The sequence below is a fragment of the Amycolatopsis sp. NPDC003731 genome (assembly GCF_053586895.1).
In genome coordinates, this window is the sequence record NZ_JBSFNC010000040.1 from 1 (window position 1) to 57,671 (window position 57,671).

Sequence of the window (57,671 nt, forward strand, 5' to 3'; positions counted from 1 at the left end):
TCGACTTCACCGATCCCAGCCACAGCGGCGTCGCGCGGTCCTGGCCGTACGTCGCCAGCAGGGCCTGGGCCTCGATCGGGTCGCCCAGGGCCGTGCCCGTTCCGTGGGCCTCGACGACGTCGACGTCCGATGGGGACAACCCCGCCGCCGACAACGCCGCCGTGATCACGCGGCGCTGGGAGGGGCCGTTGGGCGCCGTGAGGCCGTTCGACGCGCCGTCGGAGTTCACCGCCGAGCCGCGGAGGAGCGCCAGGACCGGGTGGCCGTTGCGGCGCGCGTCCGACAAGCGCTCCACCAGCAGCAACCCCACGCCTTCGGCCCAGCCCGTTCCGTCGGCCGCGTCGGCGAAGGCCTTGCACCGGCCGTCCGCGGCCAGGCCGCCCTGGCGGTCGAACTCGGCGAACGTGCCCGGGGTGGCCATGATCGTGACGCCGCCGGCGATCGCGAGGGTGCACTCGCCGCGTCGCAAAGCCTGTGCGGCCAGGTGCAACGCCACCAGCGATGACGAGCACGCCGAGTCGATCGTGACCGACGGGCCCTCCAGGCCGAGGTGGTACGACAGCCGTCCGGAAAGGACACTGCCCGCCGTTCCGGTGAGCAGGTACCCGGCCACCTCCTCGGCACCGGCGGTGCCGTACCCGGACGCCGCGCCACCCACGAACACACCGGTGCTGCTGCGCCGCAAGGACTTCGGCGCGATCCGGGCGCGCTCCAGGAGCTCCCACGACGTTTCCAACAGCAGCCGTTGCTGCGGGTCCATGGCCAGCGCTTCGCGGGGTGAGATGCCGAAGAAGTCCGCGTCGAACTCGGCCGCGTCGTGGAGGAAGCCGCCCTGGAACGGGCCCAGGGGCCAGCCGCGGTCGCCGGGGAAGCCGCCGATCGCGTCCGTGCCGCTCTCGACCAGGCGCCACAGGTCCTCGGGTGAGGCGACGCCGCCCGGGTAGCGGCAGCTCATGGCCACGATCGCGACGGGCTCGGCGTCCCGGGCCTCGATGTCGGCGAGCCGGTCGCGGGTGTCCTTCAGATCGGCCGTGACGAACTTGAGGTAGTCACGGAGTTTCTGCTCGTTGGCCATCAAAGCCCCACTGTCTCAAGAAGTCCGGAAGGTGCTGTCGATGAAGTCGAAGAGCTCGTCGTCGCCGGCGCCGCTCAGGTCGGTCCCGCCGGCCAGCTCGGTCCACCGCGTGAGGACGCCCCGCAGGCGCGCGGTGATCTCGTCGCGGGCCAGGTCCGCCTCGGTGGCGGTCTCGAACGCGGCCTCCAGCCGGTCGAGCTCGTCGAGCAGGCGGACGCCGGAGTCGCCGCCCCCGAACCGGCGGTCGAGTTCCTCGGCCAGGTCGGCGGCCGTCGGGTGGTCGAAGGCGAGCGACGCGGGCAGGCTCAGCCCGGTTCCGGCGCCGAGCCGGTTGCGCAGCTCGACGGCCATCAGCGAGTCGAAACCGAGTTCCTTGAACGCGCGTTCGGGCCCGATCGCCGCGCCCGAGGTGTGCCCGAGCACGCCCGCGACCTGGTCGAGGACCAGCGTGAGCAGCGCCTTCGGCCGCTCCCCCGCGGGCAGCGACGCGAACCCGGTCGACGTCGGCTCCGGCTCGGCCACGGCCTCCCGCGCCGCCGGGAGGTCGGCCAGCAGCGGGCGCGGCCGGGCCGCGGTGAAGACCGGCGTGAAGCGGGCCCAGTCGACGTCCGCGACGACGACGGCCGGGTCGTCGGCGGAGAGGGCCCGCCGGAAGGCCGCGACGCCCTTCGCCGGGTCGATCGGCGGCAGGCCACGTCCGCGCAGCATCCGGACGGCGTCGGCGTCGGCGGCCATGCCCGAGCCGGCCCACGGGCCCCAGGCGATCGCGGTCGCGGCCAGCCCGCGGCCACGGCGTTCTTCGGCCAGTGCGTCGAGGAAGGCGTTGGCCGCGCCGTAGACCGCCTGCTCGCCGCTGCCCCACACCCCGGAGATCGAGGAGAACAGCACGAACGCGTCGAGGTCGTGCGTCAGCTCGTCGAGGTGCCGCGCGCCGGCCACCTTCCCGGCGAGGACGGCGGACACCTCCTCGGGCGTGATCTCGGTGAGCGGGCCGTGCTGGCCCGTGCCGGCCGCGTGCACCACGGCGGTCAGCGGCAAGTCCGCCGGGATCGCCGCGAGGACGTCTGCCAGAGCGTCCCGGTCGGCCGCGTCGCAGGCGGCGAGCGTGACGCGGACGCCGAGAGCGGACAGCTCCGAGGCCAGCTCGGCCGCGCCGGGTGCCTCGACGCCGCGCCGGCTGGTGAGGACGAGGTGTTCGGCGCCCGCCTCGGCGAGTTCCCGCGCGACGGCGGCGCCCAGCGCGCCGGTGCCGCCGGTGATCAGGATCGTGCCGCGGGGCCGCCAATCCCGGGTTTCCCCGGCCGGGGCGGGAGCGAGCCGGCGGGCGAAGACGCCGTCCGGGCGGATGGCGACCTCGTCCTCGGTGCCGTCGGCGAGGACCGCGGCGAGCCGGGCCCCGGCCGCCGCGTCGAGGGTTTCCGGCAGGTCGGCGAGGCCGCCCCAGGCGGACGGCAGCTCGAGCGCCGCGATCCGGCCGAAACCCCACGTGGTCGCCTGGTCGGGGCGGGAAACGCCGTGCACCGCGCCCTGGGTCAGGCACCACAGCCGGGCCGGGACGCCGGAATCCGCGAAGGCTTGGGTGAGCGTCAGGTTGGCGGCGAGCCCGGCCTCCGCGTCACCGGTGAGGGCCAGCAAGGAGACAACGCCCTCGACGTCGGCGTGGTCGCGCAGCACGGCGGTCAGGCTGGCGCGGTCCCCCGCACCGGACGAGACCACCGGCTCGGCGCCGTGAGCGGCCAGCACCCGCGCGACGTCGTCGGCGAGGACGTCGCCGACGACGAGCCAGCGTCCGGTCAGCCGTCCCGCGGACGCGGCCACCGGACGCCAGCCAACTCGGTACCGCCCCGCGTCCACAGTGGACGCCGGGACCGCGGGTTCGAGCCAGAAGCGGGATCGCTGGAAGGCATACGTCGGCAGCTCGGTCCGCCGGGCACCTTCGAGGAGGGCCGAGGCGTCGAGCGAGAAGCCGGCGGTCCGCAGCCGCGCGAACGCCGTGACCACGGCCCGCGGCTCGTCCTCGCCGGCGCGCAGGGTCGGGATCGCCGGGATGTCGGCGGTTTCGGCCGCCATGGCGGAGAGGACGCCGTCGGGGCCGACCTCCAGGAAGGTGCTCGCCCCCTGGTCGGCGAGGGTGCGGACCGCGTCGGCGAACCGGACGGTCTCCCGCACGTGCCGCACCCAGTAATCGGCCGTGAACGACGAAACGAGCGAGCCGGTCAGGGTCGACACGACCGGGATCACCGGCTCGCGGTAGGTCAGTCTCGCCGCCACCGTCCCGAATTCCGCCAGCATCGGGTCCATCAGCGGCGAGTGGAAGGCGTGGCTGACGCGCAGCCGCTTGGTCTTGACGCCGCGGGCCGCGAACTCACCCGCGAGCGCCAGCACGGCGGACTCCGAACCGGAGAGCACCGTGCTGGCCGGCCCGTTGACCGCGGCGATGCCGACACCGTCGGTCAACGCGGCCTCGACGTCCGCTTCGGGTGCGCCGACGGCGATCATCGCGCCGCCTTCGGGCAGCGCCTGCATCAGGCTCGCCCGCGCGGCGACCAGCGTGCACGCGTCGGGCAGCGACAGCACGCCGGCGACGTGCGCGGCGGCCAGTTCGCCGATCGAGTGCCCGGCCACGAAGTCCGGCCGGACGCCCCAGGATTCGACGAGCCGGAAGAGGGCGACTTCGAGGGCGAAGATCGCGGGCTGCGCGTGCCCCGTCTGGTCGAGGTCGCCCGGTCCGACGTCCCCGAGCAGGGCACGGACCTCGTCGAAGGCCTGCGCGAACACCGGGAACCGCGCGGACAGCTCCTGGCCCATCCCGGGTCGCTGCGCGCCTTGCCCGGTGAAGAGGACGGCCAGGCGGCCGGGTGCCCCGCTGCCGGTGAGGGCGCCGAGGTCGCCGAGCGCGGCCAGCCCGGCCAGGAGCTCCGGACCGGTCTCGCCGACGACCGCGGCGCGGTGGCCGAGGTCGGCGCGGGTGGTGGCCAGGCTCAGCGCCACGTCCGCGGGGTGCACTTCGCGGTCGCTGAGGAAGTCGTGCAGGCGGGTCGCCTGGGCGCGTAGGGCCGCCGGGGTCTTGGCCGACAGCAGCCACGGCACCGGGCCGGTGACCGGCGAGCGCTCCTCGGCCGCGGCCTCCGGGGCTTGCTCGAGGATGGTGTGGGCGTTGGTGCCCGAGATGCCGAACGACGAGACACCCGCGCGCCGCGGCCCGTCGGAGGTCCACTCGCGCGCCGAAGTCAGCAGCTCGACCGCACCGGACGTCCAGTCCACTTGGGACGTCGGCGCGTCCACGTGCAACGTTCGCGGCAGGACGCCGTGCCGCATCGCCAGCACCATCTTGATCACGCCCGCGACCCCGGCCGCGGCCTGGGTGTGCCCCAGGTTCGACTTCACCGAGCCGAGCCACAACGGCGTGGCTCGGTCCTGCCCATACGTCGCCAGCAGGGCCTGGGCTTCGATCGGGTCGCCCAGTTTCGTCCCGGTGCCGTGCGCCTCCACCACGTCCACTTCGGACGGAGCGAGGCCCGCGTCGGCCAGGGCGGCCCGGATCACCCGCTGCTGGGACGGCCCGTTCGGCGCGGTCAGGCCGTTCGACGCGCCGTCGGAGTTCACCGCCGACCCGCGCACCACGGCCAGGACGTCGTGCCCGTGCCGGCGCGCGTCCGACAGCCGCTCCACCAGCAGCAGGCCGACGCCCTCGGCCATGCCGGTGCCGTCCGCGCCCTCGGCGAACGCCTTGCACCGGCCGTCCCCGGCCAGGCCGCGCTGCTGGCTGAACGCGAGCAGCACGCCCGGCGTCGGCATGACCGTCACGCCGCCCGCGAGCGCCAAGTCGCATTCGCCGCTTCGCAGCGACTGGACCGCCAGGTGCAGGGCCACCAGCGACGACGAGCACGCCGTGTCCACCGTCAGCGCCGGCCCTTCCAGGCCGAACACGTACGACAGCCGGCCTGAGGCCACCGACGACGTCCCGCCGGTCATCAGGTGCCCTTCGAGACCGTCGGTGGCCGCGCCGGCACCGTAGCCGGAGGTGGCCGCGCCGACGAACACGCCGGTCCGGCTGCCGCGGACCGACAGCGGGTCGATGCCGGCGCGTTCGAACGCCTCCCAGGTCGCTTCCAGCAGGAGCCGCTGCTGCGGGTCCATGGTCAGCGCTTCGCGCGGCGAGATGTCGAACAGCTCCGGGTCGAACCGGCCGGCGTCGGCCACGAACCCGCCGTTGCGCGTGGAGACGCGGCCCGGCGTCCCGGGTTCGGGCGCGTACAGGCCGTCGAGGTCCCAGCCGCGGTCGGCGGGGAACGGCGAGATCGCGTCGACGCCGCCCGCGACCAGGTCCCACAGGTCCTCCGGCGAGGCGACCGAGCCCGGGTAACGGCAGCTCATCGCGACGATGACGACCGGGTCGTCGCCGGTCGCGCCGGCCGGGACCACCGCGGCCGGCTCGGGCTCACCACCGAACAGCCCGGTCCGCAGGAAGGTCACGAGAGCCGCCGGGGCCGGGTGGTCGAAGACGAGCGTCGCGGGCAGCCGCAGGCCGGTCGCGGCGCCGAGCCGGTTGCGCAGCTCGACGGCGGTCAGGGAGTCGAAGCCGAGTTCGGCGAACGAGCGGCCCGGCTCGATCTCGCCGGCCGTGTCGTGCCCGAGCACCGCGGCGACGTGGTCTCGGACCAGCTCCAGCAGCCGGCGGTCGCGCTCGGCGGCCGGCAGTTTCCGCAGGCGGGCGGCCAGGTCGTCCCCCGCCGGCACCGCGGTGGCCGTCCGGCGGGTGCCGCGGACGAGCCCGCGCAGGAGCGGCGGGACCGGGCCGGTCGTGGCGGACAGGTCGAGCCGGGCCGGGATGGCCAAGGTCTCGCCGCGGGCGATGGCCGCGTCGAACAGCGCCAGGCCTTCGGCGCCGGACAGCCCGGTCATGCCGCCCCGCGACATCCGGGCCAGGTCGGCGGCGCCGAGGTGGCCGGTCATGCCGCTGGCCTCCGCCCACAGGCCCCAGGCCAGGGACACGCCCGGCAGGCCGAGCGCGCGGCGGTGCGCGGCCAGGGCGTCGAGGGCGGTGTTCGCGGCCGCGTAGTTGCCCTGCCCGGCCGTACCGAACACGCCCGCGGCCGCCGAGAAGAGCACGAAGAGCGCGAGGTCCTGGTCGCGCGTCAGCTCGTGCAGGGTGACGGCGGCGTCGGCCTTGGGCCGCAGCACGGCCGCGAGCTTCGCCGGGTCGAGGCTGGTCAGCAGGCCGTCGTCGAGGACGCCGGCGGTGTGCACGATCCCGGTGAGCGGCCGGTCGGCCAGCACCTCGGCGAGCGCGTCCCGGTCGGCCGCGTCGCACGCGACGACGGAGACTTCGGCGCCCAGGGTGGTCAGCTCGTCGGTCAGTTCGGTGGCGCCGGGAGCGTCCGGGCCGCGGCGGCTGAGCAGGAGCAGCCGCCGGACGCCGTGCGCGGTCACCAGGTGCCGGGCGATCCGGGCGCCGAGCGTGCCGGTACCGCCGGTGACGAGCACGGTGCCGTCCGGATCGAGCTTCCGCGGCAGGGTCACGACGTTCTTGCCGACGTGCCGGGCCTGGCTGATGAACCGGAACGCTTCCGGCACCTGCCGGATGTCCCACGTCCGCCGCGGCAGCGGGGTGAGCGCGCCGGCTTCGAAGAGCCCGGCGAGTTCGCGCAGGATCTCCTGCAGGCGCTCGGGTCCCGCTTCGATGAGGTCGAACGCGCGGTAGCGCACCCCTTGGTGCGCGCGGGCGACGTCGTCGGCGTCGCGGACGTCGGTCTTGCCCATCTCGACGAACCGGCCGCCGCGCGGCAGCAGCCGCAGGGACGCGTCGACGAACTCGCCGGCCAGGGCGTCGAGCACGACGTCGACGCCGCGGCCGCCGGTCGCTTCGCGGAAGTGGTCCTCGAAGGACAGTGAACGGGAGTCTCCGATGTGGACAGTGTCCAGCCCCAGTTCTTCGAGCACGTCGTGTTTCGACGTGCTCGCGGTGGCGAACACCTCGGCGTTCTTCCAGCGGGCGAGCTGGACGGCGGCCATGCCGACGCCGCCCGCGGCCGCGTGGACGAGCACGGACTGGCCCGCTTCGAGCCCGCCGAGGTCGAACAGGCCGTAGTAGGCGGTGGCGAAGGCGACGGGCACCGACGCGGCATCGGCGAAGCTCCACGCCGCCGGCATCGGTGTCACCAGGCGGTGGTCGGTGACCGCGACCGGGCCGAGCGCACCGGCGAACAGGCCGGTGACGCGGTCGCCGACGGCGAGTCCCCGCACCCGTGACCCGGTTTCCAGCACGACACCCGCGGCCTCGCCGCCCATCAACGCCTGGCCCGGGTACATCCCCAGGGTGATGAGGACGTCCCGGAAGTTCAGCCCGGCCGCGCGGACCTCGACCCGGATCTCGTCCGGCCCGAGTTCGGCTTCCGGAACCGGCATCGTCGCCAGGCCGTCGAGCGTGCCGGTGCCGGTGGTGCCGACGCGCCAGGCGTCGTCCGCGGGCAGGGTCAGCTCGGCCGCCGGACGGGCGAGGCGCGGGACGAGCAGTGTCCCGGCGCGGGCGGCGACCTGCGGTTCGCCCGAAGCGAGCGCGGTTCCGATCGCGGCCTGCACGTCGGCCCGGTCGTCGACGTCCACGAGCACGAACCGGCCCGGGTGCTCGGACTGGGCCGAGCGGATCAGGCCCCACGCCGGGGCCTGATCCAAGGCGGGCACCGGGTCGCCGGGGAGCGCGGCGAGTGCGCCGGTGGTGAGCACGACGAGCCGGGCGTGGGCGAACCGCGGGTCGGCCAGCCACTCCTGCGCGGTCGTGAGGACCTGGTCGAGGCCGGTCACCGGCAGGACCACCGCGTCCGGGACGACGTCGAGATCGACCGGCGGCCCGGACAGCCAGGCGAACTCCGGAGCCTCCCCGGTGGCCACGAGCGGCGTCCATTCCGTGCGGAACAGCGCATCCGGCGTTGCGTCCACTGTGGACGAGGTGGCCTGGAACGCGAGTGAGCCGATGCGCGCGACCGGGTTGCCGGCCGGGTCGGTGGCCACGACCGAGACCGCGTTCGGCCCGGCCGCGGCCAGGCGCACCCGCAGGGCCGTCGCTCCGGTGGCGAACAGGGCGACATCGGTGAAGGCGAACGGCAGCCGCGCCCGGCCGTCGTCGGGGAAGAACCCGCCGAGGCCGAGTGCGTGCAGGGCGGCGTCGAGCAGGGCGGGGTGCACGGCGAACGCGTCGGTACCGGGCAGCTCGACCTCGGCGAACACCGCGCCGTCGTGGCGCCAGGCCGCGCGGAGGCCGCGGAAGGCGGGCCCGTAGTGGTAGCCGGCCTCGGCGAGCGCGGCGTAGTGGGCGTCGACGTCGAGGGGTTCGGCGGCGGGCGGCCATTCGGCCGGGAGCCCGGCCGGTTCGGGGGTGCCGGGGGCCAGGACGCCCTGGGCGTGCCGGGTCCAGCGCGCGCCGGGCTGGTCGGGGCGGGCGCTGACGGTCAGGCCGCGGCGGCCGTCTTCCCCCGGCGGGTCGGCGACGACCTGGAGCTGAACGCCGCCGGTGGCGGGCACGGCGAGGGGCGCGCCGAGGGTGAGCTCTTCGACGGTGCCGCAGCCGGTGTGGTCGCCCGCGTGGAGCGCGAGTTCGGCGAACGCCGTGCCGGGCAGCAGGGCGGCGCCGAGGATGTCGTGGTCGGCGAGCCAGGGGTGGGTCTGCCGCGACAGCCGTCCGGTGAGGACGAGCCGGTCGTCGTCGGCGAGGGTGACGGCGGCGCCGAGCAGCGGGTGGTCGACGGCGCCGAGGCCGAGCCCGGCGGCGTCGCCGGTGCGGACGGCCGGGCGCGGCCAGTACTGCTTGCGCTGGAAGGCGTAGGTGGGGAGGTCGACGACGTGGGCGTCCGGGAACGCCGGCGTCCAGTCGATGGCGACGCCGTGGACGTGCGCCTCGGCGAGGGCGGTGTGGAAGCGGGTCAGGCTGCCGTCGTTCTTGCGGAGGGAGCCCAGCGCGACGACGTCCTCGCCGAGCGCCATGGTCAGGACCGGGTGCGGTGACGCTTCGATGAACGTCCCGAAACCTTCGGACTTCAGGCGCTCGATCGCCGTGTCGAGGCGGACGGTGCTGCGGAGGTTGGTGTACCAGTACTCGGCATCGACATGTTCGTTCCACTCCCCGGTCACCGTCGAGAGGAAGGCGGTTTCGCCGTGGCGGGGCGTGATCGGGGCCAGGACGTCGAGGAGTTCGTCGCGCAGCTGCTCGACCTGGGCGGAGTGGGAGGCGTAGTCCACCGGCACCCGCTTCGCGCGGATCCCGTCGGCTTCGCAGGACCTGATCAGGTCGTCGAGCGCAGCCGGCGTCCCGGAGACGACGACGGCGGCGGGGCCGTTCACCGCCGCGATCGACAGTCCGTCGCTCAGCCTCGCCGCCACCTCGTCGAGCGGTGCGGCCACCGAGACCATTCCGCCGCGTCCGGCCAGGGCGAGGATCGCCTTGCTGCGCAGGGTCACGACCCGAGCGCCGTCATCCAACGAAAGCGCTCCGGAGACCACGGCAGCGGCAATCTCGCCCTGGGAGTGGCCGACGACCGCGTCCGGGACCACGCCGAATGACCGCCACAGCTCCGCCTGCGAAACCATGACCGCGAACAAGGCGGGCTGCACCACGTCGACCCGGCTCAACGCCGCCGCGTCGGCCAGTACGTCACGGAGCCGCCAGTCCACAAAGGACTGGAGCGCCGTCGCACACTCGTCCAGCCGGGCGGCGAACACCGGCGAGGACTCCGCGAGTTCGAGGGCCATCCCCGCCCACTGGGAACCCTGGCCGGGGAACACCAGCGCGACCTTGCCCGGCGCCTCGGCCACGCCGGTGACGACGTGGGCCGCCGGGGTGCCCTCGGCCAGCGCGGACAGGCCCGCGGCGAAGTCGCCGATCACGACCGCGCGGTGCGGGAGCGAAGCCCGGGTGGTCGCCAAGGAGAAGCCGATGTCGGCCGGAGCCGCGTCGACCCGCGCGAGCAGGGCCTGAGCTTGCCCGCGCAACGCGTCGGCCGACCGGGCCGACAGCACCCACGGCACCGGTCCCGCCTCAGGACTGGGCGTGGCTTCGGCCTGCGGGAAGGCCTCCAGGACCGTGTGTGCGTTGGTGCCGCTCATGCCGAACGACGACACCGCGGCCCGCAACGGACGGTCGGCCGTCCACTCGCGCGGCTCGGTCAGCAGCTCGACCGCACCCGACGTCCAGTCCACATGGGACGAAGGCGTGTCCACGTGCAACGTCCGCGGCAGGACGCCGTGCCGCATCGCCAGCACCATCTTGATCACGCCCGCGACACCCGCCGCCGCCTGGGTGTGGCCGATGTTCGACTTCACCGAGCCCAGCCACAGCGGCGTCTCACGCGACTGGCCGTAGGTGGCCAGCAACGCCTGGGCTTCGATCGGGTCACCGAGGGTCGTTCCGGTGCCGTGTGCTTCGACGGCGTCGACGTCCGAAGTGGACAGACCGGCGTCGGCCAGTGCCGCGCGGATGACGCGCTGCTGGGCCGGGCCGTTCGGCGCGGTCAGGCCGTTCGACGCACCGTCCTGGTTGACCGCCGAGCCGCGGACCACGGCCAGGATCCGGTGGCCGTGGCGCTGCGCGTCCGACAGCCGTTCCAGCAGCAGCAAGCCGGCGCCTTCACCCCAGGCGGTGCCGTCCGCGGCGTCGGCGAAGGCCTTGCAGCGGCCGTCGGCGGCGAGGCCGCGCTGGCGGCTGAACTCGACGAACGTGCCCGGCGTGGCCATCACCGTCACCCCGCCGGCCAAGGCCATCGAGCACTCGCCGAGCCGCAGCGACTGGACCGCCAGGTGCAGCGCGACCAGCGACGACGAGCACGCCGTGTCCACCGAAACCGCCGGGCCCTCCAGCCCGAAGGTGTAGGCCAGCCGGCCCGAAGCGACGCTCGCCGCGTTGCCGGTGGCCAGGTGGCCTTCGAGGACGTCGGCCGAGCCGAGGAGCAAGTTCATGTAGTCGTGGCTGTTCGTGCCCGCGAAGACGCCGGTCCGGCTGCCCCGCAGGGCCGCCGGGTCGAGGCCCGCGCGCTCGAAGGCTTCCCACGCGAGCTCCAGGAGGAGCCGTTGCTGCGGGTCCATCGCGAGGGCTTCGCGCGGCGAGATGCCGAAGAACCCGGCGTCGAACGCGCCCGCCGCGTCGAGGAACGCGCCTTCGGTCACCGTCACCGAGCCGAGCCGCGCGGGGTCGGCGTCGTAGAGGTTCTCCAGGTCCCAGCCGCGGTCGGCGGGGAAGCCCGAGACCGCGTCCGCGCCTTCGGACACCAGGCGCCACAGGTCTTCCGGCGAGGCGACGCCGCCCGCGTACCGGCAGCTCATCGCGACGATCGCGATCGGCTCGTCGGCGGCCGCGGACACCGTCGTGGGAGCTACGGCGACGGCGTCACCCAGGACGCCGGCCCGCAGGTGCCCGGCGAGCGCCTCCGGTGTCGGCCAGTCGTAGACGAGCGTCGCGGGCAGCGCGAGGCCGGTTTCCGCACGCAGGGCGTCCCGCAGTTCGATCGCGGTCAGGGAGTCGAAGCCCAGGTCCTGGAACGCCCGGTCCGGGGCGACGGCGGCCGCGCTGGGGTGGCCGAGCACCGCGGCGGCCTGGTCGCGGACCACCTGCAGCAGCACGTCACCCGCGGCGGCCGCGGACAGCCCGCGCAGCCGGGCGACGAGACCGCCGGGTTCGGCCGCCGGTTCGTCGAGGACGGCTTCGGGGATGGTGGTCAGCAGCGGGCTCGGCCGCCGGGAGGTGAAGGCGGCGGTGAACCGGGGCCAGTCGACGTCGGCGACGGTCACGTTCGTGTCGCCGCCCGCGGCGTGCAGCAGGGCCGAGACGGCCGCGTCCGGATTCAGCGCGCGGAGGCCGCGGCGGAACAGGTAGTCCTCGGCGTCGTTGTCGGCGGCCATCCCGCCGTCCGCCCACGGGCCCCAGGCCACCGCGGTGGCGGCCAGGCCGCGGGCGCGGCGGGCTTCGGCGAGCGCGTCGAGGTAGGCGTTGGCGGCGCCGTAGCCGCCCTGCTGCCCGCTGCCCCAGACGCCGGCGATCGAGGAGAAGAGGACGAACGCGTCGAGGTCGGTGTCGGCGAGGAGTTCGTCGAGGTGGCGGGCGCCGGTCGCCTTGGCCGCCCAGTGTTCCGCGAAGTCGTCCACTTCGGACAAGGGGGCGGATCGGACGACGCCGGCCGTGTGCACGACGGCGGTGAGCCCGGGGCTGACCCGCTCCAGGAGGTCGGCGACGAAGTCCCGGTCGGCGACGTCACCGGCGGCAAACGTCACCCGGGTGCCCAGCTCGGCGAGTTCCGCGCTCAGTTCGGTGGCGCCCGGCGCGTCGGAGCCCCGGCGCGAGACGAGCACGAGGTGGTCGGCGCCTTCGCGGGCGAGACGGCGGGCGACGTGCGAGCCGAGCGCTCCGGTGCCGCCGGTGACGAGCACGGTGCCACGCGGAGTCCACTTCGGACCCGCCGGGGGCGCGTGCTCGAGGCGACGACCGAAGGTCCCTTCCGCGCGGATGGCGACCTGGTCTTCGCCACCGCCGAGCAGTGCCTGGAACTTCTCTGGGGCCACTCTGGATGGAAGGTCGATCAGACCGCCCCAGCGGTCCGGGTGTTCGAGCGCGGCGACGCGGCCGAGACCCCAGACGGCGGCCTGGTCCGGATCCGGTGCGGGGTCCGCGTCGGTGACCCGGACGGCGCCCGAGGTGACGCACCACAGCGGCGCGTCGATCCCGGCGTCGCCGAGGGCCCGCAGGAGGTCGATGGCCGGTTCCGGTCCGGCGCTGCTGAGCACGACGACCGGGTCGATGCCGCGCAGGTCCTCGGCGGTGACCGGGCCGTCGAGGCATACCACGCGGCCGTCCCACCCGGCCAGGGCGGCTTCGAGCTGCGGGGACGGGTCGACGACGAGGCAGTCGCCGGCGAGGGCAGGCGTCTCGGTGGGCGCCAAGGGGGTCCAGGCGACCCGGTACCGGTCGAGCTCGACGTGGTGCCGCGCGGGGCGCGGCCAGAACCGTTCGCGCTGGAACGGGTACGTGGGCAGGTCGGCCCGCGGCCCGGCGGGCAGGTAGGCCGCCCAGTCGACGGTGCCGCCGCGGACCCACACCCCGGCGAGGGCGGTCAGCAGGGTGCGCTCCTCGTCGCGGTCCCGCCGCAGCGCGGGGAAGGCCGCCCCCGGCACCATCGCGCTGAGGACGCCGTCGGGGCCGAGTTCGAGGAAGGTGCGGACACCTTCGGCTTCGAGTGCCGTGACGCCGTCGGCGAACCGGACCGTTTCCCGGACGTGCCGGACCCAGTAGTCCGCCGTGAACGACGAAGTGAGAGCACCGCTCACATTCGAGAGCACCGGTATCCGCGCCGGGTGGTACTGGAGTTGTTCGGCGACCGCGCGGAACTCGTCGAGCATCGGGTCCATCAACGCCGAGTGGAACGCATGGCTCACCGACAGGCGCTTGGTCTTGGGGAACTGCGCCGCGACTTCGAGGACCGCGGACTCTTCGCCGGAGATCACCACCGACTCGGGGCCGTTCACCGCCGCGATCGAGACGCCCTCGGTCAAGGTGACGGCCGACTCCGGCGCGGCGATCGAGACCATCGCCCCGCCCGGCGGCAACGCCTGCATCAAGGAGGCTCGGGCCGAGACCAGCGTGCACGCATCGGACAGGGACAGCACCCCGGCCACGTGCGCGGCCGCGACCTCCCCGATCGAATGCCCGGCGACGAAGTCCGGGCGCACGCCGAACGACTCGACCAGGCGGAACAGGGCGACCTCGAGAGCGAACAACGCCGGCTGGGTGAACTCCGTGCGCTCCAGGCGCTCGGCATCGCCGAAGGCCTCGCGCAGCTCCGGCCGGAAGTGCGCGCACACCTCGTCGAACGCCGAGGCGTAGACCGGGAACCGCTCGTACAGCTCGCGGCCCATCCCGATCCGCTGGGCGCCCTGTCCGGTGAACAACACCGCCAGGCGGGTGTCCTCCCGAGCCTCCCCGGTGACCACCTTCCCGTCGAGGACGACCGCGCGGTGGTCGAGCGCGGTCCGGGTGGTCAGCGTCCGGGCGGTGGCCGCGGGGTCGGCCGGCACCTCGGCGAGCCGGGAAAGCTGCTCCTGCAGCGCTTCCGGGGTCTTCGCCGACAGCGGCCACGGCGTCAGCGTGCCGACCGGCGCCTCCGCGGGCACCGGCTCGGCGGGCGGAACGGACTCGAGGATGGTGTGCGCGTTGGTGCCGCTGACGCCGAACGACGACACCGCGGCCCGCAACGGACGGTCGGCCGTCCACTCGCGCGACTCGGTCAGCAGCTCCACCGAACCGGCCGACCAGTCCACATGGGACGAGGGCGCGTCCACGTGCAACGTCTTCGGGAGGACGCCGTGGCGCATCGCCATCACCATCTTGATCACACCCGCGACACCGGCCGCCGCCTGGGTGTGGCCGATGTTCGACTTCACCGAGCCCAGCCACAACGGCGTCTCCCGGTCCTGGCCGTAGGTGGCCAGCAACGCCTGGGCTTCGATCGGGTCGCCGAGCGTCGTACCGGTACCGTGCGCCTCGACGACGTCGACGTCCGAAGTGGACAGCCGGGCGTTGTCCAGAGCGGCCCGGATCACCCGTTGCTGGGCCGGGCCGTTGGGTGCGGTGAGGCCGTTGGACGCGCCGTCCTGGTTGACCGCGGAGCCGCGCACCACGGCGAGGACGTCGTGGCCGTGGCGCCGGGCGTCGGACAGCCGCTCGACCAGCAGCACACCGGCGCCTTCGCCCCAGCCGGTGCCGTCGGCCGCCTCGGCGAACGCCTTGACCCGGCCGTCCGGTGCGAGCCCGCGCTGGCGGCTGAACTCGACGAACGTCCCCGGCGTCGCCATCACGGTGACGCCACCGGCCAGCGCCAGGTCGCATTCGCCCTGACGCAGCGCCTGCGCGGCGAGGTGCAGGGCGACCAGCGACGACGAGCACGCCGTGTCGACGGTCAGCGCCGAACCCTCGAACCCGAACAGGTACGCGAGCCGGCCGGAGACGACGCTCGCCGCGTTGCCGGTGCCGAGGTAGCCCTCGACGTCCTCGGCCGAGGACCGCAGCAGGGTCAGGTAGTCCTGCCCGTTGGAGCCGACGAACACGCCGGTCCGGCTGCCGCGCAGGGACGCCGGGTCGATCCCGGCGCGCTCGAAGACTTCCCACGAGGTCTCCAGCAGCAGCCGCTGCTGGGGGTCCATGGCCAGGGCCTCCCGCGGCGAGATCCCGAAGAACCCGGCGTCGAAGAGGTCGGCGTCGTGCAGGAACGCGCCTTCGCGGGCGTAGGTCGTGCCCGGTCGGCTGGCGTCGTCGAACAGCGCCGCGGTGTCCCAGCCGCGGTTGGCGGGGAACGCCGAGACGGCGTCCCCGCCGCGGGCCACCAGGTCCCACAGCCCTTCCGGCGAGCGCACGCCGCCGGGGAACCGGCAGGCCATCGCGACGATGGCGATCGGCTCGGTCGCGGCCTCGACGAGCTGCCGGTTCTGCCGCCGCAGCCGCTCGGCCTCCTTGACGGAGGCGCGCAGCGCGTCGAGCACCTTCTCGGGCGTGGCCATGGTTCAGCTCCAGGAGTGGGTCATCGGGAATCGGTACCGTCGAGGGCCAGCCGCACCAGCGCTTCGGCGTCGAGGTCGTCGACGGTGCCGGTGCCGGTCTCGCCGTCGTCGAGGCCGGCCAGCTCCAGCAGGGCGGTCATCAGCCCGGCGTCGCGGAAGCGGGCCAGCGGCACGGTGGCGAGGGCCTCCCGGATCCGGGCTTCCTCGGGATCGGCCGCGCGGTCGGGCCGCAGGACGCCGAGGAGGTGCCGGGCGAGCGCCGCCGGGGTCGGGTGGTCGAAGACGACCGTCGCGGGCAGGGGCACGCCGGCCGCCGCGGCGAGGCGGTTGCGGAACTCGACCGAGGTCAGGGAGTCGAAGCCCAGCTCGGTGAACGGACGCGCGGCGGGGACGGCGTCGGCCCCGCGGTACCCCAGCGCGGCCGCCGCCTCGGTGCGGACCAGGGTGAGCAGCGTCCGTTCGGCGTCCGGTCCGGTCAGCTGCTCGCGCAGGTCGGTTTCAGGGATCTCGGCTTCCACGACCGTCCGTGCTTCCGGCACGCCGAGCAGCAGGGCACTCGGGCGGGCGGAGGTGAAGGCGGGCACGAACCGCGTCCAGTCGACATCGGCCAGGGTCAGCGCGGTCTCGCCGCGGCCGACCGCACCGGCCATGGCCCGGACGGCGAGGGCGGGCCGCAGGGGGGTGAGGCCGCGGCGGCGGAGGTAGTCCTCGGCGTCGTGGTCGGCGGCCATGCCGCCGTCGGCCCACGGACCCCAGGCGAGCGCGGTCGCGGCCAGCCCGCGGCCACGGCGGTTTTCGGCGAGCGCGTCGAGGTGGGCGTTGGCCGCGGCGTAGGCGGCTTGGCGGCCGCTGCCCCAGACGCCGGCGATCGAGGAGAACAGGACGAAGGCGTCGAGTTCGGTGTCGCCGAGGAGCGTGTCGAGGTTGTCGGCGCCGGCGACCTTGGCTTCCAGGAGTTCCGCGAAGGCTCCGAGGTCCGGGTCGTCGAGGGGGGTCGCTCCCCCGGCGCCGGCGGCGTGGACGACGGCGGTCAAGTCATCGCGGAGGTCGTCGAGCAGGGCGGCGAGCGCGGTGCGGTCGGCGACGTCGCAGGCGGTGATGGTGACTTCGGCGCCCAGGCCGGCGAGCTCGGTGGCGAGGTCTTCCGCGCCGGGCGCTTGGGTGCCGCGGCGGCTGGTGAGGACAACCCGATCGGCGCCCGCGGTGGCGAGCCAGCGGGCGACGTGCGCGCCGAGGGCACCGGTGCCGCCGGTGACGAGCACCGTGCCGCGGGGTCGCCACGGCTGTCCGGTGGGTGCGCCGGTGACGGGGACGAGACGGCGGACGAACCGGCCGTCCGCACGGAGGGCGACTTGGTCTTCGGCGGGGTCGGCGAGGGCCTGGACCAGGAGTTCGCCGAGACGGTCGGTGACGGCTTCGGGCAGGTCGATCAAGCCGCCCCAGGCGTGGGGGCGGTCGAGGGCCGCGGTCCGGCCGAGTCCCCAGACCTGGGCCTGCACCGCGTCCGGCGCCTGGTCGCCGATGGACACCGCGCCGCGAGTGACCGTCCACACCGGAACGTCCGGCACCGCGCGGAGCAACTCGAGCGTGGCCGCCACTCCGGGCGGGACGACCGCGTCCGGGCCGGAGGTCAGCGCCAGCAGCGACAAAACCGCGTCCGCGGTCCGGGCCGCCTCGGCGAGTTCGCCGGGGGCCGGGTTGTCGAGCCGCGTGCATGCGACGTCGTGTGCGGTGAGGGCTGCGGCGATCTCGTCCCCCAGGAGGGCTTCGCCGGCCGGGACGACCAGGAGCCAGCGACCCGAGAGCGTCGCGGGCGTGGAGCGGGCCGGTTCCCAGGACACCCGGTAGCGCCATCCGTCCACAACGGACCGCTCGTCGCTCTGCCGCCGCCAGGACGACAACGCCGGGAGCAGCGCCGTCAGGGACGCGCGCTGGTCCTCGTCGATCGCCAGCGCTCCCGCGAGCTCGCCGACGTCCTCGCGCTCGACCGCCGACCAGAACGCCGTGTCCGCCGCGGGAGCCGCCGGCTCCAGCCAGTAGTGCTCGTGCTGGAAGGCGTACGTGGGCAGGTCCACGCGACCGGCGGGCCCGAAGACCGCGCCCAGGTCGGCCGGCGCGCCGTGGGCGAACAGCGTCGACAGCGCCGTCAGCGCCGCCTCGCCGTCGGGCCGGTCGCGCCGCAGGGACGGGACCACCACGGCGTCCGGCACGCTGTCGCGCACCATCGAGCTGAGGACGCCGTCCGGGCCCAGCTCCAGGAAGACGTCCACGCCGGCGGTGTCCAAAGTGGAGATACCGTCGGCGAAGCGGACCGCTTCGCGGACGTGACGGACCCAGTAGTCCGCCGTGAACGGCTCGGCGAGAGCACCGCTCACATTCGAGAGCACCGGTATCTCCGCCGGGTGGTACGTGATCTTGTCGGCGGCCGCGCGGAACTCGTCGAGCATCGGGTCCAGGTGCGGCGAGTGGAACGCGTGGCTGACGCTGAGCCGCTTGGTCCGGACGCCCCGGTCCGCGAACGCCGCGGCAACGGCCAGGACGTCCGGTTCGCCGCCCGAGACGACCACCGACGCCGGGCCGTTGACGGCGGCGATCGCCAACCGGTCGGTCAGCAGCGGGCGGACGTCGGACTCCGGCGCCGCGATCGACACCATCGCGCCGCCCTTCGGCAGCGCCTGCATCAGCGCCGCGCGGGCCGACACGAGCAGGCACGCGTCTTCCAGAGAGAACACCCCGGCGACGTGCGCCGCGGCCAGCTCGCCGATCGAGTGCCCGGCGACGAACGACGGCCGGACGCCCCACGACTCGAACAGCCGGTACAACGCGACCTCGACGGCGAACAGCGCGGGCTGGGTGAACCCGGTTTCGTCCAGGCCCGGCGCGTCCCCGAACACGACGTCCCGCACCGGCACGGTGAACTCGGCGCAGATCTCGTCGAATGCCTCCGCGTACACCGGGTACCGGTCGTACAGCTCGCGGCCCATGCCGGCCCGCTGCGCCCCCTGGCCGGTGAACAGCACCGCGAGCTTGCCCGGCGACGCCGTGCCGCGAACGACTCCGGGCGCGGCCTCTCCGGCGGCCAGCGCGGCCAGCCCGGCGAGCAACTCGGCCCGGCTACGGCCGAGCACGACGGCGCGCTCGTCGAACCGGGCGCGGGTGAGCAGCGCTCCGGCGACCGCCGCCGGAGCGGCGTCCACCGCGGCCAGCTTGCGGGCCTGGGCTCGCAGCGCCGGTTCGCCCTTCGCCGACAACGCCCAGGCGACCACGGGCGGCTCCGGCGGCGCCACCGCGGCCGGAGCCGGCTCGGCGGGCAGTTCGAGGATGGCGTGCGCGTTGGTGCCGGAGATGCCGAACGCCGAGACGCCGGCCCGGCGCGGGCGATCCACCGGCGGCCACGGACGCTGCTCGGTGAGCAGCTCGACCGCCCCCGACGCCCAGTCCACCCGGGTCGACGGCGCGTCGACGTGCAGCGTCTTCGGCAGCACGCCGTGGCGCATGGCCAGCACCATCTTGATCACCCCGGCCACGCCCGCGGCCGACTGCGTGTGCCCGAGGTTCGACTTCAGCGAACCGAGCCACAGCGGCGTCGACCGGTCCTGGCCGTAGGTCGCCAGCACCGCCTGCGCCTCGATCGGATCGCCCAGGGTGGTCCCGGTGCCGTGGGCCTCGACGACGTCCACATCGGACGGTGTCAGGCCCGCGTTCGCCAGCGCCGCGCGGATCACGCGCTGCTGCGACGGCCCGTTCGGCGCGGTCAGGCCGTTCGACGCGCCATCGGAATTGACCGCCGAGCCGCGCAGGAGCGCCAGGACCTCGTGGCCGTTGCGCCGCGCGTCCGACAGCCGTTCGAGGACGACCATGCCGGCGCCTTCGCTCCAGCCGGTGCCGTCGGCGGCGTCCGCGAAGGCCTTGCACCGGCCGTCCGCGGACAGGCCCCGCTGGCGGCTGAACTCGACGAAGATGTCCGGCGTCCCGAGGATCGCGACGCCACCGGCCAGCGCCAGGTCGCACTCGCCCGCCCGCAGCGCCTGCCCGGCCAGGTGCAGCGCGACCAGCGACGACGAACACGCCGTGTCCACGGTGACCGCGGACCCCTCCAGCCCCAGGTGGTAGGCGACCCGCCCGGACAGGACACTGCCCGCGTTGCCGGTGAGCAGGTGCCCCTCGACGCCGTCCGCGGCCGGCGCTCCGGCCGCGTACCCGGAGTGGGCTGCGCCGATGAACACCCCGGTGTTGCTGCCGCGCAGCGTGCCCGGGTCGACGCCCGCTCGCTCGATGGCTTCCCACGAGACTTCCAGGAGCAGCCGTTGCTGCGGGTCCATGGCCAGGGCTTCGCGCGGCGAGATGCCGAAGAACGCCGCGTCGAACTGGGCGGCGCCGGGCAGGAAGCCGCCGCCGGTGGCGTAGAACGTGCCCGGGTGCGCCGGGTCCGGGTGGTAGAGCTCGTCGACGGGCCAGCCGCGGTCGGCCGGGAAGCCGCCGATGGCGTCGCGGCCCTCGGCGACCAGCCGCCACAGGGCGTCGGCCGAGTCGACGTCACCCGGGAAGCGGCAGCTCATCGCGACGATGGCGATCGGGTCGTCGTCCGGCACGCGGGCCGCGGGAAGCACCGGGGCCGCGGCGGGTTCGGTACCCGCCAGCAGGAATTCGGCCAGCGCCGCGGGGTTCGGGTAGTCGAAGACGAGGGTCGCGGGCAGCGTGCGGCCGGTCGCGGTGGCGAGCCGGTTGCGCAGCTCGACCGCGGTCAGCGAGTCGAAACCGGCGTCCTTGAACGCCCGCGCCGGGTCGACCGTGTCGGGGCTCGCGTGCCCCAGCACGGCCGCGACGTGCTTGCGGACCAGGTCCAAGAGCTTTCCGCGGGCTTCCTCGGGGTCGCCCCAGCTTTCGCCGGCAACGGCGGCGCGGCGGACCGGCGTGCGCACGAGGCCGCGCCACAGCGGGGCGAGGTCGTCGGCCACGCGGAGGGCGGCGAGGTCCAGGCGCATCGGCACGGCGACCGGCCGGCCGAGCCCGATGGCGGCGTCCAGCGCGGCCAGTGCGTCCTCAGTGGACAGTGGCCGGATACCGGCGCGCCCGATGCGGTCGCGGTCGCGGTCGCCGAGCTTGCCGGTCATCGCGCTGCCGAGCGCCCACTGGCCCCAGGCGAGGGAAACCGCGGGCAGGCCTTGGGAGCGCCGCTGCACGGCGAGTGCGTCCAGGGCGCTGTTCGCGGCGGCGTACCCGCTTTGGCCGGCCGCGCCGACGAGGCCGGCGACCGAGGAGAACAGGACGAACCAGGCCAGGTCGTGGTCCCGGGTCAGCCTGCCGAGCGCCGACGCGCCGTCCACTTTGGCGCGAAGCACCGAGGCCACCCGGGCCGGTGTCTGCGCTTCGAGCACGCCGTCGTCGAGGATCCCGGCGGCGTGCACCACCCCGATCAGCGGCGCCTCGGCGGGGATCCCCCGCAGCACGTCCGCCACGAAGCCGGGCTCGGCCACGTCGCCGGCGACCACGATCGCCTCGGCGCCGAGCGCGGTCAGTTCTTCGCACAGCCCGGCGGCGCCGGGCGCGTCCGGTCCCCGCCGGCTCACCAGCACCAGCCGCCGGACGCCCGGGCGGCGGGCGAGGTGCCGGGCCACGGCGGCGCCGAGCGTGCCGGTGCCGCCGGTGACGAGCACGGTGCCGGCCGGTTCCGGGCGCGGCAGCGTGAGCACGTTCTTGCCGACGTGCTTGGCCTGGCTGACGAACCGGAAGGCGTCGGCCGCCCGGCCGAGCTCCCAGGCCCGCAGCGGCAACGGCGTCAGCTCACCGCGGCCGAAGGCGGCCAGGAGGTCGGCGAGGATGGCCGCGATCCGGTCCGGGCCGGGGTCGCCGAGGTCGAAGGTGTGGTGACCGTCGCGGACGTCCATCTTGCCCAGTTCGACGAACTGACCACCGGGGGCGAGCAGCTCGCGGGAGGCGTCGATGAACGGGCCGGTCAGGGAGTTCAGGACGACGTCGACGTTCGGGAACCGGTCGCGGAACTCCAGGGTGCGGGAGCCGGCCAGGTGGGTGTCGTCGAGGCCGAGGTCGCGCAGCACGGCGTGCTTGCTCTCGCTCGCCGTCGCGAAGACTTCGGCACCTTTCCAGCGGGCGAGCTGCACGGCGGCCATGCCGACGCCGCCCGCGGCCGCGTGGATGAGCACCGACCGGCCCGATTTCAGTCCGCCGAGGTCGAAGAGGCCGTAGTAGGCGGTGACGAAGGCGACCGGGACGGTGGCCGCCTCGGGGAACGTCCACCCGGCGGGGATCGGCGCCAGCCGGCGGGCGTCGGCGACGGCGCGCGGGGCGAAGGCGTCGTCGACCAGGCCGAACACGCGATCGCCGGGCGTGAGGTGGGCGACTCCGGCGCCCACTTCGACGACCACGCCCGCCGCTTCGGAGCCGAGGCGGGCTGCGGGGTCGGGGTACATGCCGAGGGAGATGAGGACGTCGCGGAAGTTCAGGCCGGCCGCGCGGACCTCGATGCGGACGTCGTTTTCGCCCAGGGGCGCTTCGGGAGCTTGGACCACGGCCAGGCCGTCGGTGGTGCCGGTGCCGGTGGTGGTCAGCCGCCAGTGGTCGCCGACGGGGGTCAGCGGCATCCCGGTCGCGCGGACCAGCCGGGGCGCCTTCGCGGTGCCTTCCCTCAGGACCAGCTGAGGCTCACCATAGATGTCCACTGTGGACAGGAGGGTCTGGGAGCGCGGGTCGTCGTCGACGTCGACGAGGAGGAATCGGCCGGGGTGTTCGGACTGCGCGGACCGGACCAGGCCCCCGGCTGCCGCGGCCGCGAGGTCGCCGTCGGCCGCACCCCGGGTGACGACGACGAGCCGGCCCGGCCGGTTTTCGGCGAGCCAGGCCTGGAGGGTCTCCAGGACGTGGGCGGTGGTCTCGCGGACGTCGCCGCCGGTGACCGGAGCGAAGACGAGGTCCTCGCGCGGTGCGGCGGGATCGGCGGTGACCTCGGTCCAGGTTTGTTCGAAGAGCGTGTCGGGGACGGTCGCCGCCGCGGGGGCGACCGGGCGCAGGAGCAGCTCGCCGACCGTGACGACGGGTGCGCCGGTGGCGTCCCAGGCGGTGAGGGTGACGGCGTTCTCCCCCGCCGGAGCCAGCCGGACGCGCAGCTCGGTGGCGCCGGTGGCGTGGACCGCGGCCCGGGTGAAGGAGAAGGGGACGCGGGGGGTGCCGTCGTCGGGGGTGACGACGCCGAGGCCGAGCGGGTGCAGGGCGGCGTCGAGCAGGGCGGGGTGGAGGGCGAAGCCGGTGGGCTCGAAGGGTTCCGGGAGCGCGACTTCGGCGAAGAGTTCGGTGCCGGTGCGCCAGACGCGGGTCAGGCCGTTGAAGGCTTCGCCGTAGTCGAAGCCCATCGCGGCGAGTCGCGGGTAGAGCGGGTCGAGGTCGACCGGCTCGGCGCCGGCGGGCGGCCACTGCGGGTGGCGCGCGCCGGCCTCGCCCGCGGCGCCCGGGGCCTGAGGCACGCCCGGCGGCGACCCGGCCGCTCCTTCCCGGGTGGCCACGCGGCTGACGCTGCCGGTCGCGTGGCGGGTCCAGCCGGCGTCCGAAGCGGCCGGGCGGGAGGACACCGTGATCGGGCGGCGGCCGGCCGGGTCTTCCTGACCGGCCGTGACCTGGACCGTCACCGCACCCTGGGCGGGCAGCACCAGGGGCGCCGCGAAGGTCAGCTCGTCCACCACGTCGCAACCCACCTGGTCGCCCGCCTGGATCGCCAGTTCGAGGAGCGCCGTACCGGGCAGCAGGACCGTCCCGGACAACGCGTGCCCGGCCAGCCATGGGTGCGTCTCCAGGGACAGCCGTCCACTGAGGACCGTCCCCTCGTCGCCCGCCAGCTCGACCGCGGCGGCGAGGAGCGGGTGCTCGAGCGATCCCACGCCCGCCGCGCCGAGGTCGCCTCGGACGGCGCCCGGCCGGGGCCAGTAGCGTTCGCGCTGGAACGGGTACGTCGGGAGGTCGACGCGGCGGCCGCCCGGGAAGAACGCGGCCCAGTCGACATCGACACCGTGGACGTGAGCAGTGCTCACCGCCGAGAGCAGTGCTCTCTCTTCGGAGCGGTTGCGCCGGAGCGCCGGGACGGCGGTGCCGTCGATCAGGGCACTGAGCACCCCGTCGGGGCCCAGTTCGAGGAAAACGCCGACGCCGGCGGCTTGCAGGGTCGCGACGCCGTCGGCGAAGCGGACCGCCTCCCGGGCGTGGCGTACCCAGTACTCCGCCGAGAACGCCGAAGCGAGAGCACCGCTCACATTCGAGACCACCGGTATTTCCGCGGGGTGGTACGTCAGGGTTTCGGCGACCGCGCGGAACGCGGACAGCATCGGGTCCATCAGCGGCGAGTGGAACGCGTGGCTCACGGCGAGCCGCCGCGTCTTGACGCCGTCCGCGGCGAACCCCGCGGCGATGTCGAGCACCACGGCGGCCACCCCGGAGATCACCACCGACGAGGGGCCGTTCACCGCCGCGATGGCGACTCCGTCACAACCGTCCACCGCGGACAGGACATCGGCTTCGGACGCCGCGATCGCCACCATCGCGCCACCGGCGGGCAGGGCCTGCATCAGGGACGCGCGAGCCGCGACCAGGCGACAGGCGTCCTCGAGTGAGAGCACCCCGGCGACGTGGGCGGCCGAGATCTCGCCGATCGAGTGGCCGGCCACGAAATCCGGCCGCACGCCCCAGGAAGAAACCAGCCGGAACAACGCGACCTCGATCGCGAACAGCGCGGGCTGGGTGTGTTCCGTCCGGTCGAGGAGGTCCTGGTCGTCGAAGGCCGCACGCAGCTCCGGACCGAAGTGCGCGAGCACCGCGTCGAACGCCGACGCGAAGACCGGGAACCGCTCGGACAACTCGCGGCCCATGCCGGCCCGCTGGGCACCCTGGCCGGTGAACAGCACGGCCAGCAACGCGTCCGGATCGGCCTTGCCGGTGATGACGTCGTCGCCGAGCAGCACCGCGCGGTGGTCGAGCCGACCCCGGGTGGTGGCCAGCGAATACCCGATGTCCACCGGGTTCGCGTCCAGCGAGCGGACCTGCGCGGTCAACGCGGCCAGTGCCTCCGGATCACGGGCGGACAGCGCCCACGGCAGCAACGCCCGGGTCGGCGCAGGAGAAGGCTCCGGTGCGACGGCCGGGGCCTGCTCCAGGATCGCGTGCACGTTGGTGCCGCTGACGCCGAACGCCGAGACGCCGGCCCGGCGCGGGCGATCGACCGGAGGCCAGTCGCGTGCCTCGGTGAGCAGCGAGACCGCCCCCGCCGTCCAGTCCACTTGGGACGAGGGGGCGTCGACGTGCAGGGTGCGCGGCAGGAGCCCGTGCCGCAGGGCGAGGACCGTCTTGATCACACCGGCCATTCCGGCCGCGGCCTGCGTGTGGCCCAGGTTCGACTTCACCGAGCCGAGCCACAGCGGCGTGGCACGGTCCTGGCCGTAGGTGGCCAGCAGGGCCTGCGCCTCGATCGGGTCGCCCAGCCGGGTCCCGGTGCCGTGCGCCTCGACGGCGTCGACGTCCGAAGTGGACAGACCAGCGTTGGCCAGCGCGGCCCGGATCACCCGCTGCTGGGAGGGGCCGTTCGGTGCGCTCAGGCCATTCGACGCACCGTCCTGGTTGACCGCCGAACCGCGGACCACGGCGAGCACCGGGTGGCCGTTGCGCTGCGCGTCCGACAGCCGTTCCAGCAGGATCAGGCCGACGCCTTCGCCCCAGCCGGTGCCGTCGGCCGCGTCGGCGAACGCCTTGACCCGGCCGTCCGCGGCCAGGCCGCGCTGGCGGGCGAACTCCAGGAACGCCATCGGCTTGGCCATGATCGCCACCCCGCCGGCCAACGCCAGGGTGCACTCACCCTGCCGCAGCGACTGCGCGGCCAGGTGCATCGCGACCAGCGCCGACGAGCACGCCGTGTCGACGGTGACCGCCGGCCCCTCCAGCCCGAAGGTGTAGGAGAGCCGCCCGGACATCACGCTGGGTGCCTCGCCGGTGAGCAGGTAGCCCTCCGAGCCGGACTCGAGGTCGGCGCCGTAGCCCGAGGTGCTGGCCCCGACGAAGACGCCGGTGCGGCTGCCGCGCAGGCCGGCCGGGTCGAGCCCGGCGCGTTCGAAGACCTCCCACGACGTCTCCAGCAGCACCCGCTGCTGCGGGTCCATCGCCAGGGCTTCGCGCGGTGAGATGCCGAAGAAGCCCGCGTCGAAGTCCGCCGCGCCGGCCACGAACCCGCCGACACCGGCGAGGTCGGCGTCACCGAACGAAGCCAGGTCCCAGCCGCGGTCGAGGGGGAACTCCGTCAGTGCGTCGACGCCGTCGGCGACCAGCCGCCAGAGGTCTTCCGGCGAGCGCACACCGCCGGGGAACCGGCAGCCCATGGCGACGATGGCGATCGGTTCGTCGACGGCCGCGACCGAGGTCACCGCCGTGGTTTCGGTGCGGCCCAGCAGCAGCCGGTGCAGTTCGCCGGCGAGCGCGGCCGGGTTCGGGTGGTCGAACACCAGTGTCGCGGGCAGGGTCAGGCCGGTGGCCGCGTTGATCCGGTTGCGGACCTCGACCGCGGTCAGCGAGTCGAAGCCCAGTTCGCGGAACGCGCGTCCGGCCGGGACGGCCGCCGGGGAGTCGTGGCCGAGGACCGAGGTGGCCTGGCCACGCACGAGGTCCAGCAGCAGCCGCCGGGCTTCGGGTTCGCCCAGTCCGGCGATCCGGTGGGCCAGGGCCGGCCGCGTCGCCTCCGGCTCTTCGGCCGGCAGCGCCTGGACCTCGGGGATGTCCTCGATCAGCGGACGCCGCCGCGAAAGCGTGAAGCCGGGCGCGAACCGGGCCCAGTCGACGTCGGCGACGGCCAGGAAGACCTCCTCCGCGTCGAGGGCCTGGCAGAGCGCCTCGACCGCGGCTTCCGGCGCCATCTCGCGGAGACCGCGGCGGCGCAGCTGGTCCTCCAGTTCGACGTCACCCGCCATGCCGCCGCCGCCCCAGAAGCCCCAGGCGACCGAGGTCGCGGCGGCCCCACGGGCGCGACGCTGCTCGGCGAGGGCGTCGAGGTAGGCGTTGCCCGCGCCGTAGGCACCCTGGCCACCACTGCCCCACACCCCGGCGTTCGAGGAGAAGAGGACGAAGGCGTCGAGGTCGTCGCCGAGCAGTTCGTCGAGGTGGCGGGCGCCGGCGACCTTGCCTTCGGTCACGGCGGCGAACTCGGCCGCGGTGGTGTCGATCACCGGGGTGGCCTGCGGGAGCCCGGCGGCGTGGAAGACCGCCCGAACCGGCTCGTCCAGGCCCGCCAGCAGCGCGGCGAGGGCGTCGCGATCGGCGACGTCGCAGGCGGCGATCGTCACCCGCGTGCCCAGCGCGGAAAGCTCGGCTTCGAGGTCGGCCGCGCCGGGAGCGTCCGGGCCGCGGCGGCTGGTCAGCACGAGGTGCTCGGCACCGTCGGCGGCGAGGCGGCGGGCGACGTGGCCGCCCAGTGCGCCGGTGCCGCCGGTGATCAGGACCGTGCCACGCGGCTTCCACCGCTGCGCCGGCGGGGTGACGGGCGCGCGGACCAGGCGGCGGGCCAGCAGCCCGGACGGCCGGATCGCGAGCTGGTCCTCGGCGTCCACTCCGGACAGTGCGGCGGCGAGCAACGCCGCGGTCGCCGCGTCCGGCTCGGCGGGCAGATCGAGCAGGCCGCCCCAGATGCCGGGGAGTTCCAAGCCGATCACCCGGCCCAGGCCCCACGTCATCGCCTGGGCGGGCGAGATCCCGTCGCCGGTGACGCCGCCGCGGGTCAACAGCCACAACGGCGTTCCGGTCCCGGCCATGGCCTGGGCCAGCGCGAGGTTCGCGGTGGCGCCACCGGTTTCGTCGAGGGCGAGCAGCGAGACGACCCCCGCGTACCCTTCGGCGCTGGTGAAATCGGAAGTCACGACCGGCTCGGCCCCGTGGGCGGCGAGGGCAGCCGGGACACCGGCGTCGGCGCCGTCCGGGACGACGACCAGCCAGCGCCCGGACAGCTCGGGCGCCGATGGCGTGGCGACGGGCTTCCACTCGATGCGGTAGCGCCACGAGTCCACTTCGGACGCGGTGCGAGCCCGGTCGCGCCACCGGGTCAGCGCGGGCAGGACCTCGGCCAGGGTGCTGCCGGGTGCGATGTCGAGGGTGCCCGCGACGGCGTCGAGGTCGAGACCGTCGACGGCGGCCCAGAACGCGGCGTCCACCGGGTCGGCGGCCGCGGTGCCCGCGTCGAGCCAGTAGCGGCGGCGCTGGAACGCGTAGGTCGGCAGCTCGACGCGGTGCGCGCCGGGGAACGCGGGCGTCCAGTCCACCGCGACCCCGCGCACGTGCGCCTCGCCGAGCGACCGGAGGAACCGCTCGTACCCGCCGTCGTCGCGGCGCAGCGACCCGAGCGCCTCGACGCCGTCGGTCTCGCCGATCGCCGTGGTCAGCACGGGGTGCGGGGAGGCTTCGACGAACGTGGCGAACCCCTCCGCGGCGAGCGTGCGCACCGCGACGTCGAGCCGGACGGTCTCGCGGAGGTTCGTGTACCAGTATCCGGCGTCCAGCTCGGCACCGTCTAGCCAGCCGCCGGTGACGGTGGAGAAGAACGGGATGCCGCCGGTCCGCGGCCGGATCGGGGCGAGGACGTCCAGGAGTTCGGCGCGGAGCTGTTCGACCTGCGCCGAGTGGGACGCGTAGTCGACGGGGATCCGCTTGGCGCGCACGCCGTCCGCCTCGCACGCGGCGATCAGCGCGTCCAACGCGCCGGGTTCGCCGGAGACGACGAGGGCGGCCGGGCCGTTCACCGCGGCGATCGACAGCCCGTCGGTCAGCCGCGCCTCGACCGCTTCCCGCGGTGCCGCGACGGAGACCATGCCGCCACCGCCGGCCAACGCCAGGATGGCCTTACTGCGCAGGGCAACCACCCGAGCGCCGTCCTCAAGGGACAGCGCTCCCGAAACCACGGCGGCGGCGATCTCGCCCTGCGAGTGACCCACCACCGCTTCCGGCACGACGCCGAACGAGCGCCACAGCTCCGCCAGCGACACCATCACGGCCCACAACGCGGGCTGGACGACGTCGACGCGGGCCAGCGCCTCGGCGTCGGCCAGGACGTCACGCAACGACCAGTCCGCAAAGGACGACAAAGCGACAGCGCACTCGTCGAGCCGCGCCGCGAACGCCGGCGACGACTCCGCCAGCTCCAGGGCCATGCCCGCCCACTGCGCTCCCTGGCCGGGGAACACCAGCGCGGTCCGGCCCGGGACCGCCGTCCCGGTGACCACATTGGCCGCCGGAAGCCCCTCGGCCAGCGCGGAAAGCCCGCTGAGCAACGTCGTCCGATCACCGGTGACGACCGCGCGGTGCGGGAAGCCGGTGCGCGAAGCCGCCAGGGAGAATGCGACGTCGGCGATGCTGCCCCCGACATCCCGGAGGGCGACGGCCTGCGCCTCCAAGGCCTCGGCCGTCTTCGCGGACAGCACCCACGGCACCACGGCAGGCTCGGGCGTGGGCGCGAGACCGGCGTCTCCCTGTTCCAGGATGACGTGGGCGTTCGTGCCGGAGATGCCGAACGACGAGACCGCCGCCCGGCGCGGTTGCGATCGTTCCCATGGACGCGGCGAATCGAGCAGCCGTACCGAGCCGCCTTCCCAGTCCACATGGGACGTCGGCGTCTCGGCGTGCAGCGTTCGTGGCAGCACGCCGTGCCGGAGCGCCTGCACGGTCTTGATGACCCCGGCGACGCCCGCCGCCGCCTGGGTGTGGCCGATGTTCGACTTGAGGGAGCCCAGCCACAGCGGTGCCGACCGGTCCTGGCCGTAGGTGGCCAGGAGGGCTTGCGCCTCGATCGGGTCACCCAGTGCCGTGCCGGTGCCGTGGGCTTCGACCAGGTCGACGTCCGTTGTGGACAGTCCGGCGTCGGCGAGGGCCGCCCGGATGACGCGCTGCTGGGCCGGGCCGCTGGGGGCGCTGAGGCCGTTGGAGGCCCCGTCCTGGTTCAGGGCGCTGCCGCGCAGCACGGCGAGCACCGGATGGCCGAGGCGCCGCGCATCGGACAGCCGCTCGACCAGCACCAGACCGGCACCTTCGGCCATGCCCATGCCGTCGGCTCCGGCGCCGAACGCCTTGCAGCGCCCGTCGGCGGCCAGGCCACGCTGGCGGCTGAAGGCGGTGAGCGACGACGGCGTCAGCATCACCGCGACCCCGCCCGCGAGGGCCAGGGAACACTCGCCGCGGCGCAAGGCCTGCGCGGCCAGGTGCAACGCCACCAGCGACGACGAGCAGGCCGCGTCGATGGTCAGCGCCGGTCCCTCCAGCCCGAGCGTGTAGGCGACCCGGCCGGACAGCACGCTGGACACGCTGCCGGTGAGCAGGTGCCCTTCGAGGCCGTCGGGGATCTCCCGCATCCGGGCGTGGTAGTCCTGGTAGTTGGCGCCGACGAAGACGCCCGCGGGCTCGCCGCGCAGCGTGGCCGGGTCGATGCCGGCGTGCTCGATGGTCTCCCACGCGATCTCCAGCAGCAGCCGCTGCTGCGGGTCCATGGCGAGGGCCTCGCGCGGGGAAATCCCGAAGAAGCCGGCGTCGAAGTCGGCGACGTCGTGCAGGAAGCCGCCTTCGCGGACGGTCGACGTGCCCTGCTCGTCCGCGTCGCCGAACAGTTTCGCCAGGTCCCAGCCGCGGTCGGTGGGGAATCCGGAGATGGCGTCACGGCCTTCGGCGACGAGGGTCCACAGGTCGTCCGCCGATCGGACGCCGCCGGGATAGCGGCAGCCCATGCCGATGATGGCGATCGGGTCGTCGGCGGCCGCGGCCCGGGTGACGGCGACCGGCTCGGCGCGCGTGCCGAGCGCCAGGTCCCGCAGGTGCGCGGCCAGCCGGAGCGGCGTCGGGTGGTCGAAGACGAGCGTCGCGGGCAGCCGCAGGCCGGTCGCGGCGGCGATCCGGTTGCGGACGTCGAGCGCGGTCAGGGAGTCGAAGCCGAGGTCGGTGAACGGCCGGTCCGGCTCGACGGCGTCGCCGCTCGCGTGCCCGAGCACCGCGGCGGCCTGCGCGCGGACCAGGTCCAGGAGCACCCGGTCGACGTCGCCACCGGACAGCCCGGCGAGCTGCTGCGCCAACGGCGTGGACTCCGGCGCCGGAGCGTCCGGCACGTGGCGCACCTGGGGCAGCTCGTCGAACAGCGGGCGGGCGCGGCCGGCCGTGAAGACCGGCAGGAACCGGGCCCAGTCGACGTCGGCGAGCACGGTGAACGTCTCGTCGTGGCCGAGGGTTTCGTGCAGCGCGGTGATCGCCGTGGCGGGGTCCATCAGCGGCAGGCCGCGGCGGGCCAGCTGACCGGAGTCGACGCCCTCGGACATCCCGCCCCGGCCTTCGATGTCCGTCGGCGCCCAGACGCCCCAGGCGATCGACGTCGCGGTCGCGCCGCGGGCCCGGCGCTGCTCGGCGAGGGTGTCGAGGAAGGTGTTGGCGGCGGAGTAGGCCGCGTGGTCGCCGCTGCCCCAGACGCCGGCGATCGAGGAGAACAGCACGAACCGGTCGAGGTCGTCGCCGAGCAGGGCGTCGAGGTGCCGGGCCCCGGCGACCTTCGCCCGGACGACCTCGGCGAACCCCGGCAGGGTCGTCTCGGTCACCGGCAGCAGCTCGACGGTGCCCGCGGCGTGGAACACCGAACGGACCGGCTCGTCGAGGCCGGTCAGCAGCGCGGCGAGGGCATCGCGGTCGGCGACGTCGCAGCGGGCCAAAGTGACGCGGGTGCCGAGCGCCTCCAGTTCGGTGGCGAGCTCGCGGGCGCCGGGCGCGTCCGGGCCGCGGCGGCCGGTCAGGACCAGGTGCGGGGCACCTTCCGCGGCGAGCCAGCGGGCGACGTGCGTGCCGAGCGCGCCGGTGCCGCCGGTGACCAGCACCGTGCCTTCGGGCCGCCACGGACGCGGCCGGTCGCTTCGGCCGGCGGGGCGCAGGCGCCGGACGCGGAAGCCGCCCGGACGGACGGCGAGCTGGTCTTCGTCACCGCGCGCGGCGAGGATCCGGCCCAGCCGGTCGAGTTCGGCCGGGCCGGGCTCCGGGGTGAGGTCGACCAGGCCGCCCCAGCGGTCGGCGTGTTCCAGCGCCAGGACGCGGCCGAGGCCCCAGAGCAGCGACTGTTCGAGGCCCGGCAGCTCGTCGGCGGGCCCGGTGCGGACCGCACCGCGGGTCAGCACCCACAGCGGCGCGGTGACCCCGGCGTCGCCCAGCGCCTGGGCCAGGACGAGGGTCAGGATCAGCCCGGCCGGGCTTTCCGGGAATTCGGGGTGCGGGCGCTCGTCGGCGGCGAGCAGCGACAGCACGCCGTCGTACGGCCCGGTGAGCCGCTCGGCCAGCGCGGCGCGGTCGTCGGCCGAGCTCAGGACGAGGGTCTCGACGTCGGCCGTGCGGGCCAGGGTGTCCACGACGTCCTGGCCACCGGTGTCGTCGGCGCGGACGACCAGCCAGCGCCCGGACGGTGTCGCGGCGGGCAGGTCCGCGGCCGGCCAGGTGATCCCGTACCGCCAGGAGTCCACAGTGGATTCGGTGGTCCGGCGGCGGCGCCACGCGGCCAGTGCCGGGAGGACCTCGTCCAGGGGCGCGTCGGCGGCGACGCCGAGGGTGCCCGCGAGGTCGTCGCGGTCCACCAGGTCCCAGAACCCCGCGTCGGCGGGCGCCTCGCGTTCGGTGCGCAGCCAGAAGCTTTCCCGCTGGAAGGGGTAGGTGGGCAGGTCCACGCGGTGCGCGCCGGGGAACGCCGGGGTCCAGTCGACCGGGACGCCCGCGCAGTGCGCCTCGCCCAGGGCCCGCTGGAACCGGGCGAGGCCGCCGTCGCCGCGGCGCAGGGTGCCCAGGGCGGTCGCCGTCTCGCCGATGGCCATCGTCAGCACCGGGTGCGGCGAGGCTTCGATGAACGTGCCGAAGCCGCGTTCGGCCAGCGTCCGGACGGCGTCGTCGAGCAGCACGGTGCTCCGGAGGTTGGTGTACCAGTACTCCGCGTCCAGCTCGGCGCCGTCGGCCCAGTCGCCGGTGACGGTGGAGAAGAAGCCCGTCTCGGCGGTGCGCGGGGTGATCGGGGCGAGCACGCTCAGGAGTTCGTCGCGGATCTCCTCGACCTGCGCGGAGTGCGACGCGTAGTCCACCGGGATCCGCTTGGCGCGGATGCCGTCGGCCTCGCACGCCTTGATGAGCTCGGCGAGAGCATCCGGCTCACCGGAGACCACCACCGCGGCCGGACCGTTCACCGCTGCGATGGAGAGGCCGTCGGTCAGCCGCGCCTCGACGGCGTCGAGGGAGGCGGCCACCGAGACCATGCCACCGCGTCCGGCCAAGGCGAGAATCGCCTTGCTGCGCAGCGCCACCACGCGAGCACCGTCCTCAAGGGACAGTGCCCCCGCGACGACGGCCGCCGCGATCTCGCCCTGCGAGTGCCCCACCACCGAGTCGGGCACGACACCGTAGGAGCGCCACAGTTCGGCCAGCGACACCATCACGGCGAACAGCGCGGGCTGCACGACGTCGACCCGGGTCAGCGCGTCGGCGTCGGCCAGGACGTCCCGGAGCGACCAGTCCACCAAGGAATCCAACGCCGCCGCGCACTCGTCCAGACGGGCCGCGAACACCGGTGAGGACGAAGCCAGCTCCAGGGCCATCCCGGCCCACTGCGAGCCCTGACCGGGGAACACCAGCGCGACCTTGGAGGGCTTCCCGGCCACCCCGGACACCACCGCGTCGTCCGGCGTGCCCGCGGCGACGGCGGCGAGCCCGCGCAGCAGCTCGGCCCGGTCCTGACCGACCACGACGGCCCGGTGCTCGAACCGGGCCCGCGTCACGGCGAGCGAGTAGCCCGCCTCGGACAGCCCCGAGTCCACATCGGACAGAAGAGCCGCCTGCGCACGCAGGGCTTCCGCCGTGCGACCCGACAGAACCCACGGGACGAACGCGGGCACCGGAGCGGGCTCGACGGGCTCGGAAGGCGGGGCGGCTTCGAGGATGGCGTGCGCGTTGGTGCCGCTGATGCCGAACGACGACACGGCCGCCCGCCGCGGGTGCTCGCGGACCGGCCACTCGACGCCGGTGTCCAGCAGCCGCAGCGTGCCCGCCGACCAGTCCACTTCGGACGTCGGACGCCTGGCGTGCTTCGACGCCGGCAGCGTCGCGTGCTGCAGCGCCAGCACCGCTTTCATCACCCCGGCGACCCCGGCCGCGGCCTGGGTGTGCCCGATGTTGGACTTCACCGACCCCAGCCAAAGCGGTTGTTCCGGCGACCGGCCGCGACCGTAGGTCTCCAGCAGCGCCTGGGCTTCGATCGGGTCGCCGAGCGGGGTGCCGGTGCCGTGCGCCTCCATCAGGTCGACCTGGCTCGCCGCCACCCGGGCGTTGGCGAGCGCGTCGAGGATGACCCGCTCCTGCGACGGCCCGTTCGGGGCGCTGAGGCCGTTCGACGCACCGTCGGAGTTGACCGCCGAGCCGCGGACCACCGCGAGCACCGGGTGCCCGTAACGCTGAGCGTCCGACAGCCGTTCCAGCACCAGCATCCCGGCGCCCTCGGCGGCCCCGAAGCCGTCGGCGTCGGCGGAGAACGGCTTGCACCGGCCGTCCGGCGACAGCGCCCGCTGCCGGCTGAGCTCGATCAGGATGCCCGGCGTCGCCATCACCGTCACCCCGCCGGCCAGCGCCAGCGAGCACTCGTCGCGGCGCAGCGCCTGCACCGCCCAGTGCAGCGCGACCAGCGACGACGAGCACGCGGTGTCGACGGTGACCGCGGGCCCTTCCAGGCCGAGGACGTAGGCGATCCGGCCGGAGGCGACACTGGTGATCGTGCCGGTGAGCAGGTGCCCCTCGACCGATTCGGGCACCTTGTGCGAGCTCGGCGCGTAGTTCTGCTGCATCGCCCCGACGAAGACGCCGGTACGGCTGGACTTCAGCGTCCGCGGGTCGATACCGCCGCGTTCGAGGGCCTCCCACGACGTCTCCAGCAGGAGCCGCTGCTGCGGGTCCATGGCCAGGGCCTCACGCGGCGAGATGCCGAAGAACCCCGCGTCGAACCGGTCGGCGTCGTGCAGGAACGCGCCGCCGCGCATGGAGAACGTGCCGGGCCGCGACGGGTCCGGGTCGTAGAGCGACGCCCAGCCCCGGTTGGCGGGCAGGTCCCCGATGACGTCCTCACCCGCGGACACCAGGCGCCACAACGCTTCCGGCGTCTCGATCCCGCCCGGGAAGCGGCAGCCCATGCCGACGATCGCGATCGGCTCGGTCTCCCGCGCCTCGAAGTCCCGCAACCGCTGCTTGGCCTGGCGCAGGTCCGCCGTGGCCAGCTTCAGGTAGTCGCGGAGCTTGTCCTCGTTCGCCATGTGCCGTCAACTCTCTGCGTTGTCCGCCTGACCCGCCTCAGGACAGGTCGAGCTCCCGATCGAGCAGTGCGAAGATTTCGTCGTCCGACGCCGTGTGGAGCGGCGTGTCACCGGAGCCGTCCGGTTCGCCCGCGCCGTCCAGCCGGAACAGCAGGTCGCGCAGCCGGACCTTCACCCGGCCGTGCAGCGGGCCGCCCGGCTCGCCCAGCAGCGCCTCCTCCAGCCGGTCGAGGTCGGCCAGCACGTCGGAGTCCGCGGGGCTCAGCGCGTCCAGGAGGTGCCCGGCCAGTGCGGCCGGGGTCGGGTAGTCGAAGGCCAGGGTGGTGCGCAGCTTCAGCCCGGTCGCCTCGGCGAGCCGGTTGCGCAGCGCCACCGCGGTCAGCGACTCGAAGCCGAGCTCGGTGAAGGTGTCGTCGCCGACGGCGGTGTCCCGGCCGAGCACCGCGGCGGTGTGCTCGAGGACGAGGTCCAGCAGCAGTTCCGCGCGAGCGGGCCCGGGCAGCGCGGCGACCTTCGCGGCGAACCCGCCGTCGTGCGCGCCACGGCCGGCCGGTGCGGCGTGCGGGGCCAGTACGTACGCTTGCGGCAACGCGCCCAGCACGACGTTCTCGGCGGAGAACACCGGCCGTCCCACCAGGTCGGTGGCCGAAACCGACACCGAGTCCGGACCGGTGGCGCGCACCCGGACCCGCAACGCCGGCGCGCCGGCCGTGTGCAGGGCCAGCCCGCTCCAGGAGGACGCGAGCCAGCCGTCGGACTCCGCCGCGGCGGGGAACAGCGCGACCGCCTGCAGCGCCGAGTCCAGCAAAGCCGGGTGGATGCCGTAGCCCGCGCCGCTTCCGGCCGGTGCCGGCAGCACGACGTCGGCGAACAGCTCGCCGTCGAGGGACCAGGCGCCGGTCAGGCCGCCGAACTCGGGGCCCAGCTCGATGCCGTGCGCGCGCAAGCGGTCCCGGGCGGTGCCGGCGTCCTCGGCGACCGCCCCGGACGGCGGCCAGTCCCGGGGTTCCGGGCCGGCCGCCGAGCCGGCGGTCTCGGCCATGATCCCGGTGGCGTGCCGCGTCCACGGCCCGCCCTGGGCGGCGCCGACCGAGTCCGGCCGGGCGAACACGCCGATCCGGCGCGCCCCGGCGTCGTCGACCGGGCCGATCCGCACCTGCAGGCACAGGGCCTCTTCGGCGAAGACGACCGGCAGGTGCTGGGTGAGCTCCTCGATCCGGGCGCAGCCCAGCTCGGACGCGGCGTGCAGGACGAGTTCGACGAGCACCGACGACGGCAGCACGGTCCGGCCCAGCACGGTGTGCCCGGCCAGCCACGGGTGCTGCGCGGCCGAGAGGCGGCCGGTGAACAGCCAGCCACCGTCTTCGGCGAGCTCGACGGCCGCGCCGAGCAGCGGGTGCCCGGCGGCCAGCAGGCCGGCGGCCGCGACCGTCGCGTCCGAACCGGACTCCGGCAAGGCGACCGGTTCGGCCCCGCCGGGGAAGGCCGCGGTCCAGTCGACACTGGCGCCGGAGACGTAGGCCGCGGCGAGCGAGCCGAGGAACGAGCGCGGGCCGTCTTCGCGGCGGCTGATCGTGCCGAGCACGACGGCCCGGCCATCGAGCGCGTCGACCGTGTCCTGCACCGCGACCGTGAGCACCGGGTGCGGGCTGATTTCGGCGAATACCCCGTGCCCCTCTTCGACGAGCCCGCGGGTGGCTTCGTCGAAACGGACCGGGTTGCGCAGGTTGCGGAACCAGTAGCGGGCGTCGAGCGCGGCGGTGTCGAGGGGGCCTTCGGTCACCGTGGAGTGGAACGGGATCACGGTGGACACCGGGGTCAGCGGGGCGAGGTCGGCCAGCAGCCGGTCGCGGATGTCGTCGATGTGCCGCGAGTGGGCCGCGAGCCCGACCGGGATGCGCCGGGCCCGGACGCCCCCGGCGGTCAGGTCGGCCAGCAGGTCCGCCACCGCGGCGGAGTCGCCCGAGACGATCACCCACGAGGGCGCGTTCACCGCGCCGATGTCCAGGCCGTCGCGGCCGGTCAGCCGGGAGCGCACCTCGGCCACCGGCAGCGGCACCGAGATCATGTCGCCGCGGCCGGACAGGGTCGCCTGCGCGCTGCTCCACAGCGCGGCCACGCGCATCCCGTCCTCTCGGGACAGAGCGCCGGTCGCGCAGGCGGCGGCGACCTCGCCGAGGCTGTGCCCGACGACGGCGGCCGGTTCGACGCCGTGCGCGCGCCAAAGCGCGGCCAGCGCCACCATCACCGCGAACAGCACCGGCTGCACGATGCCGGCGCCGCCGTCGAGGGTCGGCGCGCCGGGACGTCCCCGAAGGACGTCCACAATGGACCAGTCGGCGAAGGGGGCCAGGGCGGCGTCGCAGCGGGCGAGTTCCGCGGCGAACACCGGCGACCAGTCCAGCAGGTCGAGCGCCATGCCCGGCCACTGCGACCCCTGGCCGGGGAAGACGAACACGACCCGCTCGGCGCGCCGGGCGCTGCCGCGCACGACGTCGGGCGGGTTCTGGCCGGCGGCCAGCGTGTCCAGCCCGCGCCGGCCGTCGTCGCGGTCGCCGGCCAGCAGCACGGCCCGGTGGGCCCGGCCGGTGTCCTCGGCGGCGACCGAGCGCGCGAACGCCTCGAACGGCGTGTCCGGGTGGTCGGCGAGGTACCGCGCGAGGCGGTGGGCCTTCGACCGCAGTCCCGCCTTGCTGTCCGCGGAGACGATCAGCGGCACGACGTCGTGGCTGCGGCCGGTGTGCTCGTGCTCGGTGGTCAGGGTCGGGGTGGCCACTCGTTACCTCCCGGGGTCGGGCTCAGGGGAGCCGCACGGAGAACGGGTTGCGGAACACGTCGCCCGGGTCCCACCGCGCCTTGACCGCTTGCAGCCGCGGGTAGTTGTGCTGGTGGTAGAGCTCGTGCCAGGCCAGCCCGGAAGAGTTCCACCGCTCGTCCTGGACGTCGAAGTCCGGGTTGTTCACATAGGACCCGTTGGTGCGCTCGTCCGGCACCGGCACACCGCCCGTCCCGGCGTAGACGTCGGCGTAGAACTCACGCAGCCACGCCAGATGCGGTTCGGCCTGCTCGGAGGCGTCCCAGTGGGTGGAGTAGACGAGCTTGAGGATGCTGTCCCGCTGGGCGATGGCGGTGTCGGTGGGCGACAGCGCGTTCATCCGCCCGCCGCAGCCGACGAACATCACGCCGGCGCGGTGGTTGCCGTAGTCCTCGCGCAGCAGGTGCGCATACAACTTGGCGGCTTGCTCGTCGGTGCAGCGTTTCCGCAGGTCGGCGGCTTTGATCTTGAAGCTCAGCGTGTGGTCGCCGCTGTCGGCGATACCGCCCCACGACGTCGCGTGCAGCCACGGCAGCTCTTGGCGGCTGCTCAGCGCCGGCGCGACACCGAGGTCGCGGTGGACCGCGGCGACGTAGTCGTCGAGCAGGCCGGCCGCGTTCGGGGCAGCACTGTCGATCTGTGTCGACATGGCGACGAACTGGGACGCGCGCGTCCCGCACCACAGGCCGCTGTAGAGGTCTTCGTACGGGGAACCGGGGTCGCTGTGGCGCTCGTACCACTCGCCGTGGTTGCGCAGCAGGCGCGTGAACGCGGTTTCGTCGAGCATGTCCCAGACCCAGACGTCCTGCTGCACCAGCAGCCGCGCGGGCGGGGTGGGCAGGAGTGCCTCGGGGGCGCCGATCGCGCCGGGGATCCGCAGCCAGTAGCGCGTCACGACGCCGAAGTTGCCGCCGCCCCCGCCGGTGTGCGCCCACCAGAGGTCGTGGTTGTCGTCGCCCGGGTCGCTGGTCGCGACCACCGCGCGGGCGGTGCCGTCGGCGTCGACGACCACCACCTCGACCGCGGACAGGTGGTCGGAGACGTACCCGAACTTCCGCGACAGCGGGCCGTACCCGCCCCCCGCGATGTGCCCGCCCAGGCCGACGCTCGGGCACGACCCGGCCGGGATCGTGACGCCCCAGCGCTTGTAGAGCGTCCGGTAGGCCTGGCCGACAGTGGCGCCGGGCTCGACGAAGAAGGCGTTCCGCTCGGCGTCGAAGCCGATCCGGTTCAGTTCGGACAGGTCGAGGACCACCTGGACGTCCGGGGCGCCGACCATCGCCTCGACGCAGTGACCGCCGCTGCGGACCGCGATCCGCCGTCCTTCGCGCACGGCCGTGCCCACCGCGTCCACCACCTCTTCGGTGGAAGTGGGCACGCGGACGTAGTCGGGCTTGCCGACCCAGCGCTGGTTGACCCCGCGCACGAGATCGGCGTACCGGGCGTCGTCCGGCAGAACGGTCACCGCACCCATCGATCGCCCTCATTCTTCGCTCAAAGCCATTCCCCAGTTTCACCGAACACTACGGTGGCGCCGACGGCCGCTCCAACCCCTAACCGCCCGAAACTGCGGCTCGACCTGGCGTTTCTTAGGGGCGCGTTAGGGGTTACCGCCCAGGTCGGCCGCTGCTAGCTTCAGACTGCGGAAATCTTTATTCTGCTCGCACCCAAAAGGCGGACAATCGTGGCCGAACTCCATTCATGGCATCCGATCGACGAGAATGCGGACGACAAGGAAGTAATCATCACGGTGGATTTCACGGTCACCGGGCGCCCGGAGGCGGGGTTCGCCGAGCTCGCGAAGCACCTCGAGACCCCGTACGGGATCTGGGAGAGCCTGCCGCCCGCCATCGGCGACGAGACCGGCATGACCGGCAACGACTACCTCGACCGGTGGACCGCCGAACTGCGGGCGAGCGGCGCCGAGGTCAAGGCGGTGTTCGGCTACTGCGCGTCCAGCGTGTTCGCGCTCGCCATCGCCGAGCGCATCGCGACCTGGCAGGCGAAGCCGCGCGTGGTCCTGTTCGACCCGACCGCCGCGACCGGGTTCACCGTGCTGTACTACGGCTTCTTCCGCGTGGTGGACGCGCTCGCCGCGGTCCTCACCGAGGACGAGGTGCGGGACGCACACGCCGCCGGCGAGGCCGCCCAGCGCACCCACGACGACCTCGAGACGCTCACGAAGGAGTTCGTGCGGCTCTACCGCGAGGTCGGCACCACCGCGTTCGAGCGGGTCGAGCTGGACGCCGACCGCGCCGACGAGCTCGTCTCCTGGTTCAGCAGCTACATGACCTATCTGGTGGCCGCCTCCCAGGTCACCGTCCCCGGCGACCTCGACGGCGTCGCCGTGATCCGCTCCGCCGAACTGCCCGGCGCGCTGGAGATCGGCGCCCGCGAGCTCCGGTTCGACATCGACCACTCCGGGCTGCTCAGCCAGCCGGAGGTCGCGCAGGCCGTCCGCGGCCTGCTCCCCTGACCGCCCTTCACCCGCAGGAGAGCTGATGCCGACGTCACCGACCGGTCTGGGCACCGGCACGGAAAGCCAAGCCGAAGCCGCGCTCGCCGGGCACCCCGGTGTCGCGCGGGCCAGGGTCACCCGCGAACCCGGGACCGGGCGGCTCGTCGCCCACGTCGTGCCGCGGGACCCGGTCGCCGAAGCCGGCGACGACCGCGCGCGCGTCGAGGAGTGGCAGCTCATCTACGAATGGGTGTACGGCGAACTCCCCGAGTCCGGTGGGCTCGGGGAGAACTTCGTGGGCTGGCACAGCACCTACACCGGGCTGCCGATCGAGCTCGCGCAGATGCGGGAGTGGCGGGACGCGACCGTCGAGCGGATCAGGTCGCTGCGGCCCCGCCGGGTGCTGGAGATCGGCGTCGGCACCGGCCTGCTGATGGCCAAGCTCGCACCGTCGTGCGAAGAGTACGTGGCCACGGACTTCTCCCCGACCGTGATCGAGACGCTCACCGGACAGGTCGCGGCCGACCCCGCGCTGGCCCACGTGACGCTGCACCACCGCGAGGCCGACGACTTCGCCGGGCTCCCCGCGCACCACTTCGACACCGTGGTGATCAACTCCGTCGTCCAGTACTTCCCCGGCATCGGTTACCTCGCCGACGTGCTGCGCCAGGCCGCCGCGCTGATCGCGCCCGGCGGCGCGGTGTTCGTCGGCGACGTGCGGAACCTGCGGCTGCTGCGCGCTTTCCGCGCCGCGGTGCTGGCCGGGGAGGTGGCCGCGGCCCCGGACACCGCCCGGGAACTGGTCGAGAACAGCGTCCTCGAAGAGAAGGAACTGCTGGTCGACCCGGACTTCTTCCCTGCGCTGGCCGCCACGCTGCCCGGGATCGCCGCGGCCGACGTCCGGCTGAAGCGGGCCCGCCACCACAACGAGCTGAGCCGGCACCGCTACGACGCCGTGCTGCGCAAGGAGCCCGCGGAGGCCGTCGAACCCACGCACACGCAGGCCTGGGACCCGGCCGCGCTGGAAACCCTGCTGAGCGACGTCCGGCCGCCGGCCGCGCGGATCACCGGCGTGCCGAACGGCCGGGTCGCGCGGGAACTGGCCGCCCTGGCGAAGCTCGACACCGGCAGCACCCCGGCCGCGGTGACCGCGCCCGACCCGGAAGACCTCCACGAGATCGGGCGGCGGCGGGGGTACCAGGCCGCGGTGACCTGGTCGGCCGGCGGCCCCGGCCTGGTCGACGTCGTCTACACCCGCGACGGCGAGCCGGTGACCGTGCCCGCTTCGGCCGCCACGCCCGGGCTGCCGTTCACCGCCTACGCGAACGCCCCCTCGCGCGCGGCGAAGACGAGCACCTTCGTCGCCGAGCTGCGCGCGTACCTGGCCGCGCGGCTGCCCGCCGAGGCCGTTCCGCACGCCTTCGTCACCGTCGAAGACCTCCCTGAAGGGACCGGACATGCCGACCGCTGAGATTCCGGCCACCCGCAAGGAAGAAGGGCTCTGGCTGCTCGAACGGCTGGTGCCCGGCGAAGGCGTCAACAACGTGCCGGGTGTGGCGCTGCGGGTGGCGGGCCGGCTGGACCGGGCCGTCCTCCAGGAGGCCGTCTCCCAGCTGGTGCGCCGGTACGACGCGCTGCGGACGGTGTTCCACGCCGGTGACACGCGGCTCACCAAGTCGGTGCTCGCGTCCTTCCCGGTCCTCCTCGAGGGTGCGGAATGCACGGACGTCGAGGCCGGGCTGCGGGAGCTGATCACCCGGCCGTTCACCCTGGACGGCTCACCGCTGCTGCGCGTCGGCCTGTACCACGGCCCCGAGCACGACTCGGTCGGCGTGGCCGTGCACCACCTCATCTTCGACGGCACGTCGATGTCGATCTTCCTGGAGGACCTCGCCGCCGCCTACGACGCGGTGCTCGCCGGGGACCTCCCGGACGCCGGCCCGCCCGTCCCGCTCTGGCCGGAGTCCGAGCCGAAGCCCGAAAGCCTCGCCTTCTGGCGCGAGCACCTGCGCGACTTCGACGCGGGCGGCCCCGGCCTGTGGTGCGGCGGCCAGGAAAGCGCCCAGCCGACCCTGCGCGGCGAGCAGCTCGTCCGCCCGTTCTCCGCCGCGGCCAAGGACGTCGTCACCGCGCTGCAGAAGGACCTCAAGGCGCCCGACGTCGTCGTGCTGCTGGCCGCCTACTACCTGCTGCTGCACGCTCACGGCGCCGGGCCCGACCTCGCCGTCGGCTTCCCGGTGAACGTCCGCAGCCAGCAGGCCCAGCGCGCGATCGGCTACCACGTCAACATCGTGCCGCTGCGCGTGCGGATCGACCCGGCGGAGACGTTCCGCCGGTTCAGCCGCCGGGTGCGGGACCTGTTCTTCGAGGCCATCGCGCACGCGGACGTGCCGATGGACGTCCTGCTGCCGGAGGTCGAGCGCGCCGGTTCCTCCTGGCGCACCACCATGTTCCGCCACGTCTTCAACTACCTGCCCTTCGGCGGCCGGGCGGCCACGAGCCTCGGCGGCGCCCCCGCCGAGGTCGTCGAAATCGACCCCGGGCACAGCAAGTTCGACCTCGAGTTCGTCATCCTGCCTTCGGCGGAGGAGAGCCGCGTCAAGGCGGTCTACGGGGCCGAGGTGCTCGACCGCGGCGAGGTCGAGCTGCTGCTGGAGCGCTACGACGCGCTGCTCGTCGCGGCGGCGAGCGCGCCGGACCGGCCGTTGCGCGAGCTGGACGGCTGGGGTGCCACCGACCACGCGGTCCTCGACACCCCCGGCGAACCTGCCGGGACGGAGACCGTCCTGACCGCGATCGCCCGCCACGTCTCGGAAAACCCCGGCGCGCCCGCGATCGTGGCCGGCGAAGGCACGACGTCCTATCGGGATCTCTGGCGCGCCGCTTCGGCGGTCACGACGTTGCTGGCCGACGCCGGGACCGGGCCGGGTGACGTCGTCGCCGTGACCGCCCCGCGCGGCCCGGACTTCGCGGCCGCGATCCTCGGCAGCTGGCTGGCCGGCGCCACCGTCACCGCGGATGTCTTCACCGCCAAATCGGTGCTGGGCGCCGAAGAAATCTCCTACGCCGTCACGGTGGCCGTCGACCCCGACGCTGCGGCCGTGCCCCCGGACAGCGTGGCGCTTCCCGGCGTGACCCACCGGGAACTCGCGGACTCCGTCCGGGCGGTATCGGTGGGTGCCCGGCCGGTGCTGTGGCTTTCGGCCGCCGTCGAGGAACCGCTCCTGGCCCTGGCCAACGGCGTGCCGCTGGTCGTGGCGCCGGACGCGGCCCGCACCGACGGCCACCTGCTGGCCGGGCTGCTCACCCGGCACGACGTCGGCGTCGTGCACGCCACCCCGGCCGTCTGGTCCCGGGTCGTCGAGCAGCTCGGTTCCGCGGTCGGCGGCCGCACCGCGCTGATCGGCGCCGAACCCGCGCCCGGCCCGCTCGTCCGCACCCTGCGTGCCCTCGAGGCCGACGTCCACACGGTGTTTCCCTTCGGTGGCCGCTGGGTGCTCGCCGACGGCGTGCCGGTCGCGGGCCTCGCCGCCGACGTCGTCGCCCCGGACGGGCGGCGGCTGCCGCTGGGCGTGCGGGGCGAACTGAAGCTCGGCACCGCCACCGGCGTCCTCGCGCACTGGCGCACCGACGGGTCCCTGCACGTCCACGGCCCCCAGGACCGGCAGCTGACGTTCGGCGGCACCCGCGTCGACCTGGCCACGGTCGAGGACGCGCTGACCGCGCACACCGACGTCGTCGCGGCCGCGGTCACCCTGCGGCCCGGCGCGGCCGACCTGGTCGCCGTCGTGCAGGCGCCCGACAAGCCGCGGCTCGCCGCCGACCTGGCCCGGCACGCCGAGGCGGTGCTGCCGCCCGCGGCACGGCCGGCCTGGTACCTGCGCGTCGACGCGCTGCCCGAGACGGCCGCGCACGAGGTGGACCGGGCGGCGGTCGCCGAGCTGGCCGCCGCGGCCGGGCCACCGGCGCAAGCCCCGGCGAAGACCGTGCCGGACGCCACGACCGAGGCCGTCATGGCGATGTTCCGGCACCTGCTCAAGCGCGACGACGTCACCGAGGACACGAACTTCTTCGCCGGCGGCGGGCATTCGCTGCTGGCCGCCCAGCTCGTCCAGCGGATCCAGAAGCAGACCGGGGTCCGGCTGAAGCTGTCCGCCGCCTTCGCCCACCCGACGCCGGCCGCGCTGGCCGAGCTGATCACCGGGAGCACCCGATGACCCCGTCCGTCAACCCGGCCCCGACCCCGTTCGGGCGGGCCGAAACCATGCACGGCCTGTTCGAGTGGTGTGCCTCGCGGTGGCCCGGCCGGACCGCGCTGCACCACCTCGGCCGGGACGTCACCTACCGGGAGCTGGCGGAACTCGCCGACGCCTACGCGGCCGAACTGCAGGCCCGCGGCGTCGGGCGCGGCTCGATCGTGCCGGTGCTGCTGCCCCGCTCCCCCGAGCTGTTCGCGACGCTGCTGGCGGTGCTCAAGTGCGGTGCCGCCTATGCCGCGCTCGACCTGCGGTGGCCGTCGAGCCGGCTGTCCGAGCTGATCGAGCACCTCGGCGGGCCGGTGGTCGCCGCCGAGCGCGGTACCTCGTGGCCGTCGGTGTGGTCGCCGCCGGCGCAGCCGGTCCTCGGCGCCCGGCCGGCGGCGGTCGACGTCGGCGCCGACGACCCCTGCGCGGTCTTCTTCACCTCCGGGACCACCGGGACGCCGAAGGGCGTGGTCACCGCGCACCGCGGCAACGTCCGGCTGTTCGACGACTGGCTGTTCACCCCGCTGGATTCCGGCGCGGTGATGCCGCAGGCCCTGGCCGCGACGTGGGACGCCTTCGGCCTCGACTCCTGGGGCGTGCTGTTCAACGGCGGCACCCTGGTCCTGCTCGAAGACACCCTCGAGCTGGCGACGAAACTGCGCGATCTGATCGCGATCCACGGAGTCACCACGATCTTCCCGCCCACCGCGGTGTTCCACAGCATGGTCGACAACGACCTCGACGCCTTCGCCGGCCTGCGCGCCGTGGGCACCGGCGGCGAGAAGCTCTCGGCACGGCACGCCGCCCGGTTCGTCGAGGCGTACCCGGACATCCCGCTGTACAACATGTACGGCCCGGTCGAGTCCAGCGTCGCGGCCACCTGCCACCGCGTGCGGCCCGAGGACGGCCCCGAGGTGCCGCTCGGCGTCCCCTTCCCCAACACGCAGGCGTACGTCCTCGACGGCGACCGCCTCTGCGACGTCGGCGAGAGCGGCGAAATCGCGTTGGGCGGCCGCGGTCTGGCGCTGGGGTACTTCAAGGACGACGAGCTGACCGCGCGGAAGTTCGTCACGATTTCCGGACCGGGGCGCGTCTACCGCACCGGCGACCTCGGGCGTTGGAGCGCCGACGGCCTGCTGCACTTCGAAGGCCGCGCGGACCGCCAGGTCAAGATCCGCGGCCACCGCATCGAACTCGACGACGTCGAGCAGAACGCCGGACGCGTGCCGGGCGTCGGCGCGTGCGCGGTGGTGCCGCTGACCGGCGCCGACGGCGCGTACGAAGACCTCTGCCTGTTCTACACCGGCACGCCGGGCGAGGACGAGCTGCGGACCCGGCTGGCCGATCGGCTGCCCGGCTACCTGGTGCCCGCATTGGTACAGCGGCTGGAACGGCTGCCCGTGCTGGAGGACCGGAAGATCGACCGCCGCGCGCTGGCCGAACTGGCCGCGCGTCTGCGGATGGCCGCAGCGCCGGAGGTGGACTCGCCGCTGTCGGAAACCGAGGCTGCCGTGGCGCGGATCCTGCGCGAGATCATCGGCGTGCCGTCCATCGCCGCCGACGTCTCGTTCTTCCGGCAGGGCGGCAACTCGCTCTCCGCCGCCCAGCTGTGCTCGCGGATCAACCGCGACCTCGGTGTCAAGCTGCGGATCTCCCAGGTGTTCGAGGCGCCGACCGTGCGGGGCGTGGCCGGGCTGATCACCGCCGGGCAGCCGTCATGACGGTCCAGGACATGACCACCCAGATGCGGGTGCTGTGGACCCTCGGCGAGCTCGGCGACCCCCTGGCGCTGCTGCTGCGCGGCCCGGAGGATCCCTATCCGCTGTACGAACGGATCCGCGCGAAGGGCCCGCTGCACCGCAGCGAGCTCGGCGCGTGGACGACAGTCGACCACGCCACGGCCACGAAGGTGCTGCGGGACCGCCGGTTCGGCGTCCTCAAGTCCGACGGGACGCCGATCAGCCCGGTGATCACGACGTTCGACAACTCGATGCTCGGAGCCGACGGCGCCGACCACGCGCGGCTGCGGAAGCTGGCCACGCCGTTCCTGAGCCCCAAGGCGATCGCCGGGTTCCGCGACCGGCTGACCGCGATCTGCCACGAGCTGCTCGACCGCGCCGGCCCGAGCGGGGAGTTCGACCTGATGACGTCGTTCGCCGACCTCATCCCGGTCACCGTCGTGGCGGCCATCTTCGACATCCCCGAGCCGTTCCTCAGCCGGTACCTCGAGCACGGGCCGAAGTTCGGCACGATCTTCGACGAGATCACGTCCGTCGAGCACATCGCGGACGTCCAGCGGTCCCTGGACGAGCTCGACGCGCTGTTCACCGAGCTGATGGAACTGCGCCTGGCCCACCCGGGCGACGACGCGATCAGCAAGCTGCTCACCGCTCGCGCCGAGGACCGGCTGTCGACGCACGAGCTCGTGTCGCTGTGCCAGCTGCTCACGCTGGCCGGCGCGGAGTCGACGGTGAACCTCATCGGCGTCGGCGTGAAGACCATGCTGGAGCGGCGTGAGCAGTGGGACAAGCTGGTCGCGGACCCGGACCTGGCGCCGCAGGCGGTGCAGGAGTCGCTGCGGTTCGAGGCGCCGGTCCAGCAGTCCAGCCGAGTGTCCACAGTGGACGTCGAGGTCGACGGCACGGTCATCCCCGCGGACACGGCGGTGGTGGTGCTGACGGCCGGCTGCAACCGCGACCCGCGGGTGTGGTCCCTTCCGGACCACTTCGACCTCACCCGCCCGACCACCCCGGACAACCTCTCCTTCTCGGGCGGCTCGCACTACTGCCTGGGCGCGCCGCTGGCCCGCCTGGAGGCGGACGTCGCGTTCCGCGTCCTGGCCACCCGGTTGCCGGACCTCCACCAGACGGGCCCGGCCGACCGCCGCCGCTCGGCGATCATCCGAGGCCTCCGCCACCTACCGGTGACGAACGGCTGACGAGCACGCGAAACGGCCGGCGCCCCACCGGGCGCCGGCCGTTCGTTCGCGTGCTCAGCGCACCGCGACCCGGGTGCTCAGCGGCAGGGTCGTCGAGGACGAACCCACCTGCACCGCCCGGGTGCCGGCGCCGCGCTTCCACGCCTTCGCCGTCACGTCCCAGTAGGACAGCTGGCGCGGGTCGACGTGGATCGTCACCGTCCGGGACGCTCCCGCCGTCAGCGTCACCTTCGCGTAGCCGCCCAGGGCCGTCGGCGGCTGAGGGGCCGTCACCTGCGGGCTCGGGCCGACGAACACCTGGGCCACCTCCGTGCCCGTGCGGGTGCCCGTGTTGCGAACGGTCACCTTCACGTCGAGACCGCCGTCGGAAGCGTTCGCCGCCGACAGGCCGCTGTAGGCGAACGTCGTGTACGAAAGGCCGAAGCCGAACGGGAACAGCGGGGTCATCTTCTTGTCCGCGTACCAGCGGTAGCCGATGTCGACGCCCTCGGTGTACTTCACCTGGCCGTCCTGGCCCGGGTAGAGCCCGGCACTGCCGCTGACGAGCGTGTGCGCCTCGTCCACCGGGAACGTCTGGGTCAGCTTGCCCTGCGGGCTGACGTCGCCGTACAGCAACGCCGTCGTCGCCTCGGCGCCCTTCTGGCCCGGGTACCACATCTCCAGCACCGCCGCCGTCTTCGCCAGCCACGGCATCTTCACCGCGGAGCCGGTGTTCAGCACCACGACCGTGCGCGGGTTGGCGGCCGCGACGGCGTCGATCAGCTCGTCCTGGTAGCCGGGCAGCGAAAGGTCCGGCCGGTCGAGGCCCTCGGAGCTGTCGTCGTAGGCGAACACGACCGGGGTGGTGGCCGCCTTGGCCGCCGTCACCGCCTGGTCGATCTTCGCCTGGGCCGCGGCCGGGGTGATCCAGTGCAGGTCGACCTTCAGCGGGTTGACGAAGTCCGCGAACCCGTACAGCAGCAGCGTGTGCGGCCCCGCGGTCAGGTGCACGGTGATCCCGGTGTAGCCGCCCGCGATCGAGTCGCCGAACAGGCCGCTCGCCGTCCCGTCCACCTGGAGGAACCCGCCGCCCCCGGTCGACTGCAGCTGGATGCTGTAGTCGCCTTCGCTCGGCGCGGTGATCGTGCCGTTGTAGAACACGCCCTCCGCGCCGGCGGGCAGGCCGCCGCCCTGGGTGAACGCCGGGGCCAGCGCCCCGGCCGGCACGGCTTCGCCCGCCGGGTCGTAGCCCGGGGTGTAGGTCGTGGTGCTGCCGGCGCGCTGCTTGATCAGGTCCAGCGGCGCGGCCGGCGTCGCGGACGGGAGCACGTGGGAGCTGCCACCGCCGTTGAGCTTCGGCGTCTTCGCGTTGTAGCCGATCACCGCGATCTTGCCGGACCGCGCGGTGCTCAGCGGCAGCGCCGACTTTTCGTTGCGCAGCAGGACCGCACCCGCCTGGGCGACGTCCTGCGCGGTGGCCGTCAGCCCGGCGAGGTCTCGCGCCGGCCGGGCCGGGCCGTTCAGCAGGTGGAAGCGGTCGAGCTGGCTGAGGATGCGGCCGACGGCGGTGTCCAAAGCGGACTGCGGGATGGTCCCCGCGGTGAGCGCGGCCTTGAGCAGGTCACCGAAGTACGTCCCGCCCGGCATCTCCTGGTCGAGCCCGAGCGGCAGGCTGCCGGGCGTCAGCGACATCCGCCAGTCCGACATCACCCAGCCCTGGAACGCCAGCTGCTCGCGCAGGATCCCGGTCAGCAGGTCGGAGTTCGCGCAGGCGGACGGTCCGTTGAGGTTGTTGTACGAGCACATCACCGCACCGGCGCCGGCCTTGATCGCCGCTTCGAAGCCGGGCAGCTCGACCTCGTGCAGCGTCTGGTCGTCCATCACGACGTCGATCGTTTGCCGGTCGTTCTCCTGGTTGTTCCCGGCGAGGTGCTTGACGACCGGGATGGTGCCCTGGCCGGCGATGCCGCGCACCTCGGCGCCGGCCATCCGGGACGTCAGCAGCGGGTCTTCGCTGAAGGTCTCGAAGTTGCGGCCGCCGTAGGGGATCCGGATGGTGTTGACCATCGGCGAGAGCAGGACGTCGGTGCCCAGCGCGCGGGCTTCGCGGCCGACGCCGGCGCCGTAGCGGGTGGCGAGCGATTCGTCGAAAGTGGACGCGAGCGCCACCGGCGCGGGCATGACGACCGACGGCTTGTCCACCCGGACGCCGGCCGAGCCGTCCGCCAGCCGCAGCGACGGGATCCCGAGGCGGGGCACGCCGGGCACGTACCCGGCCTCGCCGACGCTGTTCGGGTCGTCGCCGCCGTGCACCAGGGAAAGCTTCTCGTCGATGGTCAGCTCGCCGACGAGGCTTTTCACCCTGGGCGAGAACTTCGCGGCCGGGTCGGCCGCGGCGGCGGAGGCCGTCAGACCGGACGTCAGCAGCACGCCGGCGAGGACGACCGCCACCGCGCGAGGGCGCGCCCGGAGAAGATCATTACGCATAGTCACCCCAGAAACCCGCGAACGGGTCGCCCCCGCCGCTAGTTGGTCCAATCGTCGACCAACCTAGGTGACTACTGCACGGACCGTAACCCTTAAGTTTCCGCGCTAATTCCGCGTGACGTCCAGGCTGGCTTCGCCGCCGCGGATCTCCCCGAGGTGCAGGTGGTAGCCCAGGAAGTCGAGATCGACACCCTGGAAGAGCGAAACACTGATGCCGTTGGACAGGAAGGTCACGGAATTGTTGTCCACCTTCTCGACCGCCAGTTCCTGCCCGCCGAGGTCCACCTTTCCCCCGCTGACGAGGTTGAAGTGGCAAGAGCGTTCCGCACACCCCAGATCGATCAGATGATCGCACCCGGCCACCGAAAGAGAAGTGACCACGGCGAACAGGCACACCACAATCGCTCGACGCATTATGATCCCCCTGGAATTATTCGACACTGCCTTCCGACGGAAGCACGTACGGAATCATGATGGTGATTTCGGTGGGGCCGCCCGGCGGGCTGGAACATTCCAGGACGCCGTCGAAGGCCGCGATCCGGCGCTGGACGCCGGCGAGGCCGGTGCCGCGGCTCGAGTCGGCGCCGCCCTTGCCGTCGTCGGCGACGACGACCCGCAGCGTGCCCGGCCGGTGGGTGACGCTCACCCGCACGCGCTTGGCGGCCGCGTGCTTGGCCGCGTTGGCCAGTAGTTCGGCCACCGAGAAGTAGACGGCCGACTCCAGGGCCGCGTCGGGGCGGCCGATCAGCCCGACCTCGACGTCGGTGGGCACCGGCGCGTCCATCGCCAGGTCCTCGAGCGCCGCGCCGAGGCCGCGGTCGGCGAGCATCGGCGGCTGGATGCCGTGCACCAGCCCGCGCAGCTCCCGCAGTGCCGCGGCGGACAGCTCCCGCGCGCCGGCCAGCTGCCGCCGGACCTCGTCGAGGTCGGTGTCGAGCAGCATCTCCGCGGTGCCGAGCGAGATGCCGATCGCGATGAGCCGTGCCTGGGCGCCGTCGTGCAGGTCACGCTCGATCCGCCGCAGCTCGGCGGCCTGGGCGTCGATCGCCGCGGCCCGGGTGGCGAACAGTCGCTCCACCCGCCGCGACAGCAGCGCCCGCTCGTCCGGCGCCAGCAGCCACCTCGTCCAGGTTTCGTGGAGGCCGACCGCGCCGGGCGCGGCGACCAGTCCCAGCACGAGCAGCGCCAGCCCGGCGACGACCGTCGCGGCGATGCCGGCCGGGGTGCCGACCGGCAGCGGGAAGTACCACGCCCCCGCCGGGAGGTGCGGCGCGGTCAGCGGCGCGACCAGCAGGAACGCGCCGAAACCGGCGAGGGCGACCGGGACGGCCGCCAGCAGGCCGCCGGTCAGCGGGTTGACCACCAGCCAGGCCAGGTCCCGCCAGGTGGCCGGGTCGGTGAAGAACCAGCGGCCGCGCCGCTGGGCCAGCGAGACCCAGCGGAACTTGTGGAAGTCGTAGCCGTTCCAGTACCAGCCGTTCTCGGTGCGTTCCAGCGCCGGCAACGGCAGGTACGGCGATTCGACGGCCCGGCCGTAGAGCGCCGGCGCGCATTTGCGGGAAAGCACCGGCAGCAGCCGGCAGGCGGGAATGGCCACCAGCACGGTGAGCCCCGCGGCGGCGACGTATTCCGGCAGCCAGAACAGCGCGGGCAGCGTGAGAACGCACACCTGCACCGCGGCGAACAGCACGAAAACGACCAGCCGCGCCATTCCGGCGACACCCCGCCGGACGGCCGAGGCGCTGCGCCGCGGAATCGTCGACATCGGCAGATCATACTCGCCACGGGACAGTGTTCCCGGTCGGCTCATCGCGTCCCCCATCGTCTCCAGGGGGCCGGACCGGCCCTCTCGCACTCGAGGTCGGTCCAGTCTGGACGCGCCCCGAAGGGCCGCACAATCGGCCAAGCCCACTCATAGGGGTATAGGAAGCCATACCCCTATGTTCGGTCTAACAGGCTCACGCCGACCCGGATCGCGACACTACCGTTGTCCCCGGAGCAGCGCCACGACGCAAGCGAATGGCGTTCCGCAAGAGAACGAACTCGCGAACCACCAGGAGCAGCAATGAACGAAGCCGGCATTCAACGCACGCAGGCCGACGCGCCGTCGCACGGGGAACCGCGCAACCCGCGGCTGGCGCTGTTCGCTTCCGCGGCCTTCGACCTGATCGTCCCGCTCGCCGTCTACTACATCCTGCGCCAGAACGGCGTCCCGCTGTTGACCGCCGCGATCATCGGTGGCATCGTCCCGGTGGTCCGCACCGTGTACGTCTTCGCCCGCTACCGCAAGATCGACGGGCTCGGCCTTTTCATGGTGACGATGATGGTCATCGGCACCGCGGTTTCGCTGATTTCGGGCGACGCGCGGTTCTTCTTCGCCAAGGACGGCTGGCTCACCGCCATGTTCGGCATCTGGATGCTGATCACGCTGTTCTTCGAGAAGCCGTTCTTCCTGCACGCCGGGGTCAGCATCGCGCGCACCAAGCGCGGCGGCGCCGGCGCCGAGGTGTGGGAACGCCGCTGGGACACCGAGCCGCGGATGCGCCACGGGCTGCGCCTGCTGACCGTCGTCTTCGGCGTCGGCATGATCGTGGACGCGGTCGTGCGCGTGGTGCTCGCCTACACGCTGCCGCTCGACGACATCAACCTGGTGACGACCGTGCAGTGGATCGTGGTCCTCGGCGGGCTCATCGGCTTCATGGCCTACTACACCCGCAAGCACGACCTGCGTGCCTGAGGGCCTCCGGCCGTCCACCGCAATCCGAGGAGCTTTCCCATGGCACACATCGCGCTGCTGACCATCCCCGCGTACGGGCACGTCATGCCGACGCTGGACGTGGCCGCCGAGCTGGTCCGCCGCGGGCACCGCGTCACCTTCGCCACGACGGACCAGTTCGCCGGCCTCGTGGCGCCGACGGGGGCGCGGGTGCTGCGGTACGAGTCGTCCCTGACGCCGAAGCCGCGCACCGAGGACCCGCCCGCCGACTTCGCCGCGTGGCTGCCGCTGGTGCTGGTCATGGAAAGCACGGCGACCATCCCGGTGTTCGAGGCGGCCTTCGCCGAAGACGTCCCGGACCTGATCCTCTACGACCGGACCGTGTACGCGACCGGACGGGTGCTCGCCGCGAAGTGGGGCGTGCCCGCGGTGGAGCTGTTCCCGTCCTTCGCCTACAACGACCACTGGTCGCTGGCGAAGTTCCTCGGCGAGGAAAACGGGTTCAGCGAGGAACACCCCGCCCGCGTCGCGTTCCGGGAGAAGATCGCCGAGCTGACGCAGGCCCACGGCGTCCCGGCGATCTCGCCCGCGGACTTCGCCATCGGCCGCGAGGAGTTCGCGCTCGCCTTCGTGGCCAAGGAATTCCAGTACGAGGGCGAGACTTTCGACGACCACTTCGCGTTCATCGGCCCGTGCCTGGGCGACCGGACGTTCCAGGGCGGGTGGCAGCCGCCGTCGGACGGCAAGCCGGTGCTGCTGGTTTCGCTCGGCACGGCGTTCAACGACCGGCCGGACTTCTTCCGGGCCGTCGTGGCGGCGTTCACCGGCGAGGACTGGCACGTCGTGCTGTCGATCGGCGCGCTGGACCCGGCTTCGCTCGGCGAGCTCCCGCCGAACATCGAGGCCCACGCGCAGGTGCCGCAGCTGGCGGTGCTGAACCACGCTTCGGCCTTCATCACCCACTCGGGCATGGGCGGGACGATGGAGGCGCTGTACTTCGACACACCGATGGTGGCCCTGCCGCAGAGCGTCGAGCAGGCCGCCGTCGCCAACCGGGTCGCGGAACTCGGCCTGGGCACGAACCTGGCCGGCCGGGAACTGACGCCGGAGCTGCTGCGCGACGCCGTCAAGACGACGGCGGCCGACGAGCGCGTCCGGTCCGCCGTCGCCGCGATGGGCGCGAAGGTGCGCGCCGCCGGTGGCGCGGTCCGCGCGGCCGACGAGCTCGAGCGGCACCTCAAGCACACTTCCTGACCCGCTGGTTCGGCAGAACCAGCCGCCTGTGGGGAAGGGCCGAGGTTGTCCCCCAGCACCACGGCCCTTCCTCACCTCCCCCTGCCCTTTTCCTGCCCTTTTCCTGTCCGCATTGATCCCTGGAGGCCCGGCGTGCCGGACGCGGTGGTGGTACGGGACCTCGTCAAGAGGTACCCGAAAGCAGAACGGCCGGCGGTGGACGGCCTCGGGTTCACCATCGCCACCGGCGAGGTGTTCGGCCTGCTGGGTCCCAACGGCGCGGGCAAGACGACGACGGTCAGCATGCTGACCACCCGCGCGCTGCCGACGTCCGGCCACGCCGAGGTGGCGGGCATCGACGTCGTCAAGCACGCGACGGCGGCCCGCCAGGCACTGGCCGTCGTGCCGCAGCGCAACAACCTCGACCAGTCGCTGACCGTGCGGCAGAACCTGCTGTTCCACGCCGCTTACCACGGCATGGGCCGGGCGCAGCGGCACCGCCGGGCCGAGGAGCTCATCGAGTGGATGGGGCTCGGCCCGCGGGCGAAGGCCCGGGTCGACGAGATGTCCGGCGGCCAGGCCCAGCGCGTGATGATCGCCCGCGCGCTGATGCACCAGCCGAAGGTGATGTTCCTCGACGAGCCGGCGACCGGGCTCGACCCGCAGTCGCGGCTGTTCGTGCACGAGCGCGTCGCCGAGCTGACGGCCGAGGGCGTCACGGTGGTGGTCACCACGCACGACATGGAGGAGGCGGCCAAGCTGTGCGACCGCGTCGGCATCGTCGACCGCGGCAAGCTCCTGGCGCTAGACACGACGGACGCGCTGACCCGGTCGCTGCCCGGCAACACGACGCTGACCGTGGGCGTGAGGCTGGCGGAGTCGCCCGCCGACGCCGTCGGCAAGGAACTGGAGCAGGTGCCGTCGGTGGAGCGGGTCGAGCGGCTCGCCGCCGCCGGCCGGGCGGCCGCGGACGAGAACGCCGTCCAGTTCCGCCTGTACACCGAAGCCGAGCCGGCGTCGCTGCTGCCGGGCGTGCTGGCGGTGCTGGGCCGCGAGCGGTGCGAGGTCACCGGCATCTCGTTCGGCAAGCCCACCCTCGAAGACGTGTTCATCTCCATCACCGGACGGGACCTCCGATGACCGCCGCCACTGCCGCTCAGCCACTGCCGCAACCACAGCCCGGCCAGGCCCGCGCGTTCTTCGCCGTGCTCGGCCGCGACTTCTTCGTCACCGGCCGCGAGCTGCTGCCGTTCCTGGCCCAGATGCTCATCCAGCCGCTGTTCCTGTTGTTCATCTTCGGCAAGGTGCTGTCGCAGATCGGCTACGCGGGGGCCGGGTACGCCCAGGTCCTGCTGCCCGGCATGGTGGCGATGAACGCGTTCACCGGGGCGTTGCAGAACACGGCGTTGCCCCTGGTGCTGGACTTCTCGGTGACCAGGGAGATCGAGGACAGGCTGCTGGCGCCGCTGTCGATCCGCCTGGTCGCGGTGGAGAAGATGCTGTTCGGCGCGATCCGCGGCATCATCGCCGGCCTGGTGATGATCCCGATCGGCTTGCTCATCCTCGACGGCGTCCACTGGAGCCCGGCGGCCCTGCCGGGCGTGGCGGGAGTCGTCGCCCTGGGTTCCCTGGCCGGCGCGGCGGTGGGGATGGTGCTGGGGACGATCGTGCCGCCCCGCCACATCAACCTGGTGTTCACGATCCTGCTGGTGCCCCTGATCTTCACCGGATCCGGGCAGTTCCCCTGGCTGAGCCTGTCCGGTTTGCGCTGGTTCCAGGTGATTTGCGCGGCCAATCCGCTCACCTACGTCTCGGAGGCACTGAGGCGGCTGGTGATGCCGGACCAGGTCCAGTCCATCCCGCTGTGGATCTCCCTGCTGGTCATGGTGGTGGCGACGCTGATCTTCGGCGCGTTCGGCATCCGGGGCTTCCTCAAGCGCGCACTGGACTGAAGGGCTCCGGTACGGTTGGGCCACCCAGCCCGGCCCCGCCCGGCCCGGAATCCCAGGAGCGGTTCGTGCGCGTAGTCCTCGCGGAGGATCTCTACCTGCTTCGAGACGGCATGACGAGGCTCCTGGAAGCACACGGTTTCGAAGTGGTGGCGGCGGTGGGCACCGCGCCGGAGCTGCTGAAGGCGATCGAGGACCACGCACCGGACATCGCGGTGGTGGACGTCCGCCTGCCCCCCAAGTTCAGCGACGAAGGAGTCCGCGCGGCCCTGGAGGCCCGCCGCCGGCGTCCAGGGCTGCCGGTGCTGGTGCTGTCCCAGCACGTGGAGCAGACGTACGCCCGAGAGCTCCTGGCGGACGGAGCGGGCGCGATCGGGTACCTGCTGAAGGACCGGGTGCTGAACGCGGACCAGTTCGTGGACGCCCTCCGCATGGTGGCGGCCGGCGGGACGGCAATGGACCCGGAGGTCATCACGAAGCTCCTGGCGAGCAGATCGCGCCGCGACCCCTTGGACGCGTTGACACCCCGCGAGCGCCAGGTGCTGGAGCTGATGGCGGAAGGCAGATCCAATGCGGCGATCGCCCAGCGAATGACGATCAGCGAGGCCGCGGTGGGCAAGCACACGGCGAGCATCTTCACGAAGCTGGACCTGGCCCAGCACGAGGACGACAACCGCCGGGTGCTGGCGGTGTTGACCTACTTGAGCAGCAAGGTACGGCAGGGCTAGGTGCTCGGGCCGGCTCGCGTTCCTGAACATCCGCGTCGTGTGACGGAGGATCGGCCGGCTTGCCCAGGCGGTTGGCCGACGTGACGGAGAAGGCATCACACGCGACTGGAGCGGCATCTCGCGGCGTCGCCGGCCTTTGAGGACAGCCTGCGCGCGTGGGTGCGGGCCCGCGGCCGTGTGGCCGCGGGCCTTTCCCGTGTTCAGGCTGCGAATGGCAGCGGTTCGTGGAGGTTGTTGCGCCGGGGTTTTCGGCGCCGGTCCAGGAACGTGGGTGGGAGGAATTCGGGCAGCCCGTCGGGGGCGATGCGGACTTCCCAGCCTGAGCGGTGCAGCAACCGGTGGTGGTGGGCGCACATCAACACCAGGTTGTTCAGGTCAGTGGGGCCGCCGTCAGCCCAATGCCGGATGTGGTGGCCTTGGCAGTGCCGGGGTGGGCGGTGACAGCCAGGGAAGGCGCAGCCGCGGTCGCGTAGGAACAGTGCTCGGCGAAGCCCGGCGGAAATCAAACGGCGAAGGCGACCCAGGTTGAGCGGTTCACTCTTCGCACCCAACACCGCCGGAATGACCATGGCGTCGCAAGCGTGCACCCGGGCTTCGGCGGCGGTCATGGTCCCGGTGTCACCGAGGGTCGCTGCGCCGGCGCCGGACTGCAGGTCGGTGAGGGAGACCGCGACCATGACGTGAGCCCGTTCCCCGGCCTGCATCGGCAAATCCGGGGAATTCAGAGCCAGGTCGACCGCGTCGGAGAACGCATCGCCATAGCGCTGCGGCATCGCGCGGTGGTCGGGGCCGTCGTCGCCGGTGCGGCGCTCGGCCAGGGCATCGAGCAGGGCGCTGGCGCGGGTGCCGGTCTCGTCGTCGAACTTGCCGTTGAGCTCCCAGACCCCGGATCTTCGGCGGCGCAGGAACAACTCCCGGACCGGGACGACTGGCTCGGTGTCGTCGGGCTCGGCGCCATCGGGGTTGAGGTGGGCGAGGATGCGGGCGCCGAGGACGGCGACCTGCTTGTGTCCGGCCTCGGCCGCGAAGGCCAACAGGTCGGCCTCGACGCGGTCGCGATGCTCGGGCGGCACCTCGGCGAGGACCCCGGTGATTGTGTCGATCATCGGAGCACTCAGCGACCCAGACAAGGCGGCGGCACCGGTGGCCGGCGCCAACGCTGGGATCGGGGTGCCGTCGAGAGCGCGACCCGGATTGA

At 73.7% G+C, this 57,671-nt stretch carries 19 protein-coding genes (1 of these 19 running past the window's edge); 10 read left to right on the top strand and 9 right to left on the bottom strand.

The window, feature by feature from the left end:
• The 5 genes from ACWDN5_RS18815 to ACWDN5_RS18835 form a co-directional block, all read right to left on the bottom strand.
• Positions 1-1,078, bottom strand: a 1,078-nt coding sequence (locus ACWDN5_RS18815) for a beta-ketoacyl synthase N-terminal-like domain-containing protein (protein ID WP_449677208.1), incomplete at its 3' end; no start/stop codon positions are given.
• Positions 1,079-1,090: 12 nt separating this feature from the next.
• Positions 1,091-15,607 (bottom strand): SDR family NAD(P)-dependent oxidoreductase, encoded by a 14,517-nt coding sequence (locus tag ACWDN5_RS18820; protein WP_449677209.1) that lies wholly within the window; start codon positions 15,605-15,607, stop codon positions 1,091-1,093.
• 20 nt (positions 15,608-15,627) lie between these two features.
• Positions 15,628-34,926 (bottom strand): type I polyketide synthase, encoded by a 19,299-nt coding sequence (locus ACWDN5_RS18825; RefSeq protein WP_449677210.1) that lies wholly within the window; start codon positions 34,924-34,926, stop codon positions 15,628-15,630.
• Positions 34,927-34,963: 37 nt separating this feature from the next.
• A complete protein-coding gene (locus ACWDN5_RS18830) occupies positions 34,964-37,702 on the bottom strand; it encodes an acyltransferase domain-containing protein (protein ID WP_449677211.1) in 2,739 nt (912 codons plus the stop codon).
• Between the two features lie 22 nt (positions 37,703-37,724).
• Complete coding sequence (locus ACWDN5_RS18835; protein WP_449677212.1) at positions 37,725-39,215, bottom strand: FAD-binding oxidoreductase; 1,491 nt, start codon at positions 39,213-39,215, stop codon at positions 37,725-37,727.
• Positions 39,216-39,425: 210 nt separating this feature from the next.
• Between ACWDN5_RS18835 and ACWDN5_RS18840 the strand changes: the two genes are divergently transcribed.
• The 5 genes from ACWDN5_RS18840 to ACWDN5_RS18860 are packed head-to-tail and all read left to right on the top strand — an operon-like array spanning position 39,426 to position 47,381.
• Complete coding sequence (locus ACWDN5_RS18840) at positions 39,426-40,217, top strand: hypothetical protein (protein ID WP_449677213.1); 792 nt, start codon at positions 39,426-39,428, stop codon at positions 40,215-40,217.
• A 25-nt stretch (positions 40,218-40,242) separates the two neighbouring features.
• Positions 40,243-41,670 carry a methyltransferase gene (locus tag ACWDN5_RS18845; RefSeq protein ID WP_449677214.1) on the top strand — a complete coding sequence of 476 codons (1,428 nt, stop codon included), beginning with the start codon at positions 40,243-40,245 and terminating at the stop codon, positions 41,668-41,670.
• Complete coding sequence (locus ACWDN5_RS18850; protein WP_449677215.1) at positions 41,657-44,416, top strand: condensation domain-containing protein; 2,760 nt, start codon at positions 41,657-41,659, stop codon at positions 44,414-44,416. The genes ACWDN5_RS18845 and ACWDN5_RS18850 overlap by 14 nt, the downstream gene beginning before the upstream one ends.
• Positions 44,413-46,164 (top strand): non-ribosomal peptide synthetase, encoded by a 1,752-nt coding sequence (locus tag ACWDN5_RS18855; RefSeq protein WP_449677216.1) that lies wholly within the window; start codon positions 44,413-44,415, stop codon positions 46,162-46,164. Before ACWDN5_RS18850 ends, ACWDN5_RS18855 begins: the two co-directional genes overlap by 4 nt.
• Positions 46,161-47,381: a cytochrome P450 gene (locus ACWDN5_RS18860; protein ID WP_310972167.1), complete on the top strand. Its 1,221-nt coding sequence runs from the start codon at positions 46,161-46,163 to the stop codon at positions 47,379-47,381. The genes ACWDN5_RS18855 and ACWDN5_RS18860 overlap by 4 nt, the downstream gene beginning before the upstream one ends.
• A gap of 54 nt (positions 47,382-47,435) precedes the next feature.
• Here the strand turns inward: ACWDN5_RS18860 and ACWDN5_RS18865 are convergent, their stop codons facing one another.
• The 3 genes from ACWDN5_RS18865 to ACWDN5_RS18875 all read right to left on the bottom strand — a co-directional run bounded on the left by ACWDN5_RS18865 (position 47,436) and on the right by ACWDN5_RS18875 (position 51,612).
• Entirely contained in the window at positions 47,436-49,811 is a 2,376-nt protein-coding gene (locus tag ACWDN5_RS18865; RefSeq protein ID WP_449677217.1) for a beta-glucosidase, read from the bottom strand.
• Between the two features lie 141 nt (positions 49,812-49,952).
• Positions 49,953-50,261: a hypothetical protein gene (locus ACWDN5_RS18870; RefSeq protein ID WP_310972165.1), complete on the bottom strand. Its 309-nt coding sequence runs from the start codon at positions 50,259-50,261 to the stop codon at positions 49,953-49,955.
• A gap of 16 nt (positions 50,262-50,277) precedes the next feature.
• On the bottom strand, positions 50,278-51,612 hold the full coding sequence (locus ACWDN5_RS18875; protein WP_310972164.1) for a sensor histidine kinase: 1,335 nt from the start codon (positions 51,610-51,612) through the stop codon (positions 50,278-50,280).
• Between the two features lie 300 nt (positions 51,613-51,912).
• On the opposite strand from ACWDN5_RS18875, the gene ACWDN5_RS18880 reads away from it, so the two are divergent.
• The 5 genes from ACWDN5_RS18880 (at position 51,913) to ACWDN5_RS18900 (ending at position 56,473) form a co-directional block, all read left to right on the top strand.
• Entirely contained in the window at positions 51,913-52,584 is a 672-nt protein-coding gene (locus ACWDN5_RS18880) for a VC0807 family protein (protein ID WP_310972162.1), read from the top strand.
• A 39-nt stretch (positions 52,585-52,623) separates the two neighbouring features.
• Positions 52,624-53,817 carry a macrolide family glycosyltransferase gene (locus ACWDN5_RS18885; protein ID WP_449677218.1) on the top strand — a complete coding sequence of 398 codons (1,194 nt, stop codon included), beginning with the start codon at positions 52,624-52,626 and terminating at the stop codon, positions 53,815-53,817.
• Between the two features lie 132 nt (positions 53,818-53,949).
• Positions 53,950-54,936, top strand: coding sequence for an ABC transporter ATP-binding protein (locus tag ACWDN5_RS18890; protein WP_310972159.1), 987 nt, complete (start codon positions 53,950-53,952; stop codon positions 54,934-54,936).
• Entirely contained in the window at positions 54,933-55,748 is an 816-nt protein-coding gene (locus ACWDN5_RS18895; protein ID WP_310972157.1) for an ABC transporter permease, read from the top strand. Before ACWDN5_RS18890 ends, ACWDN5_RS18895 begins: the two co-directional genes overlap by 4 nt.
• Before the next feature lie 65 nt (positions 55,749-55,813).
• Positions 55,814-56,473: a response regulator transcription factor gene (locus ACWDN5_RS18900; protein ID WP_310972155.1), complete on the top strand. Its 660-nt coding sequence runs from the start codon at positions 55,814-55,816 to the stop codon at positions 56,471-56,473.
• Positions 56,474-56,673: 200 nt separating this feature from the next.
• Here the strand turns inward: ACWDN5_RS18900 and ACWDN5_RS18905 are convergent, their stop codons facing one another.
• Positions 56,674-57,671, bottom strand: partial view of a DUF222 domain-containing protein gene (locus ACWDN5_RS18905; RefSeq protein ID WP_449677219.1) — the 3' portion only. Its footprint extends 232 nt past the window's final position; only the last 998 of its 1,230 coding nucleotides appear in the window; the start codon falls outside the window, past its right edge; the stop codon is at positions 56,674-56,676.

What these genes read in the sequence shown, in the direction of transcription:
- ACWDN5_RS18870 (WP_310972165.1), bottom strand. Translation starts at nt 50,261, where the DNA reads ATGCGTCGAGCGATTGTGGTGTGCCTGTTCGCCGTGGTCACTTCTCTT.
- ACWDN5_RS18880 (WP_310972162.1), top strand. Translation starts at nt 51,913, where the DNA reads ATGAACGAAGCCGGCATTCAACGCACGCAGGCCGACGCGCCGTCGCAC.
- ACWDN5_RS18825 (WP_449677210.1), bottom strand. Translation starts at nt 34,926, where the DNA reads ATGGCGAACGAGGACAAGCTCCGCGACTACCTGAAGCTGGCCACGGCG.
- ACWDN5_RS18855 (WP_449677216.1), top strand. Translation starts at nt 44,413, where the DNA reads ATGACCCCGTCCGTCAACCCGGCCCCGACCCCGTTCGGGCGGGCCGAA.
- ACWDN5_RS18885 (WP_449677218.1), top strand. Translation starts at nt 52,624, where the DNA reads ATGGCACACATCGCGCTGCTGACCATCCCCGCGTACGGGCACGTCATG.
- ACWDN5_RS18895 (WP_310972157.1), top strand. Translation starts at nt 54,933, where the DNA reads ATGACCGCCGCCACTGCCGCTCAGCCACTGCCGCAACCACAGCCCGGC.
- ACWDN5_RS18820 (WP_449677209.1), bottom strand. Translation starts at nt 15,607, where the DNA reads ATGGCCACGCCCGAGAAGGTGCTCGACGCGCTGCGCGCCTCCGTCAAG.
- ACWDN5_RS18835 (WP_449677212.1), bottom strand. Translation starts at nt 39,215, where the DNA reads ATGGGTGCGGTGACCGTTCTGCCGGACGACGCCCGGTACGCCGATCTC.
- ACWDN5_RS18860 (WP_310972167.1), top strand. Translation starts at nt 46,161, where the DNA reads ATGACGGTCCAGGACATGACCACCCAGATGCGGGTGCTGTGGACCCTC.
- ACWDN5_RS18850 (WP_449677215.1), top strand. Translation starts at nt 41,657, where the DNA reads ATGCCGACCGCTGAGATTCCGGCCACCCGCAAGGAAGAAGGGCTCTGG.
- ACWDN5_RS18875 (WP_310972164.1), bottom strand. Translation starts at nt 51,612, where the DNA reads ATGTCGACGATTCCGCGGCGCAGCGCCTCGGCCGTCCGGCGGGGTGTC.
- ACWDN5_RS18845 (WP_449677214.1), top strand. Translation starts at nt 40,243, where the DNA reads ATGCCGACGTCACCGACCGGTCTGGGCACCGGCACGGAAAGCCAAGCC.